Annotated in this window: 40 protein-coding genes; 26 read left to right on the top strand and 14 right to left on the bottom strand. The window is 64.0% G+C overall.

Annotation, left to right across the window (positions count from 1 at the left end):
• Positions 1-145: 145 nt before the first annotated feature.
• Entirely contained in the window at positions 146-5,014 is a 4,869-nt protein-coding gene (locus ACLEJR_RS22715) for an NAD-glutamate dehydrogenase (protein WP_440793322.1), read from the top strand.
• 257 nt (positions 5,015-5,271) lie between these two features.
• Here ACLEJR_RS22715 and ACLEJR_RS22710 read toward each other — a convergent pair whose 3' ends face one another.
• From ACLEJR_RS22710 to pdxR, 3 genes are all read right to left on the bottom strand, one after another.
• The gene (locus ACLEJR_RS22710; protein ID WP_440793320.1) at positions 5,272-5,673 is read right to left on the bottom strand and encodes a cupin domain-containing protein; all 402 of its coding nucleotides are present in this window, start codon (positions 5,671-5,673) and stop codon (positions 5,272-5,274) included.
• Between the two features lie 298 nt (positions 5,674-5,971).
• On the bottom strand, positions 5,972-6,265 hold the full coding sequence (locus tag ACLEJR_RS22705) for an antibiotic biosynthesis monooxygenase family protein (protein WP_440816633.1): 294 nt from the start codon (positions 6,263-6,265) through the stop codon (positions 5,972-5,974).
• Positions 6,266-6,400: 135 nt separating this feature from the next.
• Complete coding sequence (pdxR, locus tag ACLEJR_RS22700; protein WP_440793317.1) at positions 6,401-7,834, bottom strand: MocR-like pyridoxine biosynthesis transcription factor PdxR; 1,434 nt, start codon at positions 7,832-7,834, stop codon at positions 6,401-6,403.
• Positions 7,835-8,038: 204 nt separating this feature from the next.
• On the opposite strand from pdxR, the gene ACLEJR_RS22695 reads away from it, so the two are divergent.
• Positions 8,039-8,479: a carboxymuconolactone decarboxylase family protein gene (locus tag ACLEJR_RS22695; protein WP_440793315.1), complete on the top strand. Its 441-nt coding sequence runs from the start codon at positions 8,039-8,041 to the stop codon at positions 8,477-8,479.
• A gap of 309 nt (positions 8,480-8,788) precedes the next feature.
• On the opposite strand, the gene ACLEJR_RS22690 is transcribed toward ACLEJR_RS22695, so the two are convergent.
• Positions 8,789-9,136 carry a hypothetical protein gene (locus ACLEJR_RS22690; protein ID WP_440816631.1) on the bottom strand — a complete coding sequence of 116 codons (348 nt, stop codon included), beginning with the start codon at positions 9,134-9,136 and terminating at the stop codon, positions 8,789-8,791.
• 197 nt (positions 9,137-9,333) lie between these two features.
• On the opposite strand from ACLEJR_RS22690, the gene ACLEJR_RS22685 reads away from it, so the two are divergent.
• From ACLEJR_RS22685 to ACLEJR_RS22675, 3 genes are read left to right on the top strand one after another with little or no spacing between them, the layout of a single operon-like run.
• Positions 9,334-9,966, top strand: coding sequence for a TonB C-terminal domain-containing protein (locus tag ACLEJR_RS22685; RefSeq protein ID WP_440816630.1), 633 nt, complete (start codon positions 9,334-9,336; stop codon positions 9,964-9,966).
• Complete coding sequence (locus ACLEJR_RS22680; RefSeq protein ID WP_440793309.1) at positions 9,963-10,508, top strand: sigma-70 family RNA polymerase sigma factor; 546 nt, start codon at positions 9,963-9,965, stop codon at positions 10,506-10,508. Before ACLEJR_RS22685 ends, ACLEJR_RS22680 begins: the two co-directional genes overlap by 4 nt.
• Before the next feature lie 51 nt (positions 10,509-10,559).
• The gene (locus tag ACLEJR_RS22675) at positions 10,560-11,501 is read left to right on the top strand and encodes a FecR family protein (RefSeq protein ID WP_440816663.1); all 942 of its coding nucleotides are present in this window, start codon (positions 10,560-10,562) and stop codon (positions 11,499-11,501) included.
• A 58-nt stretch (positions 11,502-11,559) separates the two neighbouring features.
• Here ACLEJR_RS22675 and ACLEJR_RS22670 read toward each other — a convergent pair whose 3' ends face one another.
• Positions 11,560-12,171 (bottom strand): type II secretion system protein GspJ, encoded by a 612-nt coding sequence (locus ACLEJR_RS22670; protein ID WP_440816628.1) that lies wholly within the window; start codon positions 12,169-12,171, stop codon positions 11,560-11,562.
• Positions 12,168-12,620 (bottom strand): type II secretion system minor pseudopilin GspH, encoded by a 453-nt coding sequence (gene gspH / locus ACLEJR_RS22665; RefSeq protein WP_440816626.1) that lies wholly within the window; start codon positions 12,618-12,620, stop codon positions 12,168-12,170. The genes ACLEJR_RS22670 and gspH overlap by 4 nt, the downstream gene beginning before the upstream one ends.
• A gap of 118 nt (positions 12,621-12,738) precedes the next feature.
• Here gspH and ACLEJR_RS22660 point away from each other — a divergent pair, with 118 nt between their 5' ends.
• Positions 12,739-13,173 carry a type II secretion system protein N gene (locus ACLEJR_RS22660; protein ID WP_440816625.1) on the top strand — a complete coding sequence of 145 codons (435 nt, stop codon included), beginning with the start codon at positions 12,739-12,741 and terminating at the stop codon, positions 13,171-13,173.
• A 130-nt stretch (positions 13,174-13,303) separates the two neighbouring features.
• On the opposite strand, the gene gspI is transcribed toward ACLEJR_RS22660, so the two are convergent.
• Positions 13,304-13,678 (bottom strand): type II secretion system minor pseudopilin GspI, encoded by a 375-nt coding sequence (gene gspI / locus ACLEJR_RS22655; protein ID WP_440816623.1) that lies wholly within the window; start codon positions 13,676-13,678, stop codon positions 13,304-13,306.
• A 149-nt stretch (positions 13,679-13,827) separates the two neighbouring features.
• Between gspI and gspG the strand changes: the two genes are divergently transcribed.
• The 9 genes from gspG (at position 13,828) to ACLEJR_RS22610 (ending at position 36,541) form a co-directional block, all read left to right on the top strand.
• Positions 13,828-14,277 carry a type II secretion system major pseudopilin GspG gene (gene gspG, locus ACLEJR_RS22650; RefSeq protein WP_440793299.1) on the top strand — a complete coding sequence of 150 codons (450 nt, stop codon included), beginning with the start codon at positions 13,828-13,830 and terminating at the stop codon, positions 14,275-14,277.
• 8 nt (positions 14,278-14,285) lie between these two features.
• Positions 14,286-15,272: a type II secretion system minor pseudopilin GspK gene (gene gspK / locus ACLEJR_RS22645; RefSeq protein ID WP_440816621.1), complete on the top strand. Its 987-nt coding sequence runs from the start codon at positions 14,286-14,288 to the stop codon at positions 15,270-15,272.
• Complete coding sequence (gene gspL / locus ACLEJR_RS22640; protein ID WP_440816619.1) at positions 15,269-16,447, top strand: type II secretion system protein GspL; 1,179 nt, start codon at positions 15,269-15,271, stop codon at positions 16,445-16,447. The genes gspK and gspL overlap by 4 nt, the downstream gene beginning before the upstream one ends.
• Positions 16,440-16,997 carry a type II secretion system protein GspM gene (gspM, locus tag ACLEJR_RS22635; RefSeq protein WP_440816616.1) on the top strand — a complete coding sequence of 186 codons (558 nt, stop codon included), beginning with the start codon at positions 16,440-16,442 and terminating at the stop codon, positions 16,995-16,997. Before gspL ends, gspM begins: the two co-directional genes overlap by 8 nt.
• Positions 16,994-19,357 (top strand): type II secretion system secretin GspD, encoded by a 2,364-nt coding sequence (gspD, locus tag ACLEJR_RS22630; RefSeq protein ID WP_440816614.1) that lies wholly within the window; start codon positions 16,994-16,996, stop codon positions 19,355-19,357. Before gspM ends, gspD begins: the two co-directional genes overlap by 4 nt.
• A gap of 190 nt (positions 19,358-19,547) precedes the next feature.
• Entirely contained in the window at positions 19,548-20,966 is a 1,419-nt protein-coding gene (gspE, locus tag ACLEJR_RS22625; RefSeq protein WP_440816612.1) for a type II secretion system ATPase GspE, read from the top strand.
• Positions 20,966-22,177: a type II secretion system inner membrane protein GspF gene (gene gspF / locus ACLEJR_RS22620; RefSeq protein WP_440816609.1), complete on the top strand. Its 1,212-nt coding sequence runs from the start codon at positions 20,966-20,968 to the stop codon at positions 22,175-22,177. The genes gspE and gspF overlap by 1 nt, the downstream gene beginning before the upstream one ends.
• Before the next feature lie 520 nt (positions 22,178-22,697).
• Complete coding sequence (locus ACLEJR_RS22615) at positions 22,698-23,876, top strand: substrate-binding domain-containing protein (protein ID WP_440793285.1); 1,179 nt, start codon at positions 22,698-22,700, stop codon at positions 23,874-23,876.
• A gap of 212 nt (positions 23,877-24,088) precedes the next feature.
• Positions 24,089-36,541, top strand: coding sequence for a filamentous haemagglutinin family protein (locus ACLEJR_RS22610; RefSeq protein ID WP_440816606.1), 12,453 nt, complete (start codon positions 24,089-24,091; stop codon positions 36,539-36,541).
• Between the two features lie 301 nt (positions 36,542-36,842).
• Here ACLEJR_RS22610 and ACLEJR_RS22605 read toward each other — a convergent pair whose 3' ends face one another.
• Together ACLEJR_RS22605 and ACLEJR_RS22600 are read right to left on the bottom strand one after the other, a co-directional pair.
• Entirely contained in the window at positions 36,843-39,416 is a 2,574-nt protein-coding gene (locus ACLEJR_RS22605) for a bifunctional diguanylate cyclase/phosphodiesterase (protein ID WP_440793281.1), read from the bottom strand.
• A 214-nt stretch (positions 39,417-39,630) separates the two neighbouring features.
• Positions 39,631-41,430, bottom strand: coding sequence for a thiamine pyrophosphate-requiring protein (locus ACLEJR_RS22600; RefSeq protein ID WP_440816604.1), 1,800 nt, complete (start codon positions 41,428-41,430; stop codon positions 39,631-39,633).
• 281 nt (positions 41,431-41,711) lie between these two features.
• Between ACLEJR_RS22600 and ACLEJR_RS22595 the strand changes: the two genes are divergently transcribed.
• The 3 genes from ACLEJR_RS22595 (at position 41,712) to ACLEJR_RS22585 (ending at position 43,918) form a co-directional block, all read left to right on the top strand.
• Complete coding sequence (locus ACLEJR_RS22595; RefSeq protein ID WP_440793277.1) at positions 41,712-42,098, top strand: HvfA family oxazolone/thioamide-modified RiPP metallophore; 387 nt, start codon at positions 41,712-41,714, stop codon at positions 42,096-42,098.
• A gap of 217 nt (positions 42,099-42,315) precedes the next feature.
• A complete protein-coding gene (locus ACLEJR_RS22590) occupies positions 42,316-43,164 on the top strand; it encodes an HvfB family MNIO-type RiPP peptide maturase (protein ID WP_440816603.1) in 849 nt (282 codons plus the stop codon).
• Entirely contained in the window at positions 43,157-43,918 is a 762-nt protein-coding gene (locus tag ACLEJR_RS22585) for an HvfC family RiPP maturation protein (protein WP_440816600.1), read from the top strand. The genes ACLEJR_RS22590 and ACLEJR_RS22585 overlap by 8 nt, the downstream gene beginning before the upstream one ends.
• Positions 43,919-44,056: 138 nt before the next feature.
• Here ACLEJR_RS22585 and ACLEJR_RS22580 read toward each other — a convergent pair whose 3' ends face one another.
• The 3 genes from ACLEJR_RS22580 to ACLEJR_RS22570 form a co-directional block, all read right to left on the bottom strand.
• The gene (locus ACLEJR_RS22580) at positions 44,057-44,563 is read right to left on the bottom strand and encodes an HvfX family Cu-binding RiPP maturation protein (RefSeq protein WP_440816598.1); all 507 of its coding nucleotides are present in this window, start codon (positions 44,561-44,563) and stop codon (positions 44,057-44,059) included.
• Between the two features lie 294 nt (positions 44,564-44,857).
• Positions 44,858-46,180 carry an ATP-binding protein gene (locus tag ACLEJR_RS22575; RefSeq protein ID WP_440816596.1) on the bottom strand — a complete coding sequence of 441 codons (1,323 nt, stop codon included), beginning with the start codon at positions 46,178-46,180 and terminating at the stop codon, positions 44,858-44,860.
• The gene (locus ACLEJR_RS22570) at positions 46,177-46,917 is read right to left on the bottom strand and encodes a response regulator (protein ID WP_003202589.1); all 741 of its coding nucleotides are present in this window, start codon (positions 46,915-46,917) and stop codon (positions 46,177-46,179) included. The genes ACLEJR_RS22575 and ACLEJR_RS22570 overlap by 4 nt, the downstream gene beginning before the upstream one ends.
• Positions 46,918-47,143: 226 nt before the next feature.
• Here ACLEJR_RS22570 and ACLEJR_RS22565 point away from each other — a divergent pair, with 226 nt between their 5' ends.
• The 3 genes from ACLEJR_RS22565 to ACLEJR_RS22555 all read left to right on the top strand — a co-directional run bounded on the left by ACLEJR_RS22565 (position 47,144) and on the right by ACLEJR_RS22555 (position 49,334).
• A complete protein-coding gene (locus ACLEJR_RS22565) occupies positions 47,144-47,407 on the top strand; it encodes a DUF2790 domain-containing protein (RefSeq protein WP_440816661.1) in 264 nt (87 codons plus the stop codon).
• 187 nt (positions 47,408-47,594) lie between these two features.
• Positions 47,595-48,806, top strand: a complete 1,212-nt coding sequence (locus tag ACLEJR_RS22560; RefSeq protein ID WP_440816595.1) for a cytochrome c biogenesis protein DipZ — start codon at positions 47,595-47,597, stop codon at positions 48,804-48,806.
• A 198-nt stretch (positions 48,807-49,004) separates the two neighbouring features.
• Positions 49,005-49,334, top strand: a complete 330-nt coding sequence (locus tag ACLEJR_RS22555; protein ID WP_440793262.1) for a hypothetical protein — start codon at positions 49,005-49,007, stop codon at positions 49,332-49,334.
• 9 nt (positions 49,335-49,343) lie between these two features.
• On the opposite strand, the gene ACLEJR_RS22550 is transcribed toward ACLEJR_RS22555, so the two are convergent.
• A complete protein-coding gene (locus ACLEJR_RS22550; protein WP_440793260.1) occupies positions 49,344-51,209 on the bottom strand; it encodes a sigma-54-dependent Fis family transcriptional regulator in 1,866 nt (621 codons plus the stop codon).
• A 340-nt stretch (positions 51,210-51,549) separates the two neighbouring features.
• On the opposite strand from ACLEJR_RS22550, the gene ACLEJR_RS22545 reads away from it, so the two are divergent.
• The 5 genes from ACLEJR_RS22545 to ACLEJR_RS22525 all read left to right on the top strand — a co-directional run bounded on the left by ACLEJR_RS22545 (position 51,550) and on the right by ACLEJR_RS22525 (position 56,913).
• A complete protein-coding gene (locus ACLEJR_RS22545; protein WP_440816594.1) occupies positions 51,550-52,620 on the top strand; it encodes an ATP-NAD kinase family protein in 1,071 nt (356 codons plus the stop codon).
• A 3-nt stretch (positions 52,621-52,623) separates the two neighbouring features.
• Positions 52,624-53,601 (top strand): thiamine pyrophosphate-dependent dehydrogenase E1 component subunit alpha, encoded by a 978-nt coding sequence (locus ACLEJR_RS22540; RefSeq protein ID WP_440793256.1) that lies wholly within the window; start codon positions 52,624-52,626, stop codon positions 53,599-53,601.
• 34 nt (positions 53,602-53,635) lie between these two features.
• Positions 53,636-54,652, top strand: a complete 1,017-nt coding sequence (locus ACLEJR_RS22535) for an alpha-ketoacid dehydrogenase subunit beta (protein WP_440816593.1) — start codon at positions 53,636-53,638, stop codon at positions 54,650-54,652.
• Positions 54,652-55,764 carry an acetoin dehydrogenase dihydrolipoyllysine-residue acetyltransferase subunit gene (locus ACLEJR_RS22530; protein WP_440793253.1) on the top strand — a complete coding sequence of 371 codons (1,113 nt, stop codon included), beginning with the start codon at positions 54,652-54,654 and terminating at the stop codon, positions 55,762-55,764. The genes ACLEJR_RS22535 and ACLEJR_RS22530 overlap by 1 nt, the downstream gene beginning before the upstream one ends.
• 84 nt (positions 55,765-55,848) lie before the next feature.
• A complete protein-coding gene (locus ACLEJR_RS22525; RefSeq protein WP_440793542.1) occupies positions 55,849-56,913 on the top strand; it encodes a 2,3-butanediol dehydrogenase in 1,065 nt (354 codons plus the stop codon).
• 68 nt (positions 56,914-56,981) lie between these two features.
• Here the strand turns inward: ACLEJR_RS22525 and ACLEJR_RS22520 are convergent, their stop codons facing one another.
• Positions 56,982-57,536 (bottom strand): DinB family protein, encoded by a 555-nt coding sequence (locus ACLEJR_RS22520; RefSeq protein WP_440816590.1) that lies wholly within the window; start codon positions 57,534-57,536, stop codon positions 56,982-56,984.
• Positions 57,537-57,671 lie beyond the last annotated feature (135 nt).

The following is a 57,671-nucleotide window of genomic DNA, read 5'->3' as shown; positions in this document are numbered from 1 at the left end:
GATGTGACCTGCGGGTCTCGTCCAGCTTCACCCACCTGTCATCCTGTTTCCTCTGCCCGAGAATCAGGAACGGGATGGCCGACAGCCCCGCAGGGGGTTGCACGCGACGCTTTCATCAATAACAAGCCCAAGCGGAGTACCACAGATGGCGTTCTTCACCGCAGCCAGCAAAGCCGACTTCCAGCATCAACTGCAAGCGGCACTGGCGCAGCACATCAGTGAACAGGCACTGCCACAAGTGGCGCTGTTCGCTGAACAATTCTTCGGCATTATTTCCCTCGATGAGCTTACCCAGCGCCGGTTGTCCGACCTCGCCGGCTGCACCTTGTCCGCCTGGCGCCTGCTTGAGCATTTCGATCACGCGCAACCGCAGGTGCGTGTCTACAACCCCGATTACGAACGCCACGGCTGGCAGTCGACCCACACCGCAGTGGAAGTGCTGCACCACGACCTGCCGTTCCTGGTGGACTCGGTGCGCACCGAGCTGAACCGTCGCGGCTACAGCATCCATACCCTGCAAACCACCGTGCTGAGCGTGCGTCGCGGCAGCAAGGGCGAGTTGCTGGAAATCCTGCCTAAAGGCACCCAGGGCGACGGCATTCTGCAAGAGTCGTTGATGTACCTGGAAATCGACCGTTGCGCCAACGCCGCTGAACTCAACGTCCTGAGCAAGGAACTTGAGCAAGTGCTGGGCGAAGTGCGCGTGGCGGTGGCCGATTTCGAGCCGATGAAAGCCAAGGTCCGCGAGATCCTCGAGGGTCTGGACGACAGCGCCTATGCCATCGATGCCGACGAAAAGAGCGAGATCAAGAGCTTCCTGGAATGGCTGGTGGGCAACCACTTCACTTTCCTGGGCTACGAAGAGTTTGTCGTGCGCGATGAAGCCGATGGCGGCCACATCGAATACAACCCCGATTCGTTCCTCGGACTGACCAAGCTGCTGCGCGCCGGTCTCACTGCCGAAGACCTGCGCATCGAAGACTACGCCGTCAGCTACCTGCGCGAACCGACCCTGCTGTCCTTCGCCAAGGCCGCCCACCCGAGCCGCGTGCACCGTCCGGCCTATCCCGACTACGTGTCGATCCGTGAAATCGACGCCAGCGGCAAGGTGATCAAGGAGCGCCGCTTCATGGGCCTTTACACCTCGTCGGTGTATGGCGAGAGCGTGCGGGTGATTCCGTACATTCGTCGCAAGGTCGAGGAAATCGAGCGTCGCTCGGGCTTTCAGGCCAAGGCGCACCTGGGCAAGGAACTGGCCCAGGTGGTCGAAGTACTGCCGCGTGACGACCTGTTCCAGACCCCGGTCGACGAGCTGTTCAGTACGGTGATGTCCATTGTGCAGATCCAGGAACGCAACAAGATCCGCGTATTCCTGCGCAAGGATCCGTACGGCCGTTTCTGCTACTGCCTGGCCTACGTGCCACGCGATATCTATTCCACCGAAGTGCGCCAGAAGATCCAGCAAGTGCTGATGGATCGCCTGAAGGCCTCGGACTGCGAGTTCTGGACCTTCTTCTCCGAGTCGGTGCTGGCTCGCGTGCAGTTGATCCTGCGGGTGGACCCGAAGAATCGCATCGACATCGACCCGCTGCTGCTTGAAAAGGAAGTGGTCCAGGCCTGCCGCAGCTGGAAAGACGACTACGCCAGCCTGGTGATCGAGAGCTTCGGCGAGGCCCAGGGCACCAACGTGCTGGCCGACTTCCCCAAAGGCTTCCCGGCCGGCTACCGCGAGCGCTTTGCCGCGCACTCGGCCGTGGTCGACATGCAGCACCTGCTGAGCCTGAATGAAAAAAATCCGCTGGTCATGAGCTTCTACCAGCCGCTGGGCCAGGTTTCCGGCCAGCGCGAGCTGCACTGCAAGCTCTATCACGCCGACACGCCGCTGGCGCTGTCCGACGTGTTGCCGATCCTGGAAAACCTCGGCCTGCGCGTGCTGGGTGAGTTCCCATATCGCCTGCGCCACACCAATGGCCGCGAGTTCTGGATCCACGATTTTGCCTTCACTGCCGCCGAAGGCCTGGACCTGGACATTCAGCAGCTCAACGACACCTTGCAGGACGCCTTCGTCCACATCGTGAGCGGTGACGCCGAGAACGACGCGTTCAACCGTCTGGTGCTGACCGCCGGCCTGCCGTGGCGCGACGTGGCGCTGCTGCGTGCCTACGCCCGTTACCTGAAGCAGATCCGCCTGGGCTTCGACCTGGGTTACATCGCCAGCACCCTGACCAACCACACCGACATCGCCCGCGAGTTGACCCGGTTGTTCAAGACCCGCTTCTACCTGGCGCGCAAGCTCAGCGCCGAGGACCTGGAAGACAAGCAACTGCGCCTGGAACAGGCGATCCTCACGGCATTGGACAACGTCCAGGTGCTCAACGAAGACCGCATCCTGCGTCGCTACCTGGACCTGATCAAGGCCACCCTGCGGACCAACTTCTACCAGACCGACGCCAACGGCCAGAACAAGTCCTACTTCAGCTTCAAGTTCAACCCGCACCTGATCCCGGAACTGCCCAAGCCGGTGCCCAAGTTCGAGATCTTCGTCTACTCGCCACGGGTCGAAGGCGTGCACCTGCGCTTCGGCAACGTTGCCCGCGGTGGCCTGCGCTGGTCCGACCGTGAAGAAGACTACCGCACCGAAGTGCTCGGCTTGGTAAAAGCCCAGCAAGTGAAGAACTCGGTGATCGTGCCGGTGGGCGCCAAGGGCGGCTTCCTGCCGCGTCGCCTGCCGCTGGGCGGCAGCCGGGACGAGATCGCGGCCGAGGGCATCGCCTGCTACCGCATCTTCATTTCGGGCCTGCTGGACATCACCGACAATCTGAAGGATGGCGCGCTGGTGCCACCGGCCAACGTCGTGCGTCATGACGACGATGACCCGTACCTGGTGGTGGCCGCGGACAAAGGCACTGCGACCTTCTCCGACATCGCCAACGGCATTGCCATCGACTATGGCTTCTGGCTGGGCGATGCGTTCGCGTCCGGCGGTTCGGCCGGCTACGACCACAAGAAAATGGGCATCACCGCCAAAGGCGCGTGGGTGGGCGTGCAGCGTCACTTCCGTGAGCGTGGCATCAACGTCCAGGAAGACAGCATCACCGTGGTGGGCGTCGGCGACATGGCCGGTGACGTGTTCGGCAACGGCCTGTTGATGTCCGACAAGCTGCAACTGGTCGCGGCCTTCAACCACCTGCACATCTTCATCGACCCGAACCCGGAGCCGGCCAGCAGCTTCGCCGAACGCAAGCGTCTGTTCGACCTGCCGCGTTCGGCCTGGACCGACTACGACACCAGCATCATGTCCGAAGGCGGCGGCATCTTCTCGCGCAGCGCGAAGAGCATCGCCATCACGCCGCAGATGCAGGAACGCTTCGATATCAAGGCCGACAAGCTGACCCCGACCGAACTGCTGAACGCCTTGCTCAAGGCGCCGGTGGACCTGTTGTGGAACGGCGGTATCGGTACCTACGTCAAGGCCAGCACCGAAAGCCACGCCGACGTCGGCGACAAGGCCAACGATGCATTGCGCGTGAACGGTAACGAGCTGCGCTGCAAGGTCGTGGGCGAGGGCGGTAACCTGGGCATGACCCAACTGGGTCGCGTCGAGTTCGGCCTGCATGGCGGCGCCACCAACACCGACTTCATCGACAACGCCGGTGGCGTGGACTGCTCCGACCACGAAGTGAACATCAAGATCCTGCTCAACGAAGTGGTGCAGGCCGGCGACATGACCGACAAGCAGCGCAACCAGTTGCTGGCGAGCATGACCGACGAAGTCGGCGGCCTGGTGTTGGGCAACAACTACAAGCAGACCCAGGCCTTGTCCCTGGCGGCACGCCGTGCTTTCGTGCGGATCGCCGAATACAAGCGCCTGATGAACGACCTCGAAGCCCGCGGCAAGCTGGACCGCGCCATCGAGTTCCTGCCGACCGAAGAACAGTTGGCCGAGCGTGTCGCGGCGGGCCATGGCCTGACCCGCGCCGAGCTGTCGGTACTGATCTCCTACAGCAAGATCGACCTCAAGGAAGCGCTGCTCAACTCCCTGGTTCCGGACGATGACTACCTGACCCGTGACATGGAAACGGCGTTCCCGCCGTCGCTGGTGAGCAAGTTCTCCGAAGCCATGCGCCGCCATCGCCTGAAGCGCGAGATCGTCAGCACCCAGATCGCCAACGACCTGGTCAACCACATGGGCATCACGTTCGTTCAAAGGCTCAAGGAGTCGACGGGCATGAGCCCGGCGAATGTGGCGGGTGCGTATGTGATCGTTCGGGATATCTTCCACCTCCCGCACTGGTTCCGTCAGATCGAAGCCCTGGACCACCAGGTCTCGGCCGACGTGCAACTGGAGTTGATGGACGAGCTGATGCGCCTGGGCCGTCGCGCCACGCGCTGGTTCCTGCGCAGCCGGCGCAACGAGCAGAACGCCGCCCGTGACGTCGCGCACTTCGGTCCGCACCTGGCCGCGTTGGGCCTCAAGCTCGATGAACTGCTGGAAGGTCCGACCCGTGAAGGCTGGCAGACCCGCTACCAGGCCTACGTGGCCGCCGGTGTGCCGGAACTGCTGGCACGCATGGTCGCAGGCACCACGCACTTGTACACCTTGCTGCCGATCATCGAGGCGTCCGACGTCACTGGCCAGAACGCCGCCGATGTGGCCAAGGCCTACTTCGCCGTGGGCAGCGCCCTGGACATCACCTGGTACCTGCAACAGATCAGCGCGCTGCCGGTGGAAAACAACTGGCAGGCCCTGGCCCGTGAAGCGTTCCGTGATGACGTCGACTGGCAACAGCGGGCGATCACCATCTCGGTCCTGCAGGAAGGCGACGGCACCCAGGACGTGGAAACCCGCCTGGCGCTGTGGCTGGAGCAGCACCACGGCATGGTCGAGCGCTGGCGCGCCATGCTGGTGGACATCCGTGCCGCCAGCGGCACCGACTACGCCATGTACGCGGTCGCCAACCGCGAACTGCTGGACCTGGCGTTGAGCGGTCAGGCGGTCGTGACGGCTAACTGATCCGGCGTTGAATGAAAAAACCCGCATCGAGAGATGCGGGTTTTTTTTCGAATTAGTATTCCCGCAGGCGATACCGTTCATTTGAGATTGTTTGAGCCCCTGTGGCGAGGGAGCTTGCTCCCGCTGGGCTGCGAAGCGGCCCCTCTTTTATTGTGAGTGCTGCGCACTCAAGCGGGAGCAAGCTCCCTCGCCACGGGTCCAGTGACTTCCTCGAATGAACTGTTTGCTTTTTCACACAGGGATTGGTGGTGTGTCTGTCAGTTTTTCAGCGGGATCAACACCGCTTCTTTTTCCCCCAACACCATGAACACCAATAGCTTCGCCGGTTCGGTGGTGCTGGCATTCTTCGACACCAGGTGTTCGGAACCTGCCGCTTCGTACCAGAACTCTCCCGCCTTGTAAGTGATCGCCGGCTCGCCTTTGACCTGAGAGGTAATGGCGCCTTCGAGTACATAGGCCATCGCCGTACCCTCGTGCTTGTGAGCGATGGATGACTGGCCCGGCGCGTAGTCCACGGTCAGCATCAGGGTTTTCTTGCCCGGGATGTTTTTCAGCATTTTCTCTTGCAGCACCTTGACGTTCTCAGGGGCGGCGTCGTGGGCCAACACTTGGGTCACGGGCAGCAAGCTGAGGGCGGCGATCAGGTAGAGGGCTTTCATGGCGGTAGGACCTTTTGGTTGAGTGGTTCGCGATGAACCCACCCTAAGCCCCATGTCCCGGCAAACAAACGTCCAATCTGTCGGAAGGTGGGTAGACCAATCGAGATCTACTGACGAGCACCAAACCCTGTGGCGAGGGAGCTTGCTCCCGCTGGGCTGCGCAGCAGCCCTAAATCCAGGCGCCTCGATGCATCAGGCAGAGCGCGTAGAACCTGCATGGGGTCGCTGCGCCCGAGACGTCGGACCGCCCCAGCGGGAGCAATCTCCCTCGCCACAGGTTTGTGTACACGACGCGGCATCAAACAACCGGAAAACTATTGAAGTCCACACTCCGCGCCAGGCGGTTGTCGATCAGGCTGATGAAACCCTGCACTTCCGGGCAGTTGAAGTGGGCTTGCATGGCCGCCTCCGACTGCCAGTGGGCGCTGACGTTCCAGCGATCGCCATTGTCCGGGCAACGGTCCACCAGGTAGGCGTCGCAGCCCGGCATTGCGCGCAGGGTCTCGACGATTTGCTGCAACTGTCGTCCCAGTTCTTCCGAACGTCCGGGGGCGGCGTACACCTGTACGGTATTGATCACTTGGCGAGACATTGTCCGGGCTCCTGAATCAAGTCGAACGGGATTAGCTCAACATCCGATGACACCGATGCAGGATAAGCCTGTAGGTGCGCTCCTCAAACAGCCAATGGGCGGATAAATCCCCAGGCCAATTCGTCGGGCTCCAGGTCACGACACCTGCTGCAAGATATCCCGCACACGGTCCAGGGCGATGTCGATGTCCAGGGTCTCGATGGCCCCGAAACCAAAGAACAGGCCCGGTCGCACCGGTGTGTCATTGAAGAAGCCTTCGAGACTGTACAGCGCGACTTCAGCTTTTTTCGCCAGCTCGATCAGCAGCGCCAGGTCGATGGGCACCTTGCACAGCACCGCCATGTGAAAGCCCGCGGTCGTGGGGACGGCCTCGAACCACGGCGACAGGTCCCCGGCCATGCGGGCCAGGATCCGCTCACGGCGACCGGCATACAAGGCGTGACAGCGGCGAATATGCTTGAGCAGGCAACCCTCGGCGATGAACTTGGCGAGGGCCCATTGGGGCAGGGTGGAGGTGTGCTGGTCGGTGAGCCGCTTGGCCAGGATTACCGCTTCGAGAATCGCCGGTGGCAGGATCGCGTAACCGAGCCGCAGCTCGGGCAGCAAGGTCTTGGAGAAGGTGCCGACGTAGGCGACGATCCCGCGCTCGTCCATGCTCTGCAACGAATCGGCCGGACGGCCTTCGTAGCGGAACTCACTGTCGTAATCGTCTTCAATGATGATCGCCCCCAATTCATAGGCCCGCGCCAGCAACGCCTCGCGGCGGGCCTGGCTCATGGGCATGCCCAGGGGAAACTGGTGGGACGGCGTCACGTAGATCAGCCGTGTGCCGTCGGGGATCAGATCCACCTGTATGCCTTGGTCGTCCACCGGCACCCCGACCACCGTCGCTCCTTGGGAGCCGAATAGCAGCCGCGCCGGGGGATAACCCGGGTCTTCCATCGCCACCAGGCTGCCCGGACGGGTCAGTACCCGGGAGATCAGGTCCAGGGCCTGTTGCGCGCCGTTGCACACCACCACGTCCCCGTCCTGGCAATTGACCCCACGGGAGAACGCGATGTGCCGGGCAATCGCATTGCGCAATGCAGCCAACCCTTCGGGTTGGCTGTAGAAACCCTTGGCACTGGCGATCTGGCGCAGCGCGTGGGCGGTGCAGCGCCGCCAGTCGTCCAGCGGAAACTGGCCCTTGCCGGTCGCGCCGCCGATGAAGTCATAACGCAATGCGCCTTCAAGGGTGGGATGGCGCATCAGGTCCGGCATGTTGCGCCATGCCTCGACCACCTCCGCGCCGGCCAGCTCGCGGTGGCTTTGCTTGTGCACGATCCTGGCCGGTCGTGCATTGACGTAGGTGCCTTTGCCGATGATGCCGGTGAGAAAGTTTTCGTAGGTCAGCTGCGCGTAGGTGTCGGAAACGGTCTTGCGCGAGATGCCTAGTTGCTCGGCCAGCAGGCGGCTGGGCGGCAGTTGCGTGCCGGCGGCCAGACGGCCGCTTTCGATGGCGCTGCGCAATTGTTGATACAACTGGCCCGCCAGGTCCTTGCGGCCGTTGATGACAACATGAAGTTCCATACCCGCAGGCTCCTGGACGATGGGGTGGCGGCAAGCGTCAAAGGCGCAAGATTACCCGCATTGTGCGTGCGCGTAGAAGTTGTGTGGAGAAAATCCCGGCCATTGGTCTGGTGCAGAGGACTCCCGGTTTTTCGCCGAATTGGATCTGTCGCCCTGCGCCTGCAAGGCCTACCGTGGAGGCACCAACCACCCTCGGAGCCTGCGATGAGCCCACGCCTGGATTACTACAGTGCGTCCCCCGGGGCGATGAAAGCCATGATCGGCCTGGAAGCCCTGACCAGCCGCCTGAGCATCGAGCCGGCGCTGCTGCACCTGATCAAGATCCGTGCCTCGCAGCTCAACGGCTGCGCCTTTTGCACCGACATGCATTCGGTGGATGCCCGGCGTCAGGGCGAGACCGAACGGCGTCTCTATGCGGTGGCGGTCTGGCGCGACAGCGGGTTCTTCACCGCCCGCGAATGCGCCGCGCTGGCCTGGACCGAAGCGGTCACGCTGTTGGCGCAAAGCCAGGTGCCCGACGACGTCTACGACCTGGCCCACGCCAGCTTCAGCGATGAAGAGCTGGTGGACCTGACTCTGGCGATCAGCACCATCAACAGTTGGAACCGGCTGGCGGTGAGTTTTCGCCAGAGTCCGGGGGGGTGATTGCACATTCTCTTGGCTGACCGCGATCCTGTGGCGAGGGAGCTTGCTCCCGCTGGGCCGGGCTGGCGCTCCAGCGCGCAGCGGCCCTGGCTTTTTGCGGTCGCTGCGCAACCGAGCGGGAGCAAGCTCCCTCGCCACGGGGGGCGTGGAGCAGCAAGTTTCAGTGGTGTCTGGCAGGGCGCTACCGTCGGATCGCCGCCCGGAGCAGGCTCGCTCCCACAGTGGATAGGGGTGAGCCAGGATTTCATGTCCACCCGTAGCCATTGTGGGAGCGAGCCTGCTCGCGATGAACGATAACGCGGTGTGATGTCATCGACCATTGAGCAGCGGCGAGCTGCCAGCCGGCACCCCCGGCCGCTGCGGCTTGACCGAAGTCCCAAAGGTATTGCCCATGCGCACACCAGTGGCGGCCGGGGTCGCCAGGCCGATGTTGTTCGGCGCGCGTTCGTTGACCGGTACGTTCAACGCCTCGTGCGCCTGTTTCGCCGCGGTCGCGGCTTTCGGGTCGTTGCCCATCTGCCGGCTCAGGCAGGTGTAATCCGGCGTCTTGTAGCCACCGACGGTCACCTCGATACAGGCCGGTGCTTCCTCGCCCCAAGCCCAGGGCAGGGCCATTGACAGGGCAAGGCCCGCCGTCACACGCATCCACTGTTTCATCACCGACCTCCTGGCCCGTCACACGGACGGTGCGTTGTCAGGCTCCAGTCTAGTGCGGCCATGGCGATTTGTATCAGTTGTCATATCACATTCATAAACACCCCTCAGGATGACGATTTTCAACGGATACGTCAGTCGTGCAGCAGGGCAGAGCCGGGCGCAGGCGTGGATGGGCTGGGTCGCCCTTGAGGTGGCTTTTGGCGGTGTTATGCCTGCTGGCCGGGCCGGTCTCGGCGGTCGGCCCGGTGGACCTGGACATCGCGCCGCAGGAACTGACCACCGCGCTGGAGCAATTCAGCCGGGCGACAGGCATGGCCGTGCTGGTGGATCACGGGTTGTCCAGCCAGCGCCACACGCTGGGGGTCCAGGGACGCTTCACTCCCGCTCAAGGCTTGAACGTGCTGCTCAACGGCACCGGTCTGGTGGCGCATTACGCCAGGACGGATGCGTTTACCTTGCAGCCGGTACAGGTCCGTGAGGTGCCGTTGCCCGCAGGCGGCGCACCGGGTTTGAGCGGCAGCAATTATGCGGCGGCGATCCAGGCGGGCATCCAGCGCAACCTGTGCCGCTCTGCGTTGACCCGCCCGGGCGGTTATCGGGCGTTGCTGCAAGTGTGGATCGGCCGTGACGGCGTGGTTCAGCATAGCCGCCTGGTCAGTTCCACCGGCGATTCGGTACGCGACAGGGCGCTGGTCAACAGCTTGCAGAACCTCAGGATCGACCGTCCGGCGCCCAGTTCGTTGCGCCAGCCGGTGACCCTGCTTTTGTTACCCGATTCATCAGGAAGACGCATGGAATGCATAGCAGGGGACGGGGAGCCCGGGCAATGAAAGACATCGGTCGCAGCCCATTGGTGAAGTTGTTCCTGACCTCGTACGAGGATTTCAAGGTGCGCCTGCGTCGGCGTTTGGGATCTGAGGAACTGGCCAACGACGTGCTGCATGAAACCTATCTGCGGGTCGATCGCATGGTCGACACGCCGGACATTGCCCAGCCCAATGCCTACTTGTACCGCATGGCGCTGAACATCGCCGCCGACCGTCGGCAAGCCGATGCGCGCCTGCTCACCGGCGAGGAAATCGACGAGTTGCTGCAGGTCTCTGATGAAGCGCTGGATCCGGCGCGGGTGGTGGGTGGGCAGAAGGAGTTGCAGACGCTGCTCAAGGCCCTGTATGAGCTGCCGGCGCGGCGTCGGCGGATCTTCATCGCGGCGCGGCTGGAGGAGGCCCCGCACCTGGAAATCTCGCAGCGCTTCGGCATTTCCACGCGCATGGTGGAAAAGGAAATCAAGGCGGCGCTGGGCCATTGCGCCCTGCGCCTGGAAAGAAAAGTCATTCAGCGGTTCGGTCCCGGCGCGGGAAAACCGTCTTGAACGTAGAGCCTCGACAATTGAGCCCCGACCATTTCACGAGTGTGTGTGCGCTTGAACATCTTCAGCATCGCTTCCCCTGATGCCACGCCTCAGGCCCGCTTGGCCGGTGAGGCCCGAGACTGGCTGATCCTGCTGACGTCGGGGCGTGCCACCGTGGCCGATGCCCGGGCCTTGCGTCAGTGGTGCGGGCAGAGTCCCGAGCATGCGCGTGCATTCGAACAGGCCAAGGCGTTGTGGCATCAGGTACAACCGGCTGCGGCGGCGTTGCAGGCGCCGCGGCATTTCGGTCGCCGGGCGTTGCTGGGCGGGGCGATTGCGGCCTCGGCCGGTTTCCTGTTGGTCCGGGCCACGGTGCCAGGCGGGTTCTCCGGGCTCGGCGCCGACTATGTCACCGAGGTCGGTGAACAGCGCCGGGTGGACCTGGCCGATGGCATCAGCCTGGAGCTCAATACCCAGACCCGTCTCAGTCGTCGTCCATCGAGCGATGGCGGTGAGGGGTTGGAACTGCTCAGTGGCGAGATCGACGTGCAGGGACGCGGCGTCCGGGCGATCGGCATCCAGGCCGGCAGCGGTCGGATCAGCGCGGCCCGGGCGCGGTTCAATCTGCGTTACATCGACCAGAGTGTCTGCGCGACCTGCCTTGAAGGCGTGGTGCAGGTCGATGTGCAAGGCCAGCGTTTTCGCCTGGAACCGGGTATGCAGTTGACCTACGACCCGAGCCGCGTCGGCACGCCGCGCACGGCCGATGTGCAGGCCGCCATCGCCTGGCGCGACCAGGTGCTGGTGTTCAATGATGCAACCCTGGCCAGCGTCATCGATGAGATCAACCGCTACCGCCCGGGCATGTTGCTGTTGCTCAACCGCGAACTGGGCCAACGCAAGGTCCAGGCGCGATTTCGCCTCGATCAACTGGCAGGCGTGGCGCTGCTGATCCGCGATGCCTACGGCGCCAGATGCACCGAGCTGCCGGGTGGGGTGGTGGTGCTCAGCTGAACCCCGCGACGCCTGGACGTCCCCATCGCGAGCAGGCTCGCTCCCACAGGGGATCCGGTTATTCCAACGGCCCCAGCACCTGCCGATACTGCTCGACCCCTTGAGGTGTCCGGCGGGTCAGGCTGATTTCTATGCCTGGCGGGTTTTCCTCGCGGTTGCCGCTGAGTTTGCGCCAGCCTTTTTCCGGGTCCCAGTAGCGTAGGCCGGCGTCGCTGACATCGCTGAGCACGGCGACTGCGGTGCCGGGAGCGGGCAGGGGATAATGGTCGCGGGCTTGGCCTTGGGCGCGGTAGAGCGTGTCGCCCTTGAGCCACCAGCGCACCCGTTGCAGCTGGCCTTCCTGGGCCGCGGCCACGCGTATCAAATCCATTCGGAAACCCTTGCCTTCGGTGCTGCGCACGGTGATGGCGGGCGGGGCGGTGGAGGGTGGATCATCGACGCCGGGTTTCATCGGCTCGCTCAATTCGATGCTGGCGCGCAATTCGACGTCGCGCTCCAGTTGGTTCAGTACTCGCAACAAGGCTTCGGTCTGCTCGGTACTGGCCTGCAAATGGCTGTCGGCGCGGGTGACGCTGTCCAGCCCGCGCCAGGCAATCAGGCTGACCACGGCCATCAACAGAATCGCCACCATGACTTCAAGCAAGGTGAACCCTGTCTGGCGGCCGTTCATTGGACTTGCACCCGCCCGGCGGCACTGCGCTGTACGGTCAGGCTGTTCTGACCGTCCGACAGCCGGATCTGCAGGGGCTCGCCGAGCCACTCCGCGTTCAGTACGACCCGTTGCCTGGGCTCTATCCGAATCTCTATCGACGGGCTCTGCCAGCGATGGGGACGCAGTTGTGGATCCTCCTTGAAACGATCCAGCCCGACGCCGTGCTCCGTGCGCCGGGTGAAAGCAAAGCCCCTGGCGTCCCAGCGCCAGGTGATCGGCCGTCCGTCGCTGCGGGCTTCGGCCTGGGCCAGTTGCAGCAGCTGCGCCAGCCGATCGGCGTCCTCACGCAGCAACTTCGACGGATCCGGCTTGATACTCAGGCTCACGGCGGCGCTGGCGATGCCGATGATCACCAGCACCACCATCAATTCGATCAGGGTGAAACCCTGTTGCTTGCCCCAGCTCATCGCGCGCTCCTTTGCGTGCCGATCATCCTGCACGGCGAAGATGATAAGGATGTGAAATAAAACGGAGAGAATTGCCACGTACGCTGGTGGCGGGTTCCAGGAAAAGGAGATTCAGGCCATGGCTTTCATCGAACGCGTATCCGCAGCGCACATCGTCCAGGCGCTGGGCCTGCTGACGGCGCTGGGCGGAGTGGCGATCTGGTCTTCGTTGCTGCTGACGCCCGCCGAGTCGCGCACTCCGGACGTCGCCCCGCAGCGCCTGGCCGAGCGTTCCGATAACCCGGCTTTGCAGTGGTTCTCCAACCAGCCGGCACCGGTGCAGATCACCGTCAGCGGCGTGATGGCCGGGGCCCGTGGCGGGGTGGCGATCCTGAGCCTCAACGACGGACCGCCGCGCAGTTTCCTGGCGGGAGAGCGGGTGGCCCAAGGCGTGCGGCTGGTGTCGATCGAAGCGCAGGCGGTGGTCATCGAGCGGGGTGGCGAGCAGACTCGGTTGGAGCTTGCCCGGTTGCCGGACTCCGTGAGTCTGCCGTCATTGACCGGAGCGCAGTGATCCCTGTGGCGAGGGAGCTTGCTCCCGCTGGGACGGCCCGACGCCTCGGGCGCATCAGCCCCAAAAAACCTACGGTCGCTGCGCAACCGAGCGGGAGCAAGCTCCCTCGCCACAGAGGATCGTGTGTGCCTTACTTTTCCCGGTTGACCAACGTCTCAAACCGCGCCAGCGGCGGGCCGTCATGGCTGCGGTCCGACACGCTCAGTTCGACCCGCAACATCCGGCCGTTCTGCGCCGGGCGCAGGGTCTGTTCGCAACGCAACTGCAATCGTCCCTGATCGCATTCAAAGGTTTTCGAGCCCGGTGCGAAGCGACCTTCCAGACGCAACTGCGCCAACTGACTGCGGGCCGTCAGCAAGGCGATGGATTTGTCACGCAGCAAACCGTTGCTCTGGGTCATCACCGTCGCCACGCGCACAGCGGCCGACATGGCCACGGCGATGATTGCCAGGGCCACCAGCACTTCAATCAGGGTGAAGCCGGTTTGTGGACCTGGGCGTTGCATGGCACGGGCTCGATGGGCGCAGACAGCCTCCGATGCTAGCGCGCATTCGTGACCGATTGACGACGCATGTTCGCGAGCAATTTCAATATCACTGACATATTTTCTTGCAACACTGCGGCTCGAATCGAATCCAGCGAAGGACCGTCGAGATGCAGATCGCCCGTTACAACGCCCGTCCCCAAGGCCCCCGCGGGCAACGGGGTTTCACCCTGATCGAGATCATGGTCGTGGTGGTCATCCTCGGCATCCTGGCGGCGATGGTGGTGCCCAAGGTGCTTGACCGTCCCGATCAGGCGCGGGCGACGGCGGCCAGACAGGACATCGGCGGCCTGATGCAGGCCCTGAAGCTTTATCGCCTGGACCATGGCAGCTACCCGAGCATGAACCAGGGCCTCAAGGTGTTGGTGGAAAAACCCGCCGATGCGAAAAACGGTACCTGGAAATCCTACCTGGAGCGCCTGCCCAACGACCCCTGGGGCCGTCCCTACAACTACCTCAACCCCGGCGCCAATGGCGAAGTCGACATCTTCTCCCTGGGGGCCGACGGCCAGCCAGACGGCGACGGCGTGAATGCCGACATTGGCTCCTGGCAGCTCTGAGGATCGTGATGCGAACCGATTCGCCCCTCGCGGCGAAGCAGCGCGGCATGGCGGTCATCAGTGCCCTGCTGATCGCGGCGGTGGTGGCGGTGATCGCCGGCGGCATGCTCACCCGTCAGAGCTTGTTCACCCGCAGCCTGGAAGCCGAGCAACTGCGCGTGCAGGGCACGGCGCGGCTGCAAGGTGGCCTGCAATTGAGCCGCCAGTTGCTGTGGGATGCCCGGCAGCGTGATCCGCTGACACGCTTCGGCCAACCCTGGGCACAGCCCATCGTGATGATCGGTTCAGGTCAGATGGATGTGCCGTTTGAAGGACAGCTGGAAGACGAACAAGGCAAGTTCAACCTGCGCAACCTCGTCGCCAATGAGCGGGTGGACGAAGAACAGCTACGTACATTCGAACGGCTGTGCCAGCAACTGGGCGTCGCGCCAGCAGTGCGCGAGCGCATTGTCGAACGGGTCATCGAGGCTTATCCACGGCTGCTGAACCCCGAGCTCGCGGACCGGGCCCCGGCGAGCAATACATTCGACAGCGGCCGGGACACTTCGCCGGATGCGGCCAGCAACCCGCTGGTACCGACCCGGCCGATGTTGCGCACGGTGCAGGACCTGCGCAGCGTCAAGGGCGTTTCCCCACGGTTACTGGAAACGCTGGCGCCTCATGTCACGATCCTCCCGGCCAATACCTGGCTCAATGGCAACACCGCCAGCGCCCCGGTGCTGGCCGCCTACGTGCCGGGTCTCTCGCTGCAACGGGCTGAGGCGCTGGTCCGAGAGCGCGACGGCGGCCGTTGGTTTATCAACCGCGGCGATTTCGTCAATCGCCTGCGCATGCCGCAACTGCAGGTGGCCTCCGTCAAGGTCGGCATCACCAGCGACTGGTTCCGGCTGCGCGGGCAGGCGCGCAGCGGCCAGCGGCGGGTCGAGCTGGACGCCTTGCTGCAACGTACCCAGGACCGCTTGCCTCAGGTGGTCTGGTCGAGGGTGGGCGTATGACGGGTCTGCGCATTGGCCTGGCGCCCCTGGGCAGCCTCGACCTCGACAGCCCGGTGGCGTTTGCCTGGCTGGATCGCCAGGGCCAGGTGCGCGAGCAAGGGCAAAGCAGCCTCAGGGCGCTGGGCCAGGGCGGAAAAAATCTCGCGGTCGAATGTTTCCTTCATCCCCGCGACAGCTTGCTGACCCGTCTTGAGCTGCCCCCGTTGCCGTCGGCCAAAGTTACTGCGGCGGTGACTTGCGCGGCCCAGGCTCTGATGCTCGGCAGTAGCGAGCACATGCAACTGGCTCACAGCCCGCGAGGTGCCGAAGGGCAGGTGCAGATCGCCTGGTTGGACCGTGAGTCGCTGCTCAACCTTGGCAAGCTCCTGGACCAGGCCGGCCTGAAATTGCGCGGTCTCTATCCAGCGGCGTATGCGCTGCCCGTGGCGTCCGGGCCGGTGGCCTGTCTCGACGACGGGCACCTGCTGATACGCCATGGCCCGCAGCACGCCGAGGTGCAGCCGCTGCTGGACGAGGCGCTGAACGAGTGGCTGATTGAAGCCGGTACCGGCTTGCACTGGGTCGGCGAGCCGCCGCAGGCTTCGGTGACGGTCCTGGCCGACAGCCAGCGCTGGACCGGCCCCGCGCCGGGCTGGGGCTTGCATGCCGGTCTCAGCCACGGCGCCGCGCAGCAGGGTGGTTGGGGGCGGGCGGCGGGGATCTGCGCCCTGGCGTTGGCGGTGTGGGTGGTCGGCCTGAATCTGTATGCCGGCCGTGAAGCGGCCCAGGGCCAGCGGCTGAAGGCGCAGATGAGCCAACGGGTGAAACAGGCCTTTCCCGAGTTGCCGGTGATCCTCAACCCGCTGCAACAGGCTCGACAGCAACTCGCCGCACGCCAGGACGGTTCCGCGACGGACCCGGCACAACGCTTTGCCAGCCTGGTGCAGCAGGCCGGCAGCGCGATGCCGTTCATGAGCGGCAGCGTCCAGCAATTGCTGTTCGAGAACGGTGAGCTGCGCCTGACGGTTGCCGATGAAGTGCGCAAAGCCACAGGCGAAGACGCTTGGAAAATTCCCCTGACCGAAGCCGGCATCGATGTCGCCAGCATCGACCAGGGTTGGCGTCTGCGCGTGGCCCCGGCCGGCCAGGACGCGCCGCAAGTTCCCGCCGAAACCTCGGAAGACGACGATGAATAAGCCATCGATGGTGCTGCTGCGGGCGCGCTGGCAGACCCTGCGCGTGCGCTGCCGGACCTTCTGGCAGGGCTTGGCCGTGCGCGAGCAGCGGGCCGTGGCCCTGGCCGCACTGGTGCTGGGTGGATTCGTGGTGTGGCTGGCGTTGATCGAGCCGCCACTGAAAACCATTGCTTACTGGCAGGCCGAAACCCCCAAGCTGCGTTCGCAGACCGAAGCCCTCGAAGTGCTGCTGCGCGATATCAGCGGCGGCGCCCAGGGCCAACCTGTCGAAGCGGCGTTGCGCCAGACGCTCGATGCCAGTGGTCTGAGCGAGCATTACCAGTTGCAGGCGTCTGGCACCGACGGTGCAAGTGCCTGGCAACTGACGTTCAATGATGCGCCGGCGGATGCAGCGATTGGCTGGCTGCTGGGTAATCCACGGCAATTTTCCCTGGAAGTGATCGAGGCTCGCTTGCAGCGCACGGCCCCGGCCACTTCCGACAACACCCCCGGCACGTTGTCCGGAACCGTTCGCATGGATCAGGCGCAAGGCGCTAAGGAAGCTTCATGAAGGGGTCTCGATACCCGCATCACTGGCGCAAGGCCGCGCCGTTGCTGTTGCTGGCCTTGAGCGCGTGCAACAGCACGCCACCTGCGTCAAAGCCTGCGTTGCTGGTGGACAGCGAACTGGGCATTCCATTGGGCAGTACTCAAGGCAGCGGCGACGTGTTGCTTGATCGCCAGCGGGCCCAGGTGTTGCGCGAGCAAAAGCCGGCGGTCCGGCACCAGGTCGATCTCACCACTCGTGCCCGGGAACCGCGCAGCAGTGCTGCGGTGCGCAGTCCGCTGGGCGATCAACCGGTGACGCTGAACTTCGTCGAAGCCGATATCCAGGCCGTGGTCCGGGCGTTGTCCCGTTCCACCGGTCAGCAGTTTCTGGTGGACCCGCGGGTCAAGGGCAACCTGACCCTGGTTTCCGAAGGTCAGGTGCCGGCGAGACAGGCCTACGAGATGCTGCTGGCCGCGTTGCGCATGCAGGGCTTCAGCGTGGTTGACGTCGGCGGCGTGGCCCAGGTGGTGCCGGAGGCCGACGCCAAGCTGTTGGGCGGGCCGATCTACAGCGCCGACAAACCGGCCGGCAATGGCATGCTGACCCGCACCTTCCGCCTGCAGTACGAGAATGCGGTGAACCTGATCCCGGTATTGCGCCCCATCGTGTCGCCGAACAACCCGATCAATGCCTACCCGGGCAACAACACCATTGTGGTCACCGACTACGCCGAGAACCTGTCGCGTGTGGCGCAACTGATCGAAGGCATCGACACCCCCAGCGCCATCGACACTGATGTGGTGCCGATCCAGAACGGCATCGCCGTCGATATCGCGCAGATGGTGTCCGACCTGCTGGAGACCCAGGGCGGCGACCAGACCCAGAAGATCAACGTCATCGGCGACCCGCGCTCCAACTCGATCATCATCCGCGCCGGCAGCCCCGAGCGCACGGAGCTGGCGCGCAACCTGATCTACAAACTCGACAACGCGCAGAACAACCCGAGCAACCTGCACGTGGTCTACCTGCGCAACGCCCAGGCCGGCAAACTGGCCCAGGCCCTGCGCGGCTTGCTCACCGGGGAGAGCGAAGGCGAGGGCGAGGGCAACCCGCGCTCGGTGCTCAGCGGCATGGGCGCCAGCACCAACGGCCAGAGCGGGCAAGGCAGTAGCAGCGATGGCAGCAGCACAACCACCAGTAGCAGCACCTCGACCAGCAGCAACGGTTACGGCCATGGCGGCAGCGGGCAGACTTCTACCTCCGCAACCAGCGAGCAGGGCACGGCCTTCAGCGCGGGCGGGGTGACCATCCAGGCCGATGCCACCACCAACACTATGCTGATCTCCGCGCCGGACCCGTTGTACCGCAACCTGCGGGAGGTCATCGACCTGCTGGACCAACGCCGTGCCCAAGTGGTGATCGAGAGTCTGATCGTCGAAGTCGGCGAGGACGACGCCAGCGAGTTCGGCGTGCAGTGGCAGAGCGGCAACCTGGGCGGCAGCGGTGTGATTGGCGGGGTCAATCTGGGTGGCACCGGGCTCAACCTCAACGGCAAGAACAGCATCGACGTGTTGCCCCAGGGCTTGAACCTCGGCGTGGTCAACGGCACCGTGGACGTTCCGGGAATCGGCAAGATCCTCGATCTCAAGGTCCTGGCCCGCGCCTTGAAGAGCAAGGGCGGCACCAACGTGTTGTCGACGCCGAACCTGTTGACTCTGGACAACGAGGCTGCGAGCATTTTTGTCGGCCAAACCATTCCGTTTGTCAGCGGTAGCTACGTTACCGGCGGTGGCGGCAACAGCAACAACCCGTTCCAGACCGTGACCCGGGAAGAGGTCGGCCTGAAGCTCAACGTCCGGCCGCAGATTTCCGAGGGCGGTACGGTCAAGCTCGACATCTACCAGGAGGTCAGCAGCGTCGACAATCGCGCCTCGAGCACCACCGGGATCGTCACCAACAAACGGGCGATCGACACCAGCATTCTGCTGGACGACGGGCAGATCATGGTGCTGGGCGGGCTGTTGCAGGACGGCTATAGCCAGAGCAACGACGCGGTGCCGTGGCTGTCGACCATCCCCGGCATCGGTGCGCTGTTTCGCAACGAGCGGCGGCAGATCACCAAGACCAACCTGATGGTGTTCCTGCGGCCTTACATCATCCGCGACACCGCAGCCGGGCGTGGCATCACTCTCAATCGCTACGACTTCATGCGCCGCGCCCAGGGTCTGTTGCAACCGGAGCGCAGTTGGGCGTTGCCGGACATGCAGGCCCCGCAGCTGCCGGCCTCGGCCAGGGCGATTCCGGGCGCTGCGCCTGCCGGATTGCAAACGCCCAGGGCGGCGATCAAAGCGGTGCCGTTAACGGAGTCTGTCGGACAATGAGCTCCCAACCTGTGGCGAGGGAGCTTGCTCCCGCTGGGACGATCCGACGCCTCGGGCGAAGCGACCCCAAAAAAATTGCATGCGGTCTGCCTGGCACACCGAGGCGCCTGGCTTTGGGGCTGCTGCGCAGCCCAGCGGGAGCAAGCTCCCTCGCCACAGGGGATAGGGCAGTAATAGAGGAAGTGTGCCCATGAACACGCTCCCATACGCCTGGGCCAAGGCCCAACGCCTGGTGCTTCGCCAGTCCGAGGCCGGGCCGGTGTTGATGGTCTGCCCTTCGACGCCGGGCTGGTCCATCAGTGAGGTGCGCCGACAGTTCGGCGAGGTGCGGTTGGAGCGGGTGCGCGACGAGGAGCTCGACGGGCTGCTCAACAGCGTTTACGCCGACACCGGCAGCGCCGCGGCGGTGGTGGGGGCGGCGGAAAACGAGGTGGACCTCGACCGGCTGATGCAGGACATCCCGGAGATCACCGACCTGCTGGACACCCAGGACGGCGCACCGGTGATCCGCATGATCAACGCCTTGTTGACCCAGGCGGCGCGGGACGGGGCCAGCGACATCCACATCGAACCCTACGAAAGCCATTCGGTGGTGCGCTACCGGGTCGACGGCACCCTGCGCGACGTGGTGTCGCCGCGCAAGGCGTTGCACGGTGCGCTGGTGTCGCGGATCAAGATCATGGCCCAGCTCGACATCGCCGAGAAACGTTTGCCCCAGGACGGCCGGATTGCCCTGCGGGTCGCCGGCCGGCCGATCGACATCCGGGTGTCCACGGTGCCCACCGGCCACGGCGAACGGGTGGTGATGCGGCTGTTGGACAAGCAGGCCGGGCGCCTGCAACTGGAGACCCTGGGGATGGACCCTGGCGTGCTGGGCAAGCTCGACCATCTGATCCGCCAGCCCCACGGCATCGTACTGGTCACCGGCCCCACCGGCAGCGGCAAAACCACCAGCCTTTACGCCGCCCTGGCTCGGCTCGATGCCAGCGTCCACAACATCCTCACCGTGGAGGACCCGGTGGAATACGACCTGCCGGGCATCAGCCAGATTCAGGTCAACGCCAAGATCGACATGACCTTCGCCCTGGCGTTGCGGGCGATCCTGCGTCAGGACCCGGACATCATCATGATCGGCGAAATCCGCGACCTGGAGACCGCGCAGATCGCCGTGCAAGCGTCGCTCACCGGTCACCTGGTACTGGCAACGCTGCACACCAACGATGCGGTGTCCGCCATCAACCGCCTGATCGACATGGGCGTCGAGCCCTTCCTGCTGGCGTCGTCGATGCTCGGCGTACTGGCCCAGCGGTTGGTGCGCCGGCTGTGCCCACAGTGCAAGCAGGCCGATCCGGCAGCGCCCGGCACCTGGCGCCCGGTGGGGTGTGCCGCCTGCAATCAGACCGGCTACAGCGGGCGCACGGGTATCCATGAGTTGTTCTGCATCGACGATGACATTCGCACCTTGATCCACCAGGGGGCAGGGGAGCAGGCACTGCGCGCCGCTGCCCGCCAGGCCGGGATGTTCAGCATGCGCGAGGACGGCGAGCGCTGGGTGCGCGGCGGGGTCACCGCGCCAGAAGAAATCCTGCGCGTGACACGGGACGCCTGATGAACCGCTACCGTTTCGAGGCCGCCGATGCCCAGGGCAAGATCGAATCCGGGCATCTGGAAGCCGATAGCCAGGGCGCTGCTTTCAGCCTGTTGCGCAGCCGCGGGCTGACGGCGTTGCAGGTGCAGCTGGAACGCAACACCTCTCAAGGCAACGGCGGCGGACTGTTCAGTGCCAGGCTTTCGGACAACGACCTGGCTTGGGCCACCCGGCAGCTGGCGAGTCTACTGGGGGCGAGCCTGCCGCTGGAAGCGGCATTGAGTGCCACGGTGGAACAGGCCGAGCGCAAGCACATCGCCCAGACCCTGAGTGCGGTGCGGGCCGACGTGCGCAGCGGCATGCGCCTGGCCGAGGCGTTGGCGGCCAGGCCGCGGGACTTTCCGGAAATCTACCGGGCATTGATCGCTGCCGGCGAAGAGTCCGGCGACCTGGCCCAGGTCATGGAACGGCTGGCGGACTATATCGAGGAGCGCAACAACCTTAGGGGCAAGATCCTCACGGCGTTCATCTACCCCGGTGTGGTGGGGCTGGTGTCGATCGCCATCGTGATTTTCCTGCTCAGTTACGTGGTGCCCCAGGTGGTCAGCGCGTTCTCCCAGGCCCGCCAGGATTTGCCGGGGCTGACCCTGGCGATGCTCACCGCCAGTGACTTCATCCGTGCGTGGGGTTGGCTGTGTTTCGGCGTGCTGGCTGGCGGGTTCTGGAGTTGGCGCCTGTACCTGCGCAAGCCGGCGGCGCGATTGAACTGGCATGCACGGGTGCTGCGCCTGCCCCTGTTCGGGAGCTTCGTGCTCGGGCTCAACACCGCACGCTTTGCCTCGACCCTGGCGATCCTCGGTGGTGCGGGGGTGCCGCTGCTGCGCGCGCTGGAGGCAGCGCGCCAGACCCTATCCAACGACCGCTTGAGCCTGAGCGTCAGCGATGCCACGGCCAAGGTCCGCGAAGGCGTCAACCTGGCCGCGGCGCTACGGGTTGAAAACGTCTTCCCGCCCGTGCTGATCCACCTGATCGCCAGCGGCGAAAAAACCGGCTGCCTGCCGCCGATGCTCGAACGCGCCGCGCAAACCCTGTCCCGCGATATCGAACGCCGCGCCATGGGCATGACCGCGCTGCTCGAACCGCTGATGATCGTGATCATGGGCGGCGTGGTCCTGGTGATCGTCATGGCAGTGCTGCTGCCGATCATCGAGATCAACCAGTTGGTTCAATAGCCCACCACGCAATAAAAACGTGGCGAGGGAGCTTGCTCCTGCTGGGTTGCGAAGCGACCCCAAACAGGCTGATTGCGATCTGTCTGTTGTACCGGAAGTTCAGGTTTTGGGTCTGCTGCGCAGCCCAGCGGGAGCAAGCTCCCTCGCCACAAAAGCACACCGAGCAAAATAGATGTTGACGCTGTCAACATCTCCCGAGCCTCACCCTCGCCAAACTCGGGTTCCTCGTTCTGTCATCTTCTGTCGCCCGGCAACCATCCGCCGCCACCTCCACGGCCAGCCCTTGCCGTCCCCCCTGAAAAAACCGCCTGAACCCACGGCGCAGAGCCCTCGAACACCCGAGGAAAAAACCCGAAAAACAGCCCTCGGCTCCCGAGGTTTTTTCCTTTATCTGTCACCGGAAACTGCGAATTTCTAACCCATGGCCTCACCCCCCCCGCCATCGGCACAGGACCGAGCGCCATGACGGCAAGAACGCGTCATCCAACCTACGTACGAACACGATGAAAGGAGATTCTTCATGTTTAAGCGCAACGTTCTCGCGGTATCCCTGACCCTCGCCGGCCTCTGCGCCGCCCAGGCCGCCCTGGCTGATGTCAATGGTGGTGGCGCTACCTTGCCTCAGCCGCTCTATCAGACTTCCGGCGTACTGACCGCCGGTTTTGCCCCCTACATCGGCGTGGGCAGCGGTGCGGGCAAGGCTGCTTTCCTGAACAACGACTACACCAAGTTCGTGGCCGGCAACACCAGCAAGAACGTGCACTGGGCTGGCAGCGACTCCAAGCTTTCCGCCACTGAACTGAGCACCTACAACACCGCTCACGGCGCTGCCTGGGGCCCACTGATCCAGGTGCCTTCGGTTGCCACCTCGGTAGCCATTCCGTTCAACAAGACTGGCACTGCCAACGTTAACCTCAGCGTCGCTCAGTTGTGCGGCGTGTTCGCCGGCACATTGACTGACTGGAGCCAGATCACCGGTTCGGGCCGTACTGGCGCGATCACTGTGGCTTACCGTGCAGAGAGCAGCGGTACCACCGAACTGTTCACCCGTTTCCTGAACGCCAAGTGCGGTACAAGTGTCCCAGGCACGTTCTCCATCACCACCAACTTCGCTTCCAGCTACAGCGGTGGCCTGCCGGCCGGTGCCGTGGCCGCCACGGGTAGCCAAGCCGTGATGACTGCGGTGAACGCTGCCCAGGGCCGCATCACCTACATGAGCCCGGACTACGCCGCTACCACCCTGGCCGGCCTGGATGACGCCACCAAGGTTGCTCGCGTTGCCGGTGTTTCTCCTGCCCCCGCCAACGTATCGACTGCCATCGCTGCTGTTCCGGTACCGGCCGCCGCCAACCGTGCCAACCCGAACGCCTGGGTACCCGTGTTCGCCGCAACCACCAACCCTAACGATCCAAGCGTCGTGGCTTACCCAGCCACCGGCTACCCGATCCTGGGCTTCACTAACCTGATCTTCAGCCAGTGCTACGCCGACGCTGCGCAAACCACTCAGGTGCGCGATTTCTTCACCCGTCACTACAACGCAACTGCGGCCAACAGCAACGACGCCGCTATCACCGCCAACCGCTTTGTGCCTCTGCCAGCGACCTGGAAAACCGCCATTCGTAGCAGCTTCGTGACTGCAACCAATGCCCTGAGCATCGGCAACAGCAACGTCTGCAACGGCATCGGTCGTCCGCTGTAACACCACGCCTGAGCGAAACGCAGTACCGATCAGCAACGGCGAAGGCCGTTGCTGATTTTTCGCGTAATGCCTGAACCAACACAGCCACATGAAATTTTCATGACATCCGTTCGGTCCCGAACGGCTGCAACCGCCTAACCCCTATAACCAACGCTGGCAGCTTGATGGCACTGCGTTGCGCCCCTTAGAGCGAACCCGAAAGGATGAGTAGGATGCTGCGCTGCAAACCCCGGATGAACTTGAATGCTTCCCGTCGCAATGGCGAATTATCGGTATGGCGGCTCAAGCCGTTGGCACAGGCCATTGCCTTGCTGATGGTGGCCGGCAATGCCCAGGCGGCGACGGCGTTCAGTTCGGCCTGGTTTGCCGCCAAGGGGGCATCCCCGGCCGGTGGTGCGGCACGGCCCACCACAGCGTTGCCCGGCATGCCGCCACCCTTGGCGCAGCAACAACGGGCCAATGCCCAGTTGCAGCGTTCGCTGACCAACCTCAACAACACCGTGGCCGCCATCGCGGCTCAGCAGGCGGCACAGGCCGCCGGGCGGCAAGCCGCGTTCGGGCAGATCCAGACCGTGCCCGACGGCTTGGGCGAGGGCGGGCTCAAGGTCGACAACAGCCTGACCCAGGGCTGGCTCAACGCCAAGGGGCCGCAGCAGACCCAGGCCGGTGGCAAGACCACGGTGAAGATCGAGCAGACCGCCGACAAGGCGATTCTCAACTGGGAAACGTTCAACGTCGGGCGCAACACCACGGTGGATTTCCAGCAGCAAGCGGACTGGGCCGTGCTCAACCGGGTCAATGACCCTCAAGCGCGACCGAGCCAGATCCAGGGCCAGATCAAGGGCAATGGCACGGTGATGCTGGTCAATCGCAACGGCATCATTTTCAGCGGCAGCAGCCAGGTCAACGTACGCAACCTGGCGGCGGTGGCGGCCAATATCAGCGACGAGCAGTTCAGCCAGCGAGGGTTGTACGTCGACGCCACCGGCACCCAGCCAACCTTCACCGATGCCGCCGGCAAGGTTGAAGTGCAACGCGGCGCACAGATTGAAACCCGCCGCGCCGCCACTTCCACCGCCGGCGGTGGCTATGCCTTGCTGTTGGGCTCGGAAGTGGAGAACGCCGGTTCCATCATCACCGCCAAGGGCCAGACCACCCTCGCGGCGGGCGACAGTTTCTATATCCGTCGTGGGCAGGGCACCAGCGGCAACCTGCGCTCCACCACCCGTGGCAATGAGGTGGCGACGTCGCTCAAACCGGGCAGCAGCGCCGGCACGGTGATCAACAGCGGTCTGATCCAGGCCAGCACCGGGGACATCACCCTCACCGGCCACACTGTGCAGCAAAACGGCGTGGCGGTGGCCAGCAGTTCGGTGGACACGCGCGGCACCGTGCATTTGCTCAACGCCATCAGCGACACCGGCGGCAGCGTGACCCTGGGGCAGGGCAGCACCACCGCCGTGCTGCTCGACGCCGCCGGCGGCAGCGCGCTGGACAGCCAGCGCAATGCCGGGCCCGCCGGCCTGGATGGCACGCCGAACAACCTGATCAGCGGACAGTTCAACAACCTCAGCAGCGTGGTCGACCGTAGCGACCAGTCGCGGATCGAGATCGTCAGCGGTGGCAGCGTCGACTTCCAGAACGGCTCTATCACCTTGGCCACCGGCGGGCAGGTTGCGGTCAGCGCCGCGGGACGCAGCCTGGTGCGCGATGGCGCGGTGATCGATGTGTCCGGCGCCATCGGCGTCAAGGTGGCGATGGAGTCCAACTCCATCAAGGTCAACGTCCAAGGTAACGAACAACGGGATGCGCCGATCAACCGCGAAGGCGGCAAGCTGACCAACAGCGACGTGTGGGTGGACGTGCGTGACCTGGTCTACGTCCCGGCGGGTACCAACGGTTACGCCACCGACCGCTGGTACACGGCGGGTGGCCTGTTGGAGGTTGGCGGTTATCTAGGCACCCGTGGGCATAGCGTCGGTGAGTGGGCGGCCCAGGGCGGTACCCTGACGTTCACCGGCAACGACGTAGTGACCCAGCAGACCGCCCAGTTGAATCTGTCCGGCGGCACCCTGGATGTGCAGAGCGGCTACCTGCGCCAATCCTGGCTCAAGGGTGCCAATGGTCGCTTGTATGAGCTGTCCAAGGCCCCGGGCGACATTCTTTACACCGGCATCTACAAGGGCTACGAAGACCACAGCCAACGCTGGGGCCAGACCGATTACTACTACAACCCGCTGATCGCCCCTCGCGAGCGTTTCGAGGCCGGCTACACCGTCGGCCGCGATGCCGGCAAGCTGGTGGTGTCGACCCGCAACGCCGTGCTGGAAGGACAGATCGTCGGCGAGGTCTACCAGGGTGAACGCCAGACCCAGGCGCCGAACCTTAGCCTCGACGGCTACCAGCAATCGCAAAACGCCGTGGCCCGACGTGCGCAATTATGGGTCGGCAGCTACACGCCAATCCATGACAAGGCCAGTGGCGTGATCAACAGTGGCCTCAACCCCACCTTCGATCAGGTCACGCTCGGCAAAGTGACCGACAAGCTCGCTGCGGGGCTCGACCTGACCTCGGTGGTCGGCGCTGACCGACAAGGCAAACTGGAGCTGGACAATGCGCTGCTCAGTGGCTTCCAGCTCGGCGCGGTCAAGGTGGCGGCGGGTGAGGGCATCAAGGTCGATGGGGCACTGAAGGTCGCCGACGGCGGCGACATCACGCTATATGCGCCGCAGGTCGAGGTGAACGCCGACTTGACGGCCCGCAGCGGTCGCATTGCCTTGGGTAACGTGCTCAAACAGGTCAGGGCCGATAACTTCCAGATGGCAGACATCACACTTTCACCCGCCACGGGACAACGGGCGACGGTCACATTGGGCGAGGGCGTCAAGCTCGACACCGCCGGGCGCTGGAGCAATCTGCTGCTCGACGGCAACGACCGCCAAGGCCTGCCGTTCATCAACGGCGGCAGCGTGTCCGTGCGTAGCAGTGGCGATATTGATGTGCAGCAGGGCAGCCTGATTGACGTCAGTTCCGGCGCTGCCGTGATGGCCGATGGCAAGACTCGCGGCGGCAAGGGCGGGGATTTGACCTTGACCGCGAGTACCGGTGCATCGTCCGGGAACGGCGACTTGAACCTCGAAGGTGAACTGCGCGGTACCGGCGTGAGTGGCGGCGGGACCTTGAAGCTGGCGGCCAGTAAAGTGCTGATCGGCAACAGCGGCACCCCCCTCGAACCTGGCACTTTGCAACTGGCCGGCGATTTCTTCGACAAGGGTTTCTCGGCCTATGACATCACCGGCAACAAAGGCCTGAGCGTGGCCGACGGAACCCGGGTCGATGTGACCATGCCGGTGTACCGTGTTGGTGAACAGGCGTTGGTCACCGGCAGCGACGTGGAGCCGGCCGCTGCCTTGCAGCGCTGGACGCCGGCGCTGTATCAGGAAGATGCGGTCAAAGGTGTCCTGACCCAGCGTCGTGGTGCGAGCCTGAGCCTGACCGCCGGCACCGCGGATTCCAGCGCCGTCGACATGGCGAGCACGGTATTGAGCTTGGGCAAGGGCAGCGTCATTACCGTTGATCCAGGCCAGGGCATCGATGTCCGGAGCAGCGGGCAATTGACCGCCAACGGCACGCTTAACGCCTGGGGCGGGCGGGTCAGCCTTACCGAGTTGAGCGTCGATGATGCGGTTCGCGATCAGGTCAATGCCCAGGGCCACGGTCGTTCCATCTGGCTGGGCGAGCAGGCGCTGATCGATGTATCGAGCCGGGCGATGACAGCTCAGGATATGCGCGGCCAGACTTATGGCCTGGTGCGCGACGGCGGGCAGATTGTCATCGGTGGCCGCATTGATGGCGCGAAAGGATCGACGTCTGCCTCCGAGCTGTTTGTGGTGGTGCGCGACGGTGCCCGTCTGCAAGCGGATGGCAGCCAGGCCGTGCTGGATGTCGCTGGTCAGGGGCGCACGCTGGTGGCGAGCAACGGCGGCAGCATTTCCCTGGCGTCGGCCAATGGCTTGTATCTGGACGGCGCATTAAGCGCCCGTTCGGGAGGCGCCGGGGCGGCGGGGGGTAGCCTGTCGGTGGCGCTGGAAACGCCCTACTACCTGAAAAGCGCAGTCGATGGCCGGGTGTTGAACGTGCGCGAGCTGGTGTTGGAACAGGTGGCTCAGGCACATCGGCTTGGCGACACGGCTGAAGCATCGGCGGGTTCGCTGGTTTACGGTCACGGTCGGCTAGGGGTCGATCAGGTCCAGGCCGGTGGTTTCGACAATGTGTCCTTGTTGAGCAACGGACTGATGAGCGTCGATGGCAACCTGTCGATGTCCCTCGGACAAAGCCTGAGCCTGTACGCCCGCAGCTTTGGATTGAGTGCAACCGCGCCAGCCGATACCCGGGTCGAGTTCAATGCACCCCATGTGTTGCTGTCTACGGCGACAGGGCTGGCGACCACTCGTCCGAGTTTTGAGCCTTACACCCGGCCAGTGATCGAGGGTGGCGCGGTGTCTCTATTGGCGAACAAGGCGGTGTTATCCGTCAACGCGGATCTGCTGGATGTGCAAGGCAATGTGACGTTCAGCAGCAAAGGCACAGTGAGGCAAGCCGACGGCAGCACGCTGGAGCTTGAGCGCGCAGGTTTCGATCAGGTCCGGCTACGCAGCCGGGGTGATCTGCGATTCCTGGCCGGGTTCTCAAGCGCCGATATGCCTACGGGTTTTACCACGCAGTTGCTGACCCCTTCGGACATGCTGTTGCAAGCGGCCCAGCTGTATCCGGCGACGGGGGTCGGGGCTCGGGTGTTGGCGGGGTCTGGTTGGGGGACATCGGATAATGGTACCCCTCTCTACGACCCGGCACGCAGCCTGGTTATCGGGCGCACAACCCAGATAACGCCCCAGATACCCTATTCGGCATTCGGGCGCTTGCAACTGGGTAGCGCGACCATCGAACAGGGGGGCGTGGTTCGGGCGCCATTGGGGTTGATTGAGGTCGGCACTAACGGCGGCGTAGGGGGGTATGCCATCAGCGATCGGGTAAGTCTGTTGCCGGGCAGCCTGACGTCGGTCAGCGGCTTGGGCCTGCGATTGCCCTATGGCGGCACGGTCGATGGTCAAAGTTATGAGTACGCTGGCAAGAAGGTGGTGTTGTCCGGACAGGGTGCAGTACCCGGCCTAAGCGCCGACATTAACATCGGCGTCATTCTGGGCGGGCGGTCGGTCAAGGCACAGGAAGGTTCGGTGCTTGACCTGTCCGGTGGCGGTGATCTGCTCGGCGCTGGCTTTATCTCAGGCCGTGGTGGTTCTACTGACGCACGTTTCAATCCGCTGGTACAAATGGGTGTCAATGGCGGTTTCACCTTGCCTGGTCTTTCCAGCAACCCGGTCTACGCCATTGTGCCGGGCAACCAGAGCCCGTACGCGCCGGTCGCCCCCGAGGGCGGCGCTGTGGATCCGAGGGTGGGGCAGCAAATCACCATCGGTGCTGGCGTTGCGGGGCTGGCCGCAGGCACCTATACGTTGATGCCGTCCACCTATGCCTTGCTGCCGGGTGCGTTCCGGGTTGAGATCAATGGCTTGGCGGGGCAAGTCGCCACAACGGGCGCGCAACAGATGCGCAACGGTTCCTGGGCGACCGGCGGGGTGCTGTCGGTGGCCAATACCGGGCAGCGCAACAGTTTGTCCAGTCAGGTCATTCTGACGTCGGGGGATGTGCTGCGTCGTTATTCGCAATACAACGAAACGAGCTACGCGCAATTCGCCGTGGCCGACGCCGCTCGTCTGGGCGTACCCCGGGCAATGCTGCCGGTAGACGCCAAGACCTTGAAACTGAACCTGGCCCCTGGAGCAGGGGATCAAGCCTTCTCCTTCAAGGGCATCGGCAAGTTCGCGCCTCAGGTGGGAGGCTTCGGCGGTTCCGTCTCAGTGGTTGGTTACGCCCGGAGCGCGCTGGAAGTGGTTGCGGATGGGCGTGGGGCCACGGCTGGTTTCGAGGGCGTGACCCTCACTGCCCAAAGCCTGAATGCATTGAACGCTACGCGTCAGGTCATAGGCGGCCTGTTTTCGGTTAGTTACGGTCAAAGCGGAAATTACGTGACTCCGGTGTTTGAGATGTCGCGTAGCGTGACATTGCGTGAAGGGGCGGCTTTAGCAGCACCTGAGGTTTTCCTGTTGGCCAATGGCGGCGAGCTATCGATGGAACAGGGCGCTGTCATCAACACCATCGGTCGTGGCGCGGCTGCTTACGACGCCCGAAATGGCTTTATTTACAGTCTCAACAACGACGCCAATATGCTGGCCGCCTCCAATGGTTTGCTCAGCGTACTGGCCCCTCCATCGGGCGGCGCAGGCTCCATCAATATCGGTGGCTGCCGCCTGACGCCTTGCAGTGGCGTCACACGCATTCACTCCGAAGGCAGTATCGTTGCAGGCACCGCTGGCAGCCTGGAACTGGACGACCAGGTACGTTACGGCACCCGTCACCTGACCCTGGCCCTGAGCAACATCAACGTCGGCACCGCCCAGGCATTGAGCGATGCGTCGGGGCGCAATGTACTGCCTGCCGGTCTGACCCTGAGCCAGACCGTCCTGGATCGCCTGTTGCGCGGGGACACCCAATATGGTGCTCCGGCCCTGGAGACCCTCGAACTGTCGGCCAGTCAGGCGCTGAATTTCTATGGCACCGTCAGCCTCGACACCTATGATTCGGCCACTGGTAAGTCGCGCCTGAACAACCTGATGCTCAGCACCCCGGCGATTTATGGCGCCGGCAACGCCAATGACGTAGCGACCATCCGCACCGCCAACTTGATCTGGAACGGCGCCGTCGGCGCGCCGGGTTCGGTCATCGCCGGCGGGGCCGGGACCGGCGCCGGTCGCCTGGACATCCAGGCCCAGCGCATCGAGTTCGGCTATGGTGAATTCGCCCAGCCGAGCTCGGTCACTACCCTGGACCGTCTGGCCCTGGGCTTTGCCAACGTCAACCTCAGCGCCAGCGAGCGTCTGACCGCCAACCACAAGGGCAGCCTGGCGGTGTATCAGACCCAGGGTGCATACGACCCGAAAACAGGTTTCGCCTACAGCGGCGGCAACCTGAATATCCTCACTCCGTTGTTGACCGGTGAAGCCGGTTCGATCAACCGCATCACTGCGGGTGGGGCGATCAACGTAGCGGGTGCGGGCACCAAGCCGGGCGCTGTCTCCGGGCTTGGCGGCGAGCTATCCCTCAAGGGCACGACCGTCAACCTGGCCAGCGCGGTGGTGCTGCCCAGTGGCAAGCTGACCCTGAGCGCGACCCGCGACCTGACCCTGGCCGATGACGCGCAGATCGACGTGGCGGGTCGCACGCTGACCTTCAACGATGTGACGCGCTACAGCGCTGGCGGCGAGGTGATTCTGCAAAGCCAGAACGGCGACATCCGTCAGGCCGATGGCTCGACCATCGACGTCTCGGCTCGCAACAACCAGGCCGGTCGGCTCAGCGCCGTGGCCGTGGACGGGGCGGAAGGCGTGGTGGACCTGCAAGGGCGGATTCTGGGTAGCAGCACGGGCGAATACGACGCCGGTGGCACCGCCATGCCGTACCTGGCCGGCAGCGTGGAGATCCAGGCCCAGCGCCTGGGCCACAGCGGCAGCCTCAGCGAGCAGTTCGCGGCGTTGAACCAGCGTTTGAACGATGGGCAGGTGTTCGGCGCCCGGGGGTTCCAGCTCAAACAGGGCAGCCTGGTGATCGGCGACGGGCTCAAGGCCTCGTCGATCAACGTGTCGGTGGACAACGGCAGCCTGCTGGTCAACGGTAAGGTGGACGCCAGCGGTGAGCGCGTTGGCAGTATCTATCTGGCCGCCGGCAATGCCCTGACCCTGGGCAGCGCAGCGGTGCTCGATGCCCATGGCCGCCGCCTGCGGGTGGACAGCTACGGCAAGATCATCGACTCGCCGAACCGTGCCATTGTGGACCTGACCGCACGACAAGGGCTGCTGACCCTGGGCAATGGTGCCCGTATCGACCTGCGCCATGGCACCGAGGTAACGCTGGGCAGTAAGCCGGGCATGAATGACGGTCGCGCTCGCGGAACATTGCAGCTCAACGCACCACGACTGGGCGGTGTTTCAGGCGGCGACGTAGCGATCGATGCCAGCGGCGCCGTGGATGTCCAAGGCGCCCGCTCGATCGCGCTGGTGGCTATGTGGCAATACGACGATGCACCGCTGATCAACGTACCGGCGGCCAGCGGCAAGCCTTATCAGGTCATCGATCAAGCGTGGTTGGACGCTGTGCACGATGACAACACCGCGTTCATCACTCAGGCCCACGCCAACGACGATCTGTTGCAGCGCAAACTCGCCGGACTGCACAACAGCCGCTATCGCGATGTGTTCCATCTGCGCCCTGGCGTGGAGGTGGTGAGCGCGACGGCCGATGGCGACCTGGTGGTCCAGGGCGATCTGGACCTGTCGCGCTATCGCTATGAGAGCCTCAATCCGCATAACCGACTGGACGAGAACGTCTATGGCTCCGGCGAATCCGCGAGCCTGACGTTGCGCGCCGGGGGCGATCTGAATATCTATGGCAGCATCACCGATGGTTTCGCCCAGCCGCCGGCCAGCAACGATGACAAGGGCTGGGTGCTGTTGCCGGGTATTGATTTTGCGGCGGGCGATATCGTCGTGCCCGGTCCCGGCGTAACCCTGGCGGAGGACACGGCGTTTCCGGCCGGCTCGGTGCTCAATTTCGACGTCCCGCTCAAGGGCGCCACCCTGGCGGCGGGGACGCGGCTGCCGGTAGCCGCGACGCTTGAACAACCTTTGGTACTGCCGGCGGGCACGGTGCTCGCCGCGGCGGTGCATGACGCCTCGGGTAATCTGTTGTTCGCCGCCGGCACTTTGTTGGCTTCGACTCAGACCCTTGAGGCGGGCACAGTGCTGGGGGCTGGGAGCCTGCTGGGCAGCAGCGCAACCATTGGCGGCCTGACCTGGCCCAAAGGCGTTGCACTGCCAGGCATTGCGGACGCGACCCATGGCTTGACCAACGTCGTGCGTCTCAGCGGTCCCCTGGCATTGAACGTGGGTTCGAAAATTCCTTCAGGTACCGACATCAAGCTGCCGGCGGGTGTCGAGTCGGTGCAACTGCGTCCGGAAGTGGCGGGCAGCAACTGGGCCATTGCGCCAATGCTGGCTGAGGGCTCGCAGTCCTGGTCCCTACGGTTGGTGGCCGGCGCCGATACGCAGGCGGCGGACAGTCGGGTCGTGCAGCCGGCATCGGCCAGTGGCGATCTTCACCTGGCTGATAGTCATTACGGCGTATTTGGTGTGCCGAGTATGGTCTGGACCGAAGCCGGATCGCTGGAGTTTTTTGGTGATACCAGCATGGTAGGGCAGCCCGTGGACTTCGTTGGGTTCGGCGATCCTAATCTGTGTATCGACGACCCGTCTCGTTGTGAAGAGGGTGGTCCCCCCGGATATAAGCCGGGCAGCCAACGCTGGAGTGTCATTCGTACTGGCACGGCAGACCTTGAGTTGCTGTCGGCCGGTGATTTGAAAATGGATTCCCTTTATGGGGTCTACACCGCCGGCAGCTCGGCCAACGCAACCTACGCTGGCGACCCGTACAACCAGCCCAAGGCGTTGGGGGCAGGAAATACAGTGCTCAATGACGCAACAGGCGAAAATGAGCAATTCGTGGACGGCGGCGTCAACAGTGTCTATCGCGCTTGGTACCCTGATGCGGGTGGCAACTTGACCTTGAAGGTCGGTGGTAACCTGATCGGCAATGCCATGGATGTTTCCAGCAGCAGTTATGGGCGGCCCAATCTACTCGACACCGGCTACGACACGGTCAATGTCGGTAACTGGTTGTGGCGTCAAGGCAACGGTTCTGTCGCTACGGGTAGCGGGGCACAGCCGTCCGCCTGGTGGATCAATTTTGGTAGCTACACCGCTGCCCAGGATCCCAGCAAGGCCGATCTGATGGTTGGATTTACCGGTTTCGGTACGCTGGGCGGCGGCGACCTGAATGTTCAGGTCGCCGGCGATGCCGGGGTAATCGATCAACTGACGGGTAGTCTTCTTCAATTCGGCAGCAGCAGCCGTAGCCAGGGTTTAGTGCTCGCGGTGGGCAGCACCGGTCGCGTAGGCTCCGATGGCAGTCTGCAGCTGACCGGCGGTGGTGATCTCAATCTGCATGTGGGCGGTGCCTTGAATCCCGGGAGCCCGTTCGTGGCCGGGCATCTCAACGGTGCGGTCACCAACCTGCGCGGCCACGCACAGATCGATAGCGGCGCCATCGGCCGTATCGACCTTCAATACGGCAACGCTGCCTCGGCGCAGTCCCCCGGAGAAACGCGAGCCTACGACTCCTTCAAGTCCACGCGAGGATTTGCTACCGGTGGCCTGACCCTCATGCCGGGCGATGCCACTTTCGATCTGACAACCTCGGGCGACCTTGTCGTGATGGACGTCGCCGACCCGGGACGGGCGCCGATGATGAGCGCCTCTCGCTTCAAGGACGCCGACAGTAACGGATCCGGACTGAGCTGGTTCACGCTATGGACGGCTAATACTGCGATCGACTTGTGGTCGTCCGGAGGTAACCTGACGCCTTTCACCTCCAGTACCGCAACGGACCTGGCGGTGGTCTACCCATCGATTCTCAGAGCGGTGGCGGCCAGTGGCAGCCTCTATTACGGAAAATCTTCGGCAGTCTATGACGCAGGCTACAGCGGCGATAATCGTCCAGCCCTGCTGCTCGCTCCCGGCATCAACAGCGAGTTGCAATTCATGGCCGGCGATTCCATTTATGGGGGCGACATGTCGGTCAGTCGTTCCGGCGCCGCGTCGACCGCTTTGGCGACGCCATTGCGGCCAGCGTATGCCGCTTCCGTCGATAGCGGCATCAGTATCAAGGTCAGCAATCTCTCGGCTGATGGCAATCCCGTGCGCCTTAGTTCGAACATGCTGCCGCTGTTTGCCTTCGACACCAGCAGCGCTTCCAACGAATGGGCCCTCAATGCCGATCCTGTTCGCTTCTATGCGCTTGAAGGCGACTTGCTGGCGGTGACCACCGGTCGATCCATGACATCCGCTTCCACGGCCAGATGGCCTGGGCGAATTGCATACGAAGGCGCCGGAACTGTCCGGATGATGGCTGGACGAGACATCGTCAGCAGCGGGGTACCGCTGGCCGGATCGCGCAGTGATGACAACAATGAAGCGGGGAACTACACCGTCGCCGGCAACCTCTTCATCCACAACAACCCCACCGATATCTCCATCGTCTCGGCCGGGCGCGACATCCTCTACAGCAACTTCAACGTCGCCGGTCCCGGCCTGCTGGAGATCACTGCCGGGCGCAACATCCTGATGGACGACAAGGTCAGCATCACCAGCCTCGGCGCCGTGGTGCCGGGCGATTCGCGCCCTGGCGCGAGTCTGGTGCTGCAAGCCGGCGCGGGTCTCGACGGGGCGGATTACCAGCGCTTTATCAAGGCGTACCTGGACCCGGCGAACCAGGCACTGGCCGGCGTGCCGCTGGCGAGCCAGGACGGTAAGGTCGCCAAGACTTATGAAGCGCAACTGGTGGACTGGCTGCAGCGGCGCTTCGGCTTCAGCGGCGACAGCGAGCAGGCCCGTGCCTATTTCGCGGCGCTGCCGGCCGAACAGCAGCGGGTGTTTGCCCGCGAGGTGTACTTTGCCGAGCTCAAGGCCGGTGGGCGTGAGTACAACGAAGCCGGTGGTGTGCGCCAGGGAAGCTATCTGCGCGGTCGGGAGGCCATCGCGCTGTTGTTCCCGGACAAAGATGTGGCGGGCAATGCGATCACGTACAAGGGCGACATCACGATGTTCGGTGGGGCAGGCGTGCACACCGATTTCGGCGGCAGCATCCAGATGCTTACCCCGGGCGGTGGCCAGACCTTCGGCATCGAGGGCAATGCACCGCCATCCACCGCGGGGGTCATCACCCAGGGCGAGGGTAATATCCAACTGTACGCACACAACAGCATCCTGCTGGGGCAGAGCCGGATCATGACCACCTTTGGCGGTTCGATCCTCGGCTGGTCGGCCCAGGGCGACATCAACGCCGGGCGCGGTTCGAAGACCACGGTGGTCTACACGCCGCCAAAACGGCTGTACGACACCTGGGGCAATGTGAGCCTGTCGCCGTCGGTGCCAAGCACCGGTGCCGGTATAGCCACCCTCAATCCGATTGCCGAGGTGGCGCCCGGCGACATCGACCTGATCGCGCCGCTGGGCACCATCGATGCGGGCGAGGCGGGGATCCGGGTCTCGGGTAATGTGAACATCGCGGCATTGACCGTCGTGAATGCGGCGAACATCCAGACCCAGGGCAAATCCACCGGCGTGCCGCTGGCGGCCACGGTCAACACCGGGGCAATTACCTCCGCCAGTTCGGCGGCCTCTTCGGCGACCCAGGCGGCTGAGGATGTGGCGCGCCAACAGCAGTCGGCGGCGCGGCAGAACCAGGCGTCGGTGTTCACCGTGCAGGTGGTGAGCTTCGGCACCGAACAACTGGCGCCGTCCCGGGACGGCGCCAGCCGCGAAGCGCCGAGAACCTATGACCCCGCCAGCCCCGTGCAGGTGCTCGGTGCCGGGCCCTTGGATGAGCAGACCCGACAGCGGTTGACCGAGGAGGAGCGGGGGCGGTTGAGTTTGTGAGGCAGGGGATGCGTGCGGTGGTGACTGTGCCGGCGCCATCGCGAGCAGGCTCGCTCCCACGGTGGATCCGTGGGTACGCAGGATTTGCAGGCATGCCGAAGATTCCGTGGGAGCGGGCTTGCCCGCGAAGGCGATGGTTCAGCCGCCAAAGATGTTGGCTGCTAGAGCGCGTTCGCGAGCAAGCCCGTTCTCAAATGGGATTTCCTGGCGGTCACGGAACCCGAATCCAACCCCAATTCCCTGTGGGAGCGAGCCTGCTCGCGATGGCGGTCTATCGGTTTGTGAATACTTCGAGTGTGCCTTACAACCACCGCGGTGTGGTAAAGAACGAGGCCATTTCCGAGCGGGCCAGGGCCGAGCCGAAGTAGGGGCCTTGCACATGGTCGCAGGCGACGCTGCGCAGCTGGCCGTATTGGCGGGCGTTCTCGATGCCTTCGGCAGTGACCGTCAGCCCTACGCTACGACTCAACCGGATCATCGCCAGCACGCCTTCCTGGTCTTGCTCCAGGCCCAGTTGCGCGAGGATGTTGCGATCGAAGCGGATACCGTCGAACGGCTGGTTCAAGACTTCACGCAAGGATGCGATGTTGGTACCGAACTTGTCGATGTTGATCCGCACGCCCAGTTTTTTCAGGGCGTGCAGGGTATTGGCGACGGTCTTGTGATCGGTCAGCAGAATCCCCTCGGCCACTTCCAGTGTCAGGCGGTGCGGATCCAGGCTGCTCGCATCCAGGGCTGTTTGCACTTGTTCGAGCAGAAAGCTGCTGCTGAACCACTTCGGGGAAACCGCCAGGGAGACATTCACCGTGTCCGGCCAGGTTGCCGCCTCTTCGCACACGTTGATCAGCATCCACGTGCCCAGGTCTTGCAACTGCCCGGACGCTTCGGCGATCGGGATGAAGTCGGCCCCGCCCAGCTCGCCTTTTTCAGGGTGGTGCCAGAACGTTTGCGCTTCGAAGCCGTGCAATTGTTCGGCGTTCATGTCGAAACGAGGCAGGTAGCGCAGTTCCAGTTGGTCCCGGTGCATCGCATCACGCAGTTGCTGTTCGTAGCGCCGACGGTCGCGCGCGACGTTGCCCATGGCCTCTACGTACACCCGCCAGGTGTTGCGACCGGCTGCCTTGGCCGCATACAAGGCGATGTCGGCATGGCGCAGCAGTTCGTCGGCGCGCTCATCACCGGGCTGCGCCCAGGCCACTCCGATGCTCACGCCCAGGTACAAGGTGTTGTCGCCCAGGTGCATGGGCCGCTGCATGCAATCGATCAAGCGCTGGCACAGCTGGTCCAGATCCTGTGCCTTGCCAGGGTTGGGCATGACGATGACGAACTCATCACCGCCCAGGCGCGCCACCAGGTCGGTGCTGCGTACATTCTGCTGAAGGATATGTGCCACCTCCTTGAGCACCTTGTCCCCCACGGCATGCCCAAGGGAGTCGTTGACCGGCTTGAAGCGGTCCATGTCCAGGTTCAGCACCGCCAACGGCACGCCATTGGCCGGATCGAGGTGTTCGCTCAGGCAATCGAACAAGCGATTGCGGTTCGCCAGCCCGGTCAGCGGGTCGTGCAGGGAAAGGTGCTTGATCTGCGCCAGCGCCCGCAGCTCCTCGGTGATATCCGTGGCGGTGCCGCGAAAGCCCAGGGTGCCGGCCTCGATGGCCCGAACCGAAAGCTTGCAGGTGCGGATGCGTTGGTTGCGCGCCGTGTACTCGCAGAGCAGTGGGGTCGAGGACGCGCTGTTGGCTCCGCCGAGCAGCCACTGGGCAATCGAGATCGAACCGCCATGGGGATGTAGCAACCGGTGCAGGGGCTTGCCCAGCCAATCGGCAGGATTGAAGCCGGTGACTTGTTCGAAACGTTCCGACAGATAAGTCAGCGTCCCGTTCGAATCGACCTCCCATAACCAGTCAGACGATACTTCGGCGATATCCCGGAAGCGTTCTTCGCTGCGCTCCAACGCCTTGCGGTGCGCCAGCAGGCTGGCGTACTGACGCTCCTGAGCGCGGAGCATGACCAGCGCATGGCGCAACACGGCCAGAGCCAGGACTGCCAGCACCAGCAAAGCGACGGCCAGCAACGGCAAGAGGACTTTGCGCAGGTCATTGCCGGGTGTCGCCGGACGCCAGGTCAGCGCCTCCCGGGTCAGATTGTCCAGCAGCACCTGGGCAGTATCGGGTGGGCCCGGGGACCAGGCGATATGGGCATCGGGCAGGGCGAAGTCGCGGGCCAGGTTTTGCAGCGATGGGGTATCGAGCACTTTCACGAACAGCAACAGACTCGGCGGACCGGGAATCTCGGGCACGCTATTGTCAGTACCGGTGGTGATGGCAGCGGTGGCAACGAATGCCGGTGCGCCGTTGTGATGAGCCATCTCGACAATCACTTCGTCGCGGTTTTCCGGGGCGCGGGCTTTCTTCATCAGCGCCCGCAGATCACCCGCCAGCCAGGTCTGGGCAGCGACTTCGCTCATCTCGCCGTCGATGACCGAATAGACGGTTTTGCCGGTGGGGGAAATGACAAACACTGCCTGGTAGCCGTAGAGCGAAAATACGCTGCTGCCGACGTTTTCCTGATCGTAGGCCCAGTCTTTGTCCATCTTGATGTGCAGGTGCCGGTAGGCGTCGCTCCACTTGGAGTAGTCGCTCAGGTCCCGACCGATGCCGGTACGGATACCGTCGATCGCCCGTTGGGCAAAGAACAGGCTCTGCTCGCGGGCGCGGCGGTCCTGGACTTCGGTGATGTTGAGCAGTACGGCAATCGCCAGTGCGGACATGACGAACAGCAGCAACATGATGGCCGGGAAGGTCCGACGGGTGAAGCTTCGGCTTGGCGAGCCCGGAGGCAGCTCGGTTGGATCGTTGCCCGCATCGTCAGTCATAAAAATAAGTCATCAGCAAAAAGCGATTTCACCCGCACATGTCCTGTATCGGCGGGTGGGGTGATTAACTTAGTCATGATGGCGAAATCATTCTGTGGCAGGGGGCTTGTCCTGGCTTGAGTGCGAAGCTTTCTCAAGAAGCTTTCTCAAGAAGGGGGCCTGCTTTGCAGGCCAGCGCGAGCAAGCTCCCTCGCCACGGGGTGGGTTTGCAGCTTCAGTCCTTGTCTTTGCGCTGGCCAGGCAGGAGGCTGCTGAGCACCTGCTTGGCGGTTTCCACCACGATGCCGCGCTCGTTCGGGTCGCCCTGGAGCAGGGTCGAGGCGAATTTTTTCGCCTGTTCCAGCTTGATGTGCGGTGGCAGGGGCGGTACGTCGGGGTCTGTGCGAAATTCGATCAGCACCGGACGATCCGCTGCCAGCGCTTGCTCCCAGGCGCCGGCGACATCGTCTTCGTGCAGCACCAGGATGCCCTTCAGGCCGATGGACTCGGCGAACAGGTGGTAAGGCACGTCGGGAATGTCCTGGGAAGCGGAAAATTTCGGGTCGCCCTCCATGACCCGTTGTTCCCAGGTCACCTGATTCAGGTCGCGGTTGTTGAACACCGCGCAGATCCAGCTGCCATTGGCCCAGGTGCGCCAGTATTTGGCGACGGTGATCAACTCGGCCATGTTATTCATCTGCATGGCGCCATCGCCCACCAGGGCGACCACCGGACGGTCCGGATGGCAGAACTTGGCGGCAATGGCATAGGGCACGGCGGCGCCCATGGACGCCAGGCCACCGGACAACGAGCACATCATGCCGCGCCGGATCTGGATATCCCGGGCGTACCAGTTGGCGCAGGAACCGGAGTCGCAGGTGATGATGGCGCGATCGGGCAGGCGGGGCGACAGTTCGAACGTGACCCTTTGCGGATTGATCGGCTTGGCCGACACCAGGGCGCGTTTTTCCAGGGTCTTGTCCCAGCGCTCGCGCCACTGCTCGATTTTCTTGCGCCAGGCGCGGTCGGGTTTTTCTTCGATCAGCGGCAGCAGGGCGCGCAGGGTGTCGACGCTGTCGCCATGCAGGCTGACTTCCATGGGGTAGCGCAGGCTGAGCATGTCCGGCTGGATGTCGATCTGCACCCCACGGGCCTGACCTTCGGGGGGCAGGAACTCGGCGTAGGGGAAACCGGAACCGATCATCAGCAGCGTGTCGCAGCCGGCCATCAGCTTGTCGCTGGGTTCGGTGCCCAGCAAGCCGATGGAGCCGGTGACCCAGGGCAGATCGTCCGGCACGGCGGCTTTGCCGAGCAGGGCCTTGGCCACGCCGGCCCCGAGCTTGTCGGCGATGGCGATCACTTCGTCAGTGGCATGCAGCGCGCCAGCGCCGACCAGGATCGCGACTTTCTTGCCGGCGTTCAACACCTCGGCAGCCTTGCGCAGGTCTTCTTCGTAGGGCACCACCTTGGGTTTGCGATAGCCGACGCCGGAATGCACCGTGCCGTGCTGGCGCGGCGGCTCGGTGTAGGCCAACTCCTGGAGATCGTTGGGCAGGATCAGCGCCGTCACCCGGCGCTCGCCCACCGCCGTTCGCACCGCACGGTCCAGCAGATGACGCACCTGGGAGGGCGCGCTGGCCTGCTGCACGAATGCCCCGGCCACGTCCTTGAGCAGGCTGACCAGGTCCAGTTCCTGTTGGTAATGGCCGCCCAGGGCCGTGCGGGCCTGCTGACCACAGATCGCCAGCACCGGCATGTGGTCCAGCCGCGCATCGTACAGCCCGGTCACCAAGTGAGACGCGCCAGGCCCCGAGGTGGCGATGCACACGCCCAGTTCACCTGTGAATTTGGCGTGGGCGCTGGCCATGAAAGCGGCCATTTCCTCGTGCCGGGCCTGAATGAAGCGGATCTTGCCATTGGCCCGGTTCAAGGCGCCGAACACGCCGTTGATGCCATCGCCCGGATAGCCATAGATGCGGCGCACCCCCCATTCATAAAGGCGCTCCACCAGAAAATCACCGACGGTCATGCTCATGTCTGTCCCTCGTTTGACGGCGCCGCCGCGTCGAGCGGCCTGCGCGGTTGACGTGCTTAAGGACTTGACCGACGCACGCCGCCCAAGGTTTCGATTTTTTCACGCAGCGGTGCCGGGCTTGTATCGCAGTGTGTACCGGGGCGCCGTGGATACACCTGCTTGACGAAGGCCGGTGCCTGCGACACAGCGCGGATACACACCGACGATTAACTACGCCAGCCAGCCGACATCGACCCTGCGATGTGGGTGACTGGCGCAATTGATCAATCGAGGAATACTCCATGCTCAACTTCTCTCGCACCTCTTCTCTTGCACTTGGCCTGGCCCTGGTCGGTGGCCTCGGACTGTCCGCCAGCGCGTCGGCCCTGACCATGAACGACCTGGCGCAGGGCTACACCCTGGCTGCGGCGGACACCGTGAAGAAGCCCGCCGAAGGCAAGTGCGGCGAAGACAAGTTCGCCAAGACCGATACCAACCACGACGGCAAGGTGTCGCGCGATGAGTTCATCGCCGCCGCACCGGAGCGTGCGGCTGAATTCGACAAGATCGACGCCAACCACGACGGCGGTATCTCGCTGCCGGAAGCCAAGCAGTACCTGTCCGCCCAGGCGAAAACCGCTGAAGGCAAGTGTGGCGAGGGTAAGTGTGGGGCGGCTATCGAGTCCTGATTACTCCCGTGGGGAGATGGTCATCTATACCGGCCTGAATGTACGCCGTTAAGCAAACCCTGTGGCGAGGGAGCTCGTTCCCGCTGGGCTGTGAGGCAGTCCCATTGTTGTGAGTGCTGCGCACTCAAGCGGGAGCAAGCTCCCTCGCCACGGGGTTTGATGCGTATTTGGAAGCCGGAGCAGGGCTCCCCACATCGCCATTTCAAGGAGATGTGCCATGTCAAATACCCTTTTCCCTTCATCCGCCGGGCTTGGCCTGCGCCGGGCCTTGCTCGACGAGCTGCGCCAGGCTCCCGTCGGGGACTTTGATTTCCTCGAAGTCGCTCCGGAAAACTGGATCGGGATCGGCGGCCCTCACGGCGCCGCTTTGCGCTCCCTGGCCGAACGCTATCCGTTGTCGTGCCACGGCCTGTCACTGTCCCTGGGCGGGCCGGCGCCGCTGGACCTGGGATTCCTGAAGCAGGTGCGCGGCTTTCTGGAGCGCTTTGACGTTCCGTTGTACAGCGAACACTTGAGTTACTGCGGTGACGAGGGGCATCTGTACGACCTGCTGCCGTTGCCCTTTACCGAAGAGGCGGTGCACCACGTGGCGGCCCGTATTCGCCAGGCTCAGGACGTGTTGGGCCGGCGCCTGGCGGTGGAGAACGTTTCCTACTACGCGGCGCCTCGCCAGGACATGAGCGAGCTGGAATTCACCCGCGCGGTCCTGCGCGAAGCCGATTGCGACCTGTTGTTGGACGTCAACAACGTTTACGTCAACGCGATCAATCATGGCTTCGATCCCCAGGCCTTCCTCGACGGCCTGGAGCCTGGCCGGGTAGTGGCGATGCACGTGGCCGGGCACTACGACGAGTCTGAGACGTTGAAAATCGACAGTCATGGCGCGCCGGTCAAACCGGTGGTCTGGTCGTTGCTCGCACACGCCTATGAGCGTTTCGGCGTCCAGCCGACCTTGCTCGAACGGGATTTCAACTTCCCGCCCTATGCCGCCCTAGTGGCCGAACTGCAGACCATCCGCCAGTTACAACAGCAGGCCGAGCCGCGGCGGGCGGTGGCCCATGGTTGAGCCGTCGCGGACGCTGCATCAGCAGCAACAGGCGTTGACCCGCTATTTGCGTGACCCTGAGCATTGCCCGGCCCCGGCCGATATGGACCCGGCGCGAGCGGCGGTGTATCGCGAGCTGATTTTCGAGAACATGCGCTCGCTGCTCAGCGGCACTTTCCCGGTATTGATCAGCCTGCTCGGGCAGGACCAATGGCGCGCTTGCGTGCGCGGCTTCCTGCGCGATCATCGCTGTACCACGCCCAGGTTCGGTGAAATTGCCCAGGAGTTCGTCGGGTATCTCGCCACGGTACAGGCACCGGACTGGCCGCCATTCATGGCGGAGCTGGCGCACTATGAGTGGGTTGAGATGGCGCTGCTGCAATCGGACGCCGAATCGCTGCCTGCCGGTGACGAAGCGTCGTTGCTCGACCAGCCCTTGCGCCTCTCGCCCCTGGCCTGGCCGCTGGCTTATCAATGGCCGGTGCATCGGCTGGCGCCGCACTATCAACCGGCGACGCCGCCGTCCGAACCAACGTTGCTACTGGTGCGGCGAACCGCGCAGTTCCAGGTACGTTTTTCCGAACTGAGCCCGTTGGCCTGGCGGTTGTTGCAGCGCATCGAAGCGTTTCCCGAGCTGGATGGGCGCGAGCAACTGGTGGTGTTGGCGCGGGAGGCCGGGGTCAGCTCGTTCGGATTCATGGAGGATGCGATGGCGCTGGTGCGCAAGATGCACGGAGAAGGGGTGGTTGGCATCTCCACCCAATCCTCCAACTGAAACGCCCAACCTGTGGGAGCGAGCTTGCTCGCGATAGCGGAGTGTCAGTCAATCATAATATTGCTGACCCACCGCTATCGCGAGCAGGCTCGCTCCCACAGGGGGTTGTGTTTTTCTCAGGGGTTGTGTCTGGCCGTGTTATTGGCGGTGCAGGCCTTTCTTTATCAGCGCATCCACACTCAATTTCCCAGCCCCCTGCAACAGCAGCGGCAACAGCGCCACCAGGTAGATCAGTGGCAGTTTGAAGTTGCCATGGCCTTTATTGCTGATCGCATACCCTTGCGCCAGTTCGCTCAAGGTCGACCAGTCTGCCGGCCAGTGCACCGCTGCGGTGGCGACCACGGTGACGATGACCAGTACCAGAGCCGACAATCGCGTTCCCAGGCCGATCAACAGAGCAATGGCGCAGACCAGCTCTGCCCACATCGACAGCTCCCAGTTCCAACTGGCCGGCAGATGATTGAACGGGAAGGGGAAGGCCGACTGGATCTCGGCGAACCAGTTGCTGCCGTTCCATTTCTCCAGCCCGGACTCGAAAAACTCCCAAGCCAGGAACAGCCGCAGGCCCAGGGGCGCGAGCCATGGGCCGGCGTGATCGAGCGGGGTGTGTAGTGCTTTGAGGGTATTGGTGATGGTGGGGTACATATTGATCTCCTTGGGAACCGGCGTTCTGCGCCGGGAACACCAGGGAGTCTTTCAAGCGGGTGTAAGCAGGGTGTGTCTTCAACGGGGCCTTATCGCAAGCTTGTGTAAGCCGAGTACCGGCAGACACATACCTATACAAAAGCCACCACCGTGTTTTGTGTTGTTCTGGAAGATAGGTACACCGCCGTCCCCCTGTGGGAGCGAGCTTGCTCGCGATGGCGTCCGGTCAGTCGATATCTATGCCGGCTGATACACCGCTATCGCGAGCAGGCTCGCTCCCACAAAAGAGGGTGTTCAGTGGGCGTGAGGAGCCTCGCGGTTCAGGCGCAGTTCGGCACACAGTCCGCCGCCTTCGCGGTTGCTCAGGGTCAGGGAGGCGCCCATGGCAAGTGCCAGTTGCTGGGCGATTGCCAGGCCCAGCCCGGTGCCGCCGGTTTCGCGGTTACGGGAGCTTTCCACCCGGTAAAACGGCTTTAACACTTCGGCCAGTTCCTGGTCGTTGATGCCTGGGCCACGGTCCAGCACTTGGATGCTCAGCTGGCCGTTGTCGGCGAGTTGCACCTGGATCTGCGCCGCGCCGGCGAACTTCAGAGCGTTATCCACCAGATTCACCAGCACCCGCCGCAAGGCATGGGGGCGGGTGTCGATGACCGCCGCGTTTTTCCCGCTCAACTGCACGTCCTTGCCGGTGTCCTGATAGTCGAACACCAGGCTGTCGAGAAAGGCATCCAGGTTCAGACGGCAACTGGCCTCGGTGGCGCCATGGATACTGCGGGCATAAGCCACGCCTTCACGCACCAGGTGCTCCATTTCGCCCAGATCGCTGTACAGCTTGTCCTTCTCCAGACCTTCGTCCATGAATTCGGCGCGCAGTTTCATGCGTGTGATGGGCGTCTGCAGGTCGTGGGAAATCGCCGCCAGCAGCTGCATGCGCTCCTTGAGGTAGGCGGCGATGCGGTCCTGCATGGCGTTGAAAGCCTTGGCGGCGTGCACCACTTCGGTGGGGCCCTGTTCCTCCAGGCGTACGCTGTGGGCGTTCGGGTCGAGGGTTTCCACCGCCTGGGCCAATCGGGTCAGAGGACTGACGGCGATGCGGACGGCCAGCCAGGTGCAGCCGATCAACAGCGCCAACTGGCCCAGCAATACCACTGGCAGCCAGGGGGAGAGGGGCATCATCGCCGGACGGACGTCGATGGTCAGGGGGTTGCCGTCCGCCAGGCGCAAGTGCGCCTGATAATGTTTCTGCGGCCCGGGAATATCGGTGAATGTCAGGGCGTAGGCCTGGCCGAGGGCCTCCTGGATCGAACTCACTGACACCGGCGCATCGTCCGGGAGCATCGGTTGGCCGGGCTGGCCTGCATCGAGCAGATAACCGTAGTTGCGCCGGGTCAGTTTCGGCAGCCAGGCCTGGCGCTCGGCGGCGGGCAAGCGGTCGAGGATCGCGACGGAGGTGGCGACATCGGTCTCCAGGTTGCCGAGCATGGTGGTCTTTGCCGTCTGGTAGCGCTCGTAATACTGCGCCCCAAAGGACAGACCCTGGGCCAGGATCAGGCCGATCAGGAAGATCAGCGACAGCCTCGACGCGAGCGTGCGCGGCCAGCGCAGTGAAAGGTTCATACCGAAGCCTCGAGGATTTCCACCGGCAGTGAGAACACATAGCCTTCGCTGCGCACGGTCTTGATGTAGGCCGGCTCCCGTGCATCGTCCAGCAGGCGCTGGCGCAAGCGACTGACCAGCAGATCGATGGAACGATCGAACAGGTCGGCATCGCGGCCTTGGGTCAGGTTGAGCAGTTGGTCGCGGTTGAGCACTCGCTGCGGATGGTCGAGGAACACTCGCAGCAAACGGTACTCGGCGCCGCTCAGGGCAACCATGGTGCCGTCGGTGTCCAGCAGGTGGCGGGCGGTGGTGTCCAGGCGCCAGCGGCCGAACGCCAGCAGGCGTCCGCTTTCGGTAACCACCAGGTTGGGCGGCAGCATGCGCGTGCGGCGCAGTACCGCGTTGATACGCGCCAGCAGTTCCCGGGCGGCGAACGGCTTGACCAGGTAATCGTCGGCGCCCATTTCCAGGCCGATGATGCGGTCGGTCTCGTCGTTGCGAGCGGTGAGCATCAACACCGGGGTGGCCTTGTGCTTGCCGGCGCGCAGTTCCCGGCAGAGTACCAGCCCGTCGTCCCCCGGCATCATGATGTCCAGCACGATCAGGTCCACCGGAGTGGTTTCCAGGAACGCACGCATCTGCCGGCCATCGGCGACGACGGTGGTGCGCAGGCCGTTCTTCTTCAGGTAGTTGCCCACCAGTTCTCTGATCTCGCGATCGTCATCCACTATCAGCACGTGATCGACATGATCCATGGTGTCCAGCCCTCTTGGCGTTTCGTTGTGGTCAGTCTACAGGCCCCGTCCGGCCCGGCTCGCGACGGTTTGTATTGCAGTGTATCTGGGGCGTAGCGGATACACAGCGATGCAAAAAGCCAGCGGGCTCGATACAGGCGCGATACCTCAAGGACGTTCAATGGCTTCCATCGAGGCGCCACGGCAGACCTCGGCAGAAAACCATCCATTGAACGAGGACACCGCCATGAACACCAAAGCCATCTACGCCGCTTGCCTTTTCGCCGCGCTGAACATCTGCACCCTGTCGGCCCGGGCCGAGAGCAACGTCCAGGCGCAAACCTATCGCTACGGCACCCACCTGGATATCCAGAAGGTGCTGTCGCTTTCCGAAGACCCGGAGCCGGCCTGCGGCGTGGTCAACGCCCACATGACCTACCTGGACTCGGCAGGCCACCAGCAGAAGCTGGACTACCGCAAGTTTGCCGACAATTGCAATGACGGTAACTGAGACCAAGGTGTCAGCGCCGTGGCGAGGGAGCTTGCTCCCGCTGGGTTGCGCAGCGACCCCAAAGCCAGCCGCCTCGGTATGCCTGGTTGACTGTTGTTGGGGCTGCTAAGCAGCCCAGCGGGAGCAAGCTCCCTCGCCACGCAAGCCTTCGCGGGTTCACGAATCCATCAATCATTGAGGTGTTGCCATGCTTCTCATCGCTTTCCTCGGCGGGATCCTGACGATCCTCAGCCCATGTATTCTCCCGGTTGTACCGTTCCTGTTCGCCCGCGCCGACCGCTCGCGCCGGTCGGTGTTGCTGACTCTGGTCGGCATGGTGCTGACCTTTGCCCTGGTCTCGAGCCTGGCGGTGGTGAGCAGCGAGTGGGTGTTGCGTGCCAGCAGTGTCGGCCGGCAAGTCGCGCTGGTGGTGATGGTGTTGTTTGCCCTGTCGCTGATGTTCAGTCAGGTCGGGATCTGGCTGGCGCGGCCGCTGGTCAGCCTGGGCAATCGCATCGATGCCGGCGCCGGGAAGATGGCCGGGCCGCTGGGCTCGCTGCTGATCGGCGTGGCCACCGGGCTGCTCTGGGCGCCGTGCGCCGGGCCGATCCTCGGGGTGATCCTGACCGGTGCCATGCTGCAAGGCGCCAACGCCGGCACTAGCCTGTTGTTGCTGGCCTACGGGCTGGGCAGCGCCTTGTCCCTGGGCACGCTGATCTTTGCCGGACGCGGTCTGGTCGGGCGTCTGAAGCTCTCGCTGCCGGTCACTACCTGGTTGCGCCGTGGCAGCGGCGCCGTCGTACTGCTGGCCGCCGTGGCCATCGGCACGGGCGCCGATGATCGTCTGCTGGCAAGTACCTCGTCCCAAGGCTCGGCGACCCTGGAAAAAAGCCTGCTGGAGAAAGTACCGAAAGCCATCGACTACGTGGTCAGCAAGGCCAGCGCGGCTTCGATGCCGACCCTCGAATCCAAGGGCACCATGCCCTCGCTGGACGGCGCGGTGCAGTGGCTGAACTCGCCGCCGCTGAGCAGTGAGTCACTGCGGGGCAAGGTGGTGCTGGTGGATTTCTGGACCTATGACTGCATCAACTGCCAGCACACGCTGCCCTATGTGAACGATTGGGCGAAGAAATACGAGAAGGACGGGCTGGTGGTGATCGGCGTCCACACCCCGGAATACGGCTTCGAGAAGATCATCGACAACGTCCGCGAACAGGTGCGCAAGCTGGATATTCACTACCCGGTGGCCATCGACAACCAATACGCAATCTGGCGCGCCTTCGACAACCAGTACTGGCCGGCCCATTACTTCATCGATGCCAAGGGGCAGGTGCGCTACAGCCACTTTGGCGAAGGTCGCTATGGTGAGCAGGAGCAGGTGATCCAGCAGTTGTTGCAGGAGGCGAAGGCAAACCCATAACCCTGTGGCGAGGGAGCTTGCTCCCGCTGGGCCGCGAAGCGGCCCTCAATGGGGTGTGTCAGGTGAACCCATAGGGCTGCTGCGCAGCCCAGCGGGAGCAAGCTCCCTCGCCACAGTTTGTTTCTGGAACGTGCTGGCCCCTTGCTTTTGTGAACCTCGTCAAACTTGTTTTATTTCAGAAAGTTGGGCGATAAACCTATGCGTGTTTCTATGTGGGTCGTGGCGACAGTTCTGTTGACCAGCGTGGCGCTTGAGGCCCAGGCCAAGGCGCTGACGCAGAACCAGCAATCCATCTGCCGCTGGGGTTCGGACATCGCGGCGGGTGCCCAGGCGTCGAAGCTGGGCGGGATCAGCCTTTACGGCGCCCGGAAGAAACTACAAGTGCGCAAGTTCCCCCGGCCCTGGATGCGCATGACGGCCCTGGGCATCACCGAGCAGACCTACAACAGCGCCTCGCGCCTCAAGCCGGCGGCGGTCAAGCAGACCTACTACGAACAGTGCGTGCGCCATGAGCTGGCGCAACGCTAGAGCGTGGTTTCAAGCCGGGCTTCGGCCCGGCATCTGAATTCCATGCTGGTGCACCCGTCGGTACAGGGTCGCCCGGGAGATGCCCAGGGCCCGGGCCGTGGCGGTGGGCTTCCAGCGATGGCGCACCAGGGCATCGAGCAGTGCCTGGCGCTCCGGGCTGGCGCTCGGTTCGGGCGACTGAGCGGCTGCGTCAGCACTGTGCAGCGACTCGGGCAGGTGGCTGAGCTGGATCACGCTGGCTTCGCACACTGCGCAGGCGTAGCGCAACACATGACGCAGTTGCCGCACATTGCCCGGCCAGGAATAACCGAGCAGGCATTCCAGGGCCGCGCCGCTCAGTTGTATCGCGGCGCCGCACAGCGCCGACTCTTCTGCCAGAATGCGATTGATCAACGCCAATCGGTCCGTGCGCTCACGCAGCGGGGGCAGTTGAAAGCGCGCACCGCCCAGGCGGAAGTACAAGTCCTCGCGAAACTCGCCGGCGGCCACCAGGGTCTCCAGGTCGCGGTGGGTGGCGCAGATCACCTGGATGTCCACCGCCTTGCGCCGTGAAGCCCCCAGCGGCGCGACCTCGCCCTCGGCCAGCACCCGCAACAGCCGGGTCTGCAAGGCCAGCGGCATGTCACCGATTTCATCCAGGAACAGCGTCCCGCCATCGGCCTGCTGCAACAAGCCTTGCATGCCCTTGGCCGAAGCCCCGGTGAACGCCCCGGCGACATAGCCGAACAACTCGCTCTCGATCAGGCTCTCCGGGATGGCCGCGCAGTTCAGCGCGACGAAGGGGCGGTCACGGCGCTGGCTGGCCTGGTGCAACTGACGGGCAAAGACTTCCTTGCCGGCGCCGGTTTCGCCCTGGATCAGCACCGGCAGGTTGCGGTCCTTGACCCGCACCGCCAGGCGCAGGCTGTCGGCCAGACGCGGGTCCAGCTCCGCCGGGGCCATGGCCGCCCGAGGGCGCGGGGTGGCTCGCTGGCGCGGCGCGCTCAAGCGGCCGTGCAGGGCGTGATCGAGGGGATAAAGGCGCTCGTCCCGGGCCCGGTGCAGCAGTTGCTGGTCGAACACATGGCTGATGTGTTGCGGCAACTGGCCGTAGTGCCGCAACAGGAACTGCCGGGCGGCCGGGTTCAACGCTTGCAGGCAGCCGTCGTCATCCCAGGCCAGCAGGAAGTCCGGCTGGCTGTCGACGTAGCCGGCATTGCGATGAGCGCGCAGCACCCAGTAGCCCTGGGCACTGCTCATGAAGAACGCCTGTTCGATCTCCCGGGCGCTCTGCACCACCATCTGGCGGATCAGATGCTGCGAACGGCGTTCATCCGGCGAGCGCACCGCCGACACGTCCAGGACTCCGAGCAATTGCCCTTGTGGGTCGAAGACCGGCGCGGCAGAGCAGGTCAGGCCGATGAACGCCGCACGGAAATGGTCGCGCTTGTGCACCGTTACCGGCGCCTTGGCCGTCAGCACGGCCGCCACCCCGCAGGTGCCTTCTTCACCCTCCGACCAGCAAGTGCCCAGGTACAGTCCGGCCTTGCGGCAGTCATTGCGAATGGCGCTTTCCACCCGATAGTCGATGGTCTGGCCCTGGGCATCGGTCAGCAGCACGCAGTAATCGGCATCGCGCACCCGACCATGAAGGCGGGCGACTTCTTCGCTGGCGATATTGAGGAACAGCTCGGAGCGCTCGCGGCATTGCTTGAGCACGTCCTCGGACAGGATCCGCGGGCCCTGCAACGAGCCGGGATCGAGGTGGTGCTGCTCCATGGAGCGGCGCCAGGAATCGAGGATCAGGTCCGGCACCGGTAGCTGTGGCAACTGGTCGGCGTTTTTCACCACGCGACTGACGCAATCCACATGGGCTCGGGAGTGGGCGGAAAGCATAGGGGCCTCCGGTTCAGCTTCTTGTCGTTGTGCGCTCATTAAGCGCCGTCCGCCGGGTGCAGACAAGCCTGGCGCGGTGGCAAGCCATCGTGAGACGCCACGTCTCAGCGTCTCGCCGGATGCTCGTGCAGGCTGACATGCCACGTCTCACCGGGACGAGATCCGCTGTCACCTCCGTTTCGTTGCGAGCGCTCTGGCCTGGGCCTTACAGCGGTTCCAGAAGCTTCTGGCACTGCCCTTGCTCTATCCCCCTCAACCCGCCCGACGGGCCATCCAATAATAAAAACGAGGTCTTTATGAATGCTCGCCCGGGTTTTTCCCCGCCATCCACGGTGCTGCCATGAGCCGTCGGCCACTGACCGTGGGCATCATCGCCAATCCCGCGTCGGGGCGTGACGTTCGGCGCCTGACCGCCCATGCCGGGCTATTTTCCAGCACCGACAAGATCTCGGTGATCCAGCGCTTGCTGGCGGCCTTCGGTGCCACCGGCATCGAACACGTTTTGTTGCCCACCGACATGATCGGCATGGCCGCCGCCGTGCTGAAGAACAGCCACAGCCGTCAGGCCCGCAGCAGCCACTGGCCGACTCTGGAGTTTCTTGACCTGACCCTGCGCCAGACCGTGGAAGACACCCGCAGCGCCGCACGCTTGATGGCCGAGCGCGAGGTGGCGCTGATCGCGGTGCTCGGCGGTGATGGCACCCACAAAGCGGTGGCCGCTGAAGTCGGCGACATCCCGTTGCTGACGCTGTCCACCGGCACCAACAACGCCTTCCCGGAACTGCGCGAGGCCACCAGCGCCGGGTTGGCCGGCGGCTTGTATGCCAGCGGTCGGATCCCGGCGCAGATCGGTTTGCGGCGCAACAAGCGGCTGCTGGTCTGCGATGCCGCCCGCGGCATGCGCGAAGTGGCCTTGGTGGATGTTGCCGTCTCACCGCTGCGCTTCGTCGGCGCCCGGGCGATCAGCCGGGCACAGGACCTGGCCGAGGTGTTCGTGACCTTCGCCGAGCCGCAATCCATTGGCCTGTCGGCGCTGTGCGGCCTGTGGTTCCCGGTGCCGCGCCAGGCACCGGGCGGGGCCTGGATGCGCCTGGACCCGCAATCCCCCGAAGCGCTGCTGGTCCCGCTGGCCCCCGGCCTGTTGCAAGGCTGTGGCGTGCTCGCCGCCGGCCCCCTTGAACCGGGTGTCGCCCATGGCCTGTCGCTGCCTTGCGGCACGTTGGCGCTGGATGGCGAGCGGGAAATCGAATTCAACGTCCATGACCGCCCCACGGTCACCCTCGATGCCGGCGGCCCGCTGAGCATCGATGTCAACGCCGTGCTGGCCTACGCCGCGCAACAGCGCTTGCTGGCCATCGGCCGTGAACACCCGCAACACCCTCTCAATCTTCAAGACACCCCTGGAGAATAAAAAATGTCGACAACCCTGACCCACGATCAACTGCTGCACGCCTATCAGGTGATGCGCACCATCCGCGCCTTCGAAGAGCGCCTGCACGTGGAGTTCGCCACCGGCGAGATTCCCGGCTTCGTCCACTTGTATGCCGGTGAAGAAGCCTCAGCCGCTGGCGTCATGGCCCACCTGGGGGATGACGATTGCATCGCCTCCAACCACCGTGGCCACGGGCACTGTATCGCCAAGGGCGTGGACGTCTACGGAATGATGGCCGAGATCTACGGCAAGAAAACCGGCGTCTGCCAGGGCAAGGGCGGTTCGATGCACATCGCTGATCTTGAGAAAGGCATGCTCGGTGCCAACGGCATCGTCGGGGCCGGTGCGCCCCTGGTGGTAGGCGCCGCGTTGGCGGCCCGGCTCAAGGGCACCGACAGCGTCGCGGTGGTGTTCTTCGGCGACGGCGGCTCCAACGAGGGTGCGGTGTTCGAAGCGATGAACATGGCCTCGGTGTGGAACCTGCCATGCCTTTTCGTCGCCGAGAACAATGGTTATGCCGAAGCCACCGCGTCCAACTGGTCGGTGGCCTGCGACCACATCGCCGACCGCGCCGCCGGGTTCGGCATGCCGGGCGTCACGGTGGACGGTTTCGATTTCTTCGCCGTCCACGAAGCCGCCGGGGCGGCGGTCGAGCGCGCCCGGGCGGGGGAGGGGCCGTCGCTGATCGAGGTCAAGCTGACCCGTTACTACGGCCACTTCGAAGGCGATGCCCAGACCTACCGGGCACCGGATGAGGTCAAGCATTTCCGCGAGCACCAGGACTGCCTGATGCAGTTCCGCGAGCGCACCACCCGGGCCGGACTGCTCTCGGTCGAGCAGCTGGACCAGATCGACAAGGAGGTGGAGCTGCTGATCGAAAACGCGGTGTACAAGGCCAAGGCCGACCCCAAGCCCACGGCGGCGGACCTGCTGACCGACGTCTACGTCTCCTATCCCTGAACGCCCTCCTAAAACAAGAAAAGAGAACTTCATCATGGCGAGAAAAATCAGCTACCAGCAGGCAATCAACGAGGCCCTGGCCCAGGAAATGCGCCGCGACTCCAGCGTGTTCATCATGGGCGAGGACGTGGCGGGCGGAGCCGGTGCGCCCGGCGAAAACGACGCCTGGGGCGGTGTGCTCGGCGTCACCAAGGGGCTTTACGATCAGTTTCCAGGGCGCGTATTGGATACGCCGTTGTCGGAAATCGGCTACGTCGGTGCCGCAGTCGGTGCGGCGACCTGTGGCGTGCGCCCGGTGTGCGAACTGATGTTCGTCGACTTCGCCGGTTGCTGCCTGGACCAGATCCTCAACCAGGCGGCGAAGTTTCGCTACATGTTCGGCGGCAAGGCCGTCACGCCGCTGGTGATTCGCACCATGGTCGGCGCGGGTTTGCGGGCCGCGGCCCAGCACTCACAGATGCTCACGTCGCTGTGGACGCACATTCCCGGGCTCAAGGTGGTTTGTCCATCCTCGCCTTACGACGCCAAGGGCCTGCTGATCCAGGCGATCCGCGATAACGACCCGGTGATTTTCTGCGAGCACAAGTTGCTCTACAGCATGCAGGGCGAGGTGCCTGAGGAGCTCTATACCATCCCCTTCGGCGAGGCCAACTTCCTGCGCGACGGCAAGGACGTGACCCTCGTGTCGTACGGGCGGCTGGTCAATACCGCGCTGGAGGCGGCGCGCAGCCTGGCCGGGCGCGGCATCGATTGTGAAGTGATCGACCTGCGCACCACCAGCCCGATGGACGAGGACAGCATCCTCGAAAGCGTGGAAAAGACCGGGCGCCTGGTGGTGATCGACGAAGCCAACCCGCGCTGCTCCATGGCCACCGACGTTTCGGCGCTGGTGGCGCAAAAAGCTTTTGGCGCACTCAAGGCGCCGATTGAAATGGTCACCGCGCCCCATACCCCGGTGCCGTTCTCCGACTCTCTGGAAGACCTGTACATCCCTGACGCGGCGAAGATCGAACAAGCCGTGCTCGACGTGATTGAGTGGAGCAAGCGCTGATGAGCCAGATTCATACCCTGACCATGCCCAAGTGGGGCCTGTCGATGACCGAAGGCCGGGTCGATGCCTGGCTCAAGGAAGAAGGCCAGGCCATTGCCAAGGGCGACGAAGTGATGGACGTGGAGACCGACAAGATCTCCAGCAGTGTCGAAGCGCCGTTCTCCGGGGTGTTGCGCCGGCAGATCGCCCGTCAGGACGAAACCCTGGCGGTCGGTGCCTTGCTTGGGATCGTCGTGGAAGGCGAGGCCAGCGACGCCGAGATCGATGCGGTGATCGAGCAGTTCCAGTCCTGCTTCGTGCCCGGCGATAGCGCCGACGAAGACAGCGGCCCCAAACCACAGAAAATCGAGCTGGACGGCCGGGTGATTCGCTACTTCGAGCGCGGCGAAGGCGGCACACCGTTGGTGCTGGTGCATGGGTTTGGTGGCGACCTGAATAACTGGCTGTTCAACCACGAGGCGCTGGCGGCCGGGCGGCGGGTCGTTGCCTTGGACTTGCCGGGGCACGGCGAATCCGGCAAGACCTTGCAGCGCGGTGACCTGGATGAGTTGAGTACGGTGGTGCTGGGCCTGCTCGACCATCTGGATATCAACGGCGCGCATTGGGTCGGGCATTCCATGGGCGGCGCCGTTTCATTGAATGCTGCACGGCTGGCGCCCGAGCGGGTGCGCTCCCTGACGCTGATCGGCAGTGCCGGCCTGGGCTCCGAGATCAACGGCGGTTATCTGCAAGGCTTCGTCGAAGCCGCCAGCCGTAATGCCCTCAAGCCGCAACTGGTGCAACTGTTCTCCAACGCCGAGCTAGTCACCCGGCAGATGCTTGACGACATGCTCAAGTACAAGCGCCTGGAAGGCGTGGACGCGGCGCTCCAGCAGTTGGCGGCGACGTTGTTTGCCGACGGTCGCCAGCAGACTGACCTGCGCGAGGTGGTGCAGGCCGGCCAGGCTCCGGCCTTGGTGATCTGGGGCAGCGACGACGCGATCATTCCGGCGGCCCACAGCGATGGGTTGGCGGCGCGGGTCGAGGTGCTTCCCGGCCAGGGGCACATGGTCCAGATGGAAGCGGCCGAGCAGGTCAACCGGCTGATCCTTGAATTCATCCAACAGCACTGATCGAGTGGGCGGCGAGCAGGCTCGGCGCCCCTACATAAATTTGGAGGCAACGTCATGAACGTTTCAATCAAGCCCACCCGCAGCATGCGGGCCGCTGTCTGGCACGGCCGCAACGACATCCGCGTCGAAGACGTACCGCTGCCCGTTACGCCGCCCGCCGGTTGGGTGCAGATCCGCGTGCAGTGGTGCGGCATCTGCGGCTCCGACCTGCATGAATACGTGGCCGGGCCGGTGTTCATTCCGGTAGACGCACCGCACCCGCTGACCGGGATCAAGGGCCAGTGCATCCTCGGTCATGAGTTCTGCGGCGAAATCGTCGAGCTGGGCGCCGGTGTCGAGGGGTTCAGTGTCGGCGAGCCGGTGGCGGCCGACGCTTGCCAACACTGCGGCACCTGTTACTACTGCACCCATGGCTTGTACAACATCTGCGAAAACCTGGCGTTCACCGGGTTGATGAACAACGGCGCGTTTGCCGAACTGGTCAACGTCCCGGCCAACCTGCTCTACAAGTTGCCGGCCGGTTTCCCGGCGGAGGCCGGTGCGCTGATCGAACCGTTGGCGGTGGGCATGCACGCGGTGAAAAAGGCCGGCAGCCTGCTGGGCCAGAACGTGGTGGTGGTCGGCGCCGGTACGATTGGCCTGTGCACCATCATGTGCGCCAAGGCCGCCGGCGCGGCCCAGGTGATCGCGCTGGAAATGTCCGGCGCGCGCAAGGCCAAGGCCCTGGAAGTCGGCGCCAGCCATGTGATCGATCCGAACGACTGCGACGCGCTGGCCGAAGTACGGCGCCTGACCGGCGGCCTGGGAGCCGATGTCAGCTTCGAGTGCATCGGCAACAAACACACCGCCAAACTGGCCATCGACCTGATCCGCAAGGCTGGCAAGTGCGTGCTGGTGGGTATTTTCGAGGAGGCCAGCCAGTTCAACTTCTTCGAGCTGGTATCCACCGAGAAGCAGGTACTCGGCGCGCTGGCCTACAACGGCGAATTCGCCGACGTGATCGCCTTCATCGCCGACGGGCGCCTGGATATCTCGCCGCTGGTGACCGGGCGTATCCAGCTGGAGGAAATCGTCGGGCAGGGGTTCGAGGAACTGGTCAATAACAAGGAACACAACGTGAAAATCATCGTGTCCCCCGCACGAATCTGAGGGCGCCCGACGTGGGCGATTGGCGATGACCGGTAGCGGTCATCGCATTTTTTCCAAGCGCTATCGCTTCAATCCAATAGAAAACCGCGCCAGACGTACGGGGCGCTGAGCTGTAATGCCTGTTCTTCTTTCTCACGAAACCGCCGATCACAGTCGAGGAAAAACTCGTCGAGCTGGGGTGGCGGGACATCCGTGCCGCTGAGCATGCCATGGACCTGGCCGCGGTGATGAATCTGATGTTCGAACAGGTGCAGCAGGAGCCGGTCGATACGTTCCTGTACTACGCCGTCGACCCGTACCAGGTCCACCTTCCGGGCGAGGTCTTGCTCCCGTAGCGATTGACAGAACGTCACCAGGCGCCGATCGGTTCGGGTCTGGTGCTGCATGAGCGAGGCAAAGGCCAGGGTCTGGGAAAAATCCTGGTCCTGGCCTTCACGATCGCCTTCCAGGGCAGTCAGGTAATAACGGTCCACTTCGAGGATGTGGCAGAGCGTACCCTGGATCGAAGGGAAGAAGCCTGTGCGAGGGGCCAGGTATTGGGCCTCGCTCAACTGCGCGCAGGCGTTGAGCAGCCGATGATTGGCCCATTGGTTGTTCAGGGCCTGCGCCAGGAAATAGTTCATGGGGAGCCTGTGTTGCAAATGTGTGAAAGCGAGCCGTTGCACTCAGCATAGCCGGTCCCGGGTGGACCGTTATCGCGAGCAGGCTCGCTCCCACATTGGCCGGGGTGTGCCGAGCAATCGCAGCCAGGACAGATT

The sequence above is a fragment of the Pseudomonas sp. SMN5 genome (assembly GCF_052041925.1).
In the GTDB taxonomy this organism is placed as follows: Bacteria; Pseudomonadota; Gammaproteobacteria; order Pseudomonadales; family Pseudomonadaceae; genus Aquipseudomonas.
Note: the sequence above shows the minus strand (reverse complement) of the source record. Positions and strands in the feature narration are given on the sequence as shown.

Excerpts from the sequence above, each read along its gene's own strand:
- ACLEJR_RS22535 (WP_440816593.1), top strand. The coding sequence starts at position 53,636 with ATGGCGAGAAAAATCAGCTACCAGCAGGCAATCAACGAGGCCCTGGCC.
- ACLEJR_RS22580 (WP_440816598.1), bottom strand. The coding sequence starts at position 44,563 with ATGTACCCCACCATCACCAATACCCTCAAAGCACTACACACCCCGCTC.
- ACLEJR_RS22550 (WP_440793260.1), bottom strand. The coding sequence starts at position 51,209 with ATGCTTTCCGCCCACTCCCGAGCCCATGTGGATTGCGTCAGTCGCGTG.
- ACLEJR_RS22660 (WP_440816625.1), top strand. The coding sequence starts at position 12,739 with ATGGCTTTCATCGAACGCGTATCCGCAGCGCACATCGTCCAGGCGCTG.
- ACLEJR_RS22565 (WP_440816661.1), top strand. The coding sequence starts at position 47,144 with ATGAACACCAAAGCCATCTACGCCGCTTGCCTTTTCGCCGCGCTGAAC.
- ACLEJR_RS22590 (WP_440816603.1), top strand. The coding sequence starts at position 42,316 with ATGTCAAATACCCTTTTCCCTTCATCCGCCGGGCTTGGCCTGCGCCGG.
- ACLEJR_RS22600 (WP_440816604.1), bottom strand. The coding sequence starts at position 41,430 with ATGAGCATGACCGTCGGTGATTTTCTGGTGGAGCGCCTTTATGAATGG.
- gspM (WP_440816616.1), top strand. The coding sequence starts at position 16,440 with ATGAATAAGCCATCGATGGTGCTGCTGCGGGCGCGCTGGCAGACCCTG.
- ACLEJR_RS22695 (WP_440793315.1), top strand. The coding sequence starts at position 8,039 with ATGAGCCCACGCCTGGATTACTACAGTGCGTCCCCCGGGGCGATGAAA.
- gspH (WP_440816626.1), bottom strand. The coding sequence starts at position 12,620 with ATGAGCTGGGGCAAGCAACAGGGTTTCACCCTGATCGAATTGATGGTG.
- ACLEJR_RS22560 (WP_440816595.1), top strand. The coding sequence starts at position 47,595 with ATGCTTCTCATCGCTTTCCTCGGCGGGATCCTGACGATCCTCAGCCCA.
- gspL (WP_440816619.1), top strand. The coding sequence starts at position 15,269 with ATGACGGGTCTGCGCATTGGCCTGGCGCCCCTGGGCAGCCTCGACCTC.
- ACLEJR_RS22705 (WP_440816633.1), bottom strand. The coding sequence starts at position 6,265 with ATGTCTCGCCAAGTGATCAATACCGTACAGGTGTACGCCGCCCCCGGA.
- ACLEJR_RS22525 (WP_440793542.1), top strand. The coding sequence starts at position 55,849 with ATGCGGGCCGCTGTCTGGCACGGCCGCAACGACATCCGCGTCGAAGAC.
- ACLEJR_RS22540 (WP_440793256.1), top strand. The coding sequence starts at position 52,624 with ATGTCGACAACCCTGACCCACGATCAACTGCTGCACGCCTATCAGGTG.
- ACLEJR_RS22670 (WP_440816628.1), bottom strand. The coding sequence starts at position 12,171 with ATGAACGGCCGCCAGACAGGGTTCACCTTGCTTGAAGTCATGGTGGCG.
- ACLEJR_RS22605 (WP_440793281.1), bottom strand. The coding sequence starts at position 39,416 with ATGACTGACGATGCGGGCAACGATCCAACCGAGCTGCCTCCGGGCTCG.
- ACLEJR_RS22715 (WP_440793322.1), top strand. The coding sequence starts at position 146 with ATGGCGTTCTTCACCGCAGCCAGCAAAGCCGACTTCCAGCATCAACTG.
- gspI (WP_440816623.1), bottom strand. The coding sequence starts at position 13,678 with ATGCAACGCCCAGGTCCACAAACCGGCTTCACCCTGATTGAAGTGCTG.
- ACLEJR_RS22545 (WP_440816594.1), top strand. The coding sequence starts at position 51,550 with ATGAGCCGTCGGCCACTGACCGTGGGCATCATCGCCAATCCCGCGTCG.
- ACLEJR_RS22610 (WP_440816606.1), top strand. The coding sequence starts at position 24,089 with ATGCTGCGCTGCAAACCCCGGATGAACTTGAATGCTTCCCGTCGCAAT.
- ACLEJR_RS22585 (WP_440816600.1), top strand. The coding sequence starts at position 43,157 with ATGGTTGAGCCGTCGCGGACGCTGCATCAGCAGCAACAGGCGTTGACC.
- ACLEJR_RS22555 (WP_440793262.1), top strand. The coding sequence starts at position 49,005 with ATGCGTGTTTCTATGTGGGTCGTGGCGACAGTTCTGTTGACCAGCGTG.
- ACLEJR_RS22595 (WP_440793277.1), top strand. The coding sequence starts at position 41,712 with ATGCTCAACTTCTCTCGCACCTCTTCTCTTGCACTTGGCCTGGCCCTG.
- gspD (WP_440816614.1), top strand. The coding sequence starts at position 16,994 with ATGAAGGGGTCTCGATACCCGCATCACTGGCGCAAGGCCGCGCCGTTG.
- gspG (WP_440793299.1), top strand. The coding sequence starts at position 13,828 with ATGCAGATCGCCCGTTACAACGCCCGTCCCCAAGGCCCCCGCGGGCAA.
- ACLEJR_RS22690 (WP_440816631.1), bottom strand. The coding sequence starts at position 9,136 with ATGAAACAGTGGATGCGTGTGACGGCGGGCCTTGCCCTGTCAATGGCC.
- ACLEJR_RS22615 (WP_440793285.1), top strand. The coding sequence starts at position 22,698 with ATGTTTAAGCGCAACGTTCTCGCGGTATCCCTGACCCTCGCCGGCCTC.
- ACLEJR_RS22530 (WP_440793253.1), top strand. The coding sequence starts at position 54,652 with ATGAGCCAGATTCATACCCTGACCATGCCCAAGTGGGGCCTGTCGATG.
- ACLEJR_RS22575 (WP_440816596.1), bottom strand. The coding sequence starts at position 46,180 with ATGAACCTTTCACTGCGCTGGCCGCGCACGCTCGCGTCGAGGCTGTCG.
- gspE (WP_440816612.1), top strand. The coding sequence starts at position 19,548 with ATGAACACGCTCCCATACGCCTGGGCCAAGGCCCAACGCCTGGTGCTT.
- ACLEJR_RS22710 (WP_440793320.1), bottom strand. The coding sequence starts at position 5,673 with ATGAAAGCCCTCTACCTGATCGCCGCCCTCAGCTTGCTGCCCGTGACC.
- gspK (WP_440816621.1), top strand. The coding sequence starts at position 14,286 with ATGCGAACCGATTCGCCCCTCGCGGCGAAGCAGCGCGGCATGGCGGTC.
- ACLEJR_RS22520 (WP_440816590.1), bottom strand. The coding sequence starts at position 57,536 with ATGAACTATTTCCTGGCGCAGGCCCTGAACAACCAATGGGCCAATCAT.
- gspF (WP_440816609.1), top strand. The coding sequence starts at position 20,966 with ATGAACCGCTACCGTTTCGAGGCCGCCGATGCCCAGGGCAAGATCGAA.
- ACLEJR_RS22570 (WP_003202589.1), bottom strand. The coding sequence starts at position 46,917 with ATGGATCATGTCGATCACGTGCTGATAGTGGATGACGATCGCGAGATC.
- pdxR (WP_440793317.1), bottom strand. The coding sequence starts at position 7,834 with ATGGAACTTCATGTTGTCATCAACGGCCGCAAGGACCTGGCGGGCCAG.
- ACLEJR_RS22680 (WP_440793309.1), top strand. The coding sequence starts at position 9,963 with ATGAAAGACATCGGTCGCAGCCCATTGGTGAAGTTGTTCCTGACCTCG.